Genomic DNA, 57,671 nt, shown 5'->3' with positions numbered 1-57,671 from the left:
GCTCCTGCCCGCGCTCGCGCGCCTTTGCGAGGAGATCGACGCCCCGCGCCCCCCGGGGTTTTCCCGGCTCGCCCCCCTGCTCGAAGGTTTTTCCGGGATCCCCGAGGCGCCCTTGCCCGGGGGCCTCTCCGCCACGCTCCGCTCCTACCAGCGCCGCGGTATCGATTGGCTCTCGTTCTTGCGGGACACGGGGCTCGGCGGGATCCTCGCGGACGACATGGGCCTCGGAAAGACCTTGCAGGCGCTTGCGTCCACACGTGGCCGCGCGCTCGTGGTTTGTCCGAAGAGCGTGCTCTTCAACTGGGAGGCCGAGATCCGGAAGTTCCGGCCAAACCTTTCGGTGGCCCTCTACCACGGCCCGAAGCGCGCGCTCGATCCGAAGGCCGACGTCACGCTCACCACGTATTCGATGTTGCGCATCGACATCGAGGCGCTCTCGGCCGTGGAATGGGACACCATCGTGCTCGACGAGGCGCAGGCGATCAAGAATCCCGACAGCCAGGTCGCGCGGGCCGCGTATGCGCTGCGCGGGAAATTCAAGGTGGCGCTCAGCGGCACGCCCGTGGAGAACAGGCTGGAGGAGCTCTGGAGCCAGATGCATTTCGCGAACCGCGGCTTGCTCGGCGGGCGTGGCGATTTCAAGGAGCGTTATGCCGGGCCGATCGAGGCGGGCCACGCCGGCGCGGCCGAGCGGCTGCGCGAGCGCATTCGGCCCTTCGTCCTGCGCCGCCTGAAGCGCGAGGTCGCGCCCGAATTGCCCCCGCGCACCGACCGCGTGCTCAGCGTGGAGCTCGATGACAAAGAGCGCGCCGTGTACGACGCCGTGCGCGCGGCGACGCTCAATGACGTCGTCAAGCGCCTCGCCGAGGGCGGCAGCGTGCTCGCCGCGCTCGAAGCGTTGCTCCGGCTGCGTCAGGCTGCCTGTCATGCGGCGCTCGTGCCCGGGCAGGTCGCGAATGCCTCGTCGAAGGTCGAGGCGCTCGTCGAGGCGCTCGCCGATGCGGCGGCGGATGGCCACAAGGCGCTCGTCTTCTCGCAATGGACGTCGCTGCTCGACCTCGTGGAGCCGCACCTCGCCGAGGTGGGGATTTCCTTCAATCGGCTCGACGGCTCGACCGTGGATCGCGCGGGCGTGGTGAACGAGTTCCAGGCCGAAGGGGGCCCGCCGGTGATGCTCCTCTCCCTCAAGGCGGGCGGCACGGGCCTCAATTTGACGGCGGCCGATCACGTGTTCTTGCTGGATCCGTGGTGGAACCCCGCCGTCGAGGACCAGGCCGCGGACCGCGCGCATCGCATCGGCCAGGACAAACCCGTCTTCGTGTACCGGCTGGTCGCGAAGGACACGGTGGAGGAGCGTATCCTCGCGCTCCAGGAGAAAAAGCGGCTCGTGGCGGATGCGGCGCTCGGGGAGGCGGCGCAGGCGGCGGCGATCACGCGCGACGATTTGTTGGCGCTCCTCAGTTGAGTTGATTCGACTGCCAACGAGGTAGGCATTCCGCGCCGTGGGGTTGCCGTCGTGTGCACGGGCGACCCACGCGCTAGGCCGGAAACCATAAGCTTTTCGGCGTGGGCACACAAATTGCCGGTCGAGCCCGCCATGAAGTGGGGATCGAGATTCTTTCTTATGCTCTCGATGGGGCTCGTGGCGGCGGCGTGTGAGGGAACGGACGCGGTCCCGCTCGTGCCCGGCACGACGTCGCAACTCACGTCGGAGGGGTATTACGGGAAGGGGGAGCCGATCGTGCACGTGCTCGTCGTTGACGACGCGGATACGCCCGAAGCGGCCATGCTCCGGTCGCGCGCCGCGCAGGCGTTACGCGCGGGCCTTATGGGCGCCGTGCAGAACCGGGCGGAGTTTTGCAGGGGGACCGAGGATCCCGCCGAATGGCGTCCGGGCGACGATCGTGTGCTGATCGTGCATCCGAGCGCGCCGACCTCGCTTTCGCTGGTCACCCCCATCGACCGGCCGGCGCTCGCGTGGACGACGATGACCTCCCGAGCGGAAGAGGTCGACGCCGTCGTCGCGGCTGCGCTCGAGGCCATGGAGGAGCGGCTCGCCATGCCGGGAGAGGCGTACCGGCCGCTCCGTGCGGCGAGCCGCGCGCTCGATCTCATGAAGGGATTGCAGGCGCCCGAGACCGAAGCGGAATCGGCGTTCGTCGCGTCGCTCGCCAAAGGCACGCACTACCAGATCATCGTCGCGAGCACGAGAGACGACGAGGACGTGAAGTCCCCCGCGGAACTCGTGCCGAACGAGGTCTCGTTATCGTCGACGTATCGTACGGTCGTGGTGGTCCCGTCGAAGGCGGAGGAATTCGGCTGTCAGAAACGGGAGAGGGGCGATACACGCCTTGAAACGTGGGGCGAGCTCGTCGGCTCGTACGACTATACGTGGCCGTGTGACGACGACATGGAGTGGGATTTCATGCTTCATCCCGGGTGGATCGATTGTGGCGCTCCCTGCATGGAACGACCGATCAAGGTGGACTCGAATGGGAGCGCCGCGTGCAAGATTCTCGTCGACCAGCCGGAGCTCGAACGATGTGATCCGGAAAAGGGATGGCGGGATCCGGACGGGAAAGAGACGCTCGTCGAGCGTTACGGGGAGACGCTCCGTCGTTGCGAGGTCATGCAGCACGAGGGCGCGGCGCTGGAGAGCTGTCGGACCTCGTTCGATTGTCCTGGCTGTTCGAGTGGTTTTTGCGTGACGGAGGTGTCCTTCAGCGACTTGAGCTGTGATGTGGGGGAACACCTCTGGTCCTTGCGATTCACCGGCGGAGCGAGGGCCCTGCCGTATGGGTACATGGATATCACGTGCGTGACGGGCGATTGAAGGCCTTGACCCCGAGTTCGCCGGGCTCTTCACCGCGTGACAAGCGGCGCCGCCCTTGGGTAGGATGACGCGTGTGAGCATCACGGAGACGAATCTGCGCGTTCGTTTGGCCGGCGAGGGACCCACGGTGTCGCGGCTCGTCTACGGCGTCTGGCGGCTGCTCGACGATCCCGAGGGGGCGTCGGTCCGGCGCGTCCTCGACAAGATCCACGCCTGCCTCGATTGTGGGATCACCACGTTCGATCACGCGGACATCTATGGCGGATACCGCTGCGAGGAGACGTTCGGCGAAGCCCTCCGCGCGTCGCCGGGCCTGCGCGAGAAGATCGAGATCGTGACGAAATGCGGGATCATGCTGGTCGACCCTGCCCGGCCGGAGAACCGCATCAAGCATTACGACTACTCACGTCGCCACATCGTTTCGTCCGTCGAGCGATCACTGAGAAACCTGGCGACCGATCATCTCGACGTCCTGCTCTTGCACCGGCCGAGCCCGCTGCTCGATCCGGACGAGGTGGCAGGGACGTTCGAACGGCTCCGCCGGGAGGGCAAGGTCCTGCACCTCGGCGTCTCGAACTTCGCGCCCTCGCAGCTCGAAATGCTCCAGAGCCGGCTCGCGTCGCGCATCGTGACGAACCAGGTCGAGGTGAACCCGCTGCGGCACGACGCGTTCGTCGACGGGACGCTCGATCAATGCCAACGCCTCGGGATCTCGCCAATGGCCTGGTCGCCGACGGCCGGCGGGCGGATCTTCCATGGCGGCGGTGACGTCGAGCGGCGCGTGCGCGGCGCGCTCGGCGAGCTCGCCCGAAAATACGCAGCCACGCCCGACGCGATTCTCTTCGCGTGGCTCCTCAAGCACCCGTCGAAGATGGTCCCGGTGCTCGGGACGAACCGGATCGACCGGATCCGCACCGCGGCGAGCGCGCTCGCGATCGAGCTCGACCTGCAGGATTGGTTTTTCCTGTGGACCGCGTCGACGGGCTGGGAAGTGCCTTAATCGCGAAACCCGGCGAGCGTCGCCGTGCCCGCCATCCAGGCGACGAGCGCGAGCGCGGCGAGCTTTTGTAGCGCCGGGAGCAGCGCCGAGGTGATCTCCACGCCCGACGCGACGTGCGCCGCATAAAGCGCGCCGTCGAGCGCCGCGAGGCCCGCCGTGAGCCCCGCGAGGCGCGCGGGTGTGCGCGACCCGTGGTTTGTCGTGACGAGCCCGAACGTGGCGAGCCCGCCCGCGAAGAGCCCCGGCACCCCCGCGACGAAGATGAGCCCCGCGTGGAGCAAGCCATACCGCTGTGACGGCGCGAGCGGCACCGCAATCGCCGCGAGCGCCGAGGCGAGCCCGAGCCCACGCACGGCGAGCCCGAGCCGCGCGCGCTCCGAAAACAGCCGCGTGACGAGGAACCAGAACGGCAGCGTGCCCGCGGACAGGAGGACCATCCCGGCCTTGGCGAACGATGCGCCCGGGTTCGTTTGCCCATTGAGCGCGCGATCGGCCGTCAGATCGCAGAAAAAATTACGGAGAAAATCGTGCCCGGGGGACGCGCGATCGAGCCACGTGCCGCCGGGATAGAGGGCCATCGCGGCGGCCATCAGCAAAAGGGAGAGGACGAGCGCGCCGAGCACGAAGAGCGCGGCGGCGCGCACGGCGGGCGGCGGAGCGGGGCTTCTGTCGGCGACGGGACGCGCCATTGCCGTCCGAGTTTACTTCGATCCCTCCGACTTGGGGCGACGCACGAGCACGAGGTGGAACGTCGCGCCGAGGTGGCGAATCTCGGAGGCGGTGACGGTCGCGGCATCGGCGCGCTCGTGCGGCTCGAAGCGGCTGAGCACGAGGAGACCCGCCTGGTGCGCCATGAGCAGCCGGTTCTTGAATTCGGCGAGCCCGAGCCCGGACGTCTCCCCGCGCTCCTCGAGCGAACGGAAAAGCGAGGCGATGAACATCCTGCCGTCGTCCCGCGCCACGATCAGGTCGCTCGCCGCTTGCACCACGCGGGCCGCGAAATCACGCGGGGAGAGCACGATGAGGGGAGGTGACGCGCCGCGGCGCCGCTCATCGTCGCGCAGCTTGCGCGCGTGGGCGAGGAGCGCGGCCACGCCGTGCGGCGAGAGCTCGGCGAGGACGGCCGAAAGCTCGCTCGCGGGATCGAGCAACGGCGGCGGGACGCTCGCGCGCGGCGGCGCGATCGATCCGGGTCTCTGGGCACGGAGCTTCGTGCTGCTTTTGCGCTTGGGAAATGGGCTGAGTCGACCCGGCGACATGACCGGTCAACCTACCAGCGACCCGCCGCCCGACGCAACAGGCCTCTTCCTGCCTTGTACGTATCGAAACGTGGGAGCGTCAACGAATCAGCGCTCTTGTTGTTTCGCGCGCAGAGGCGCCGTGCTTCATCCACACATGGGGATCGTCGTGCAGATGGAGACGTCCATCTGGCCGGCATAACTCGTGTCGTTTGGCGTGACGAACGTGTACTTCACCTGGGCCTCGTCGGCGCCGACCGAGACCACCTCGACGGAGGCGGTCTTTGGTGCTTCGGAGTTGCCTCCGATGCCATTCGCATACCACCACGCCTGCACCTCGTTCGTCGGCATGGCGGCGTTGAACGTCCACGATTGTCCGGCCGCGAGCATGGACGTGTTGCCGGGGTAGATCGCGAAAAGGAGCTGGGGCTCGGAGCCCCCCGCCTGGCCACACGTCGACGCGGTTCCGAGGGTGAACACGAGCCAGGGGCCGTCGTTCGGCGCGCAATCGTTGCTCACGATGCCCTGGGCGAGCAGGCTCATGCTCGGCCCGCCGCCGCCCTGGCCCCCGCTGCCGCCATTTCCGCCGCCGCCCTGCTGCACGTCGGGGCCCGAACATGCCGCGGCCAGGACAAACGTGCCCAGCGCCGCGGCGAGGAAAAGACCTTGTCGCATGAAAGAGGCTCCTCGGCGCGTGATCACCGCGTGATGCGCGGCGCGCCTTCCTCGTCGACGGCGTCCTTCACGTCGGCCGCGTCGGAGGCGGCCTCGTCACGCCCGTCGTCCGTCTTTGCCGCCTCGGCGCGCGCCGCATCGCCGCGGCCGATCGAGGCGCCCGCGAGCGCCCACAAGGAGACCGGGACGTCCGGGCCCGTCGTCGCTTTCGTGGCGCGGGAGAGGTAAATGCCACCCGAGCGCTCGCCATTCTCGATCCGGGCCTCGGCCGTGCGGCGCGGGGGCGGAGCCGGGGGGGCCGCGCGGCGCTCCGGGGTCTTCACGCCGCGCTTGCCCTTCTTCGCGATCTTGAGCCGCGCCTTGCTCGGCGCGTTTTTCGCGATCTCGACGCAGCTCTTCGTCATCGAGGGCGGGCATGAAATGCGCACGTGGAAATGGTCGTCGTGGGGCAAACCCCCCGTCGGCTGCATCATGACCTGCGCGGCCCGCACATAGAGAGCGCGCGAGACGCCGCGCGCGCGGGCATGGGTGAGCAGGGCGTGCTTGAGCGGCTCGGACACGAAGATATGGCTCACACGCGCGTCGCGATCGAGCAGGAGGTTCTGCAAAAAGAGCCAGTTCCGCGCGACGTCGAAGCGCGCGCCCGGCACGCTCGGCGCCGCGAGCTTCTCGTCGACCTTCACGAACGAGGGGCGCAGCACGGGTTGTCCCTTTTCATTCACCAGGTAAAACCCGAGATCCGCGTCGCGCCCACTCTCGTGGGAGTGGTGGTGCGCGAGCTCGCCGCCGTTCTTGCGCGAGATGTCCCCGACGCCGAGGACGGCGCCCGGAAACTTCTTGTTCACGGCTTTGGCCGCGCGATCGATCGCGCGGACGAGCGCAGGCAGGCCCCAGCGGGTGTCCGCGTCCTTGTAGTTGTAGGCCGGGACGACGCGCAGGTAAGGTTTGTCCGTCGTATCGAGACGAATGCCACCTTCGAGGCGGCCGTCGTTCGGCGGGCCGACGGAATCGGCGCGCGGCGGGGGCGCGGGTTTCTTCTCCGGCGTCGCGACCTCGGTCTTTTTTCCCGCCGCTCCGCTTGGGGCTTCGCCCGGACGAGCCGGGCTACGCCCCAAACCCCGTCCGGGGCGTCCCGTGGCCGCGGGCTCGGTCTTGGCGCGGCGCGAAGGCCCCTGGGCTTTGTTCGCCCCCGCGCGTGCTCCTTGCGGGGCGGCGGACGCGGGCGGCGCGGCTTCGGCGGGGGTCGTGGGCGTGCCGCAGAGCGCAATCGCGAGCGCTGCGGCGAGGGAGCGGAAGGGGCTACGCACGGCCCCGGGAATACGCCTACGCGGAGGGCGTGGCCAAGTTCGAGGGATCCCCCTGGCCACCTGGGCGCGGCTCTGGTAGCACTCCCGGCCGTATGAACAAGGTCTACCAGAGCGCCCTCGACGCGTGCCGGGACATCCCCGACGGCGCGACGATCCTCGCGGGCGGCTTCGGCCTCTGCGGGATCCCCGAGAACTGCATCGCCGCGCTGCGCGAGCTCGGCACGAAGGACCTCGTCGTCGTCTCGAACAACTGCGGCGTCGACGATTTTGGTCTCGGCGTGCTCCTCCGGAACAAGCAAATCCGGAAGATGATTTCGTCCTACGTCGGCGAAAACAAGGAGTTCGAGCGCCAGTACCTCTCGGGCGAGCTCGAGGTCGAGCTCACGCCGCAAGGCACGCTCGCCGAGCGCATCCGGGCCGGCGGCGCGGGCATTCCAGCGTTCTACACCCCGACCGGCGCGCACACCGCCATCAGCGAGGGCGGGCTGCCGGTCCTCTACAACGCCGACGGCTCGGTGAAGAAGTTCTCCGAGAAGAAGGAGATCCGTTCCTTCAATGGTCGGGATTACGTGCTCGAGCCCGCGATCCGCGGCGACGTCGCGATCGTGAAGGCCTGGAAGGCCGATCGGTACGGAAACCTGGTCTACCGTCGCACGGCGATGAACTTCAACCCGATGATGGCCACGGCCGCGAAGGTGACGATCGCCGAGGTCGAGGAGCTCGTGGAGGTCGGCGCCCTGGATCCGGACACGGTCCACACGCCTGGCCTCTACGTGCACCGCGTCGTCGTGGGCGCGAAGTACGAAAAGCGCATCGAGCGCAGGACCGTCCAGAAGTCCGAGGGAGCGAAGTAGGAAGATGAGCCTTTCGCGAGAGCAGATCGCACGCCGCGCGGCCGGAGAGCTCCGTGACGGCTTCTACGTGAACCTCGGCATCGGCATGCCGACCCTGGTCGCGAACTTCATCCCGAAAGGGATGGATGTCGTGCTCCAGAGCGAAAATGGCCTGCTCGGCATCGGACCCTATCCGGAGGCCGGCAAAGAGGACGCGGACCTCATCAACGCGGGCAAGGAGACGGTCACGATGATGCCCGGCTCCGCCACGTTCTCGAGCGCGGAGAGCTTCGCCATGATCCGCGGCGGCCACATCGACCTCGCCATCCTCGGCGCGATGGAGGTCTCCGAGAAAGGCGACCTCGCGAACTGGATGATCCCGGGCAAGATGGTGAAGGGCATGGGCGGCGCGATGGACCTCGTGGTCTCGGCCAAGCGCGTCGTCGTGATCATGGACCACGCCGCGAAGAACGGGTCGCCCAAGATCCTGCGCGAGTGCAGCCTCCCGCTCACCGGGCGAGGCGTGGTGCACCGGATCATCACGGATCTCGCGGTGATCGACGTGACGCCCGAGGGGCTCGTCCTGCGCGAGCTCGCGCCGGGTGTCTCGGCGCGCGAGGTGCAGGCGAAGACGGAGCCTGCCTTGAAGGTCCCGCACGACGTGGTGGAAATCGACTTCGGCGAGGGAGGGTTGGGGGCGTAGCTCGGCTCGTCCGAGCCTACCTCCCAAGCGTCGACGTAGCATGAGCTGGCCCGACAAAACACCGCCCAGCGCCGGGGAAAAGCGCTCGATCGGCGCGGGCGTGTTCCGGCGCTGCGAGGGCTGCGGCGAGACCGTCACGGCCGACGATCTCGCCGCGAGCTTCGAGGTTTGCCCGCGCTGCGGACACCACCACAAGCTCTCCGCGTCCGGATGGCGCGCGCTGCTCTGCGACGAGGGCGCCCTCGAAGCGTGGGACGAGCACCTCGTGCCCGACGATCCGCTCCGCTTCAGCGACGGCCGGAGCTACAAGGATCGCGTCGCCGCCGCGCAAAAGAAGACCGGCGCGCGCGAGGGCATCGAGATCGGCAAGGCGTGCCTCGGCGGCCGGCCGATCGGGTATGGCGCGTTCGTCTTCGCGTTCATGGGCGGCAGCATGGGCTCGGTCGTGGGCGAGAAGATCACGCGCCTCTTCGAGCGCGCGGCCGAGGAGGAGCTGCCCGTGCTCCTGCTCTCGGCCTCGGGCGGCGCGCGTATGCAGGAGGGCATCCTCTCGCTCATGCAGATGGCGAAGAGCGTGGCGGCGCTGGAGCGCTTCCGGCAGCGCCGCCTGCCCTTTCTCTCGGTGCTCCTGCACCCGACGACGGGCGGCGTGGCCGCGAGTTTTGCCTTCCTCGGTGACGTCAACATCGCCGAGCCGAAGGCCCTCATCGGCTTCGCGGGCCCGCGGGTCATCGAAACCACGATCCGGCAGACCTTGCCGCCCGGCTTCCAGCGGGCGGAGTTCTTGCTGGAGCACGGGATGATCGACGCGATCGTCCCGCGCCTGGAGATGAAGCAGACGATCGGCCTTTTGCTCGATCACCTGCAGGACGGCCGCGCCGCGCGGACCCCACGCTGAACGGATGCCCTCTCCACGTCTCGCTCCCCTCGTCGACGAGCTCCTGCGGCGCGCGAGCCGCCGGGGCATGGCACTCGGCCTCGAGCGCATGAACGCGGCCCTCGCGGTGCTGGGAAATCCTGAGAAAAAGCGGCCGTTTTTCCACGTCACCGGGACGAACGGGAAGGGCTCGACGAGCGCGATGCTGGAGTCCATCGCGCGGGAAGCGGGCTTTCGGACCGGGCTCTACACCTCGCCGCAGCTCTGCCGGATCGCCGAGCGCATCCGGCTGAACGGCGAGCCTATGGCCGACGACGGCCTCGCGGACGCGCTCGAACGCGTGCTCGTGGCCGCGCCCGATGCCACGTTTTTCGAGGCGATGACGCTCGCGGCGTTCGTCGCGTTCGACGCGGCGGACGTCGAGGTCGGCGTGATCGAGGTGGGCATCGGGGGCCGGCTCGACGCGACGAATGTGCTCGAACGGCCGCTCGGGACGGCGATCACGTCGGTCGCGCTCGACCACACGGCGCTGCTCGGCGACACACACGCGGCGATCGCGCGGGACAAAGCGGGCTTGTTCCGGCGGGACGTGCCGGTCGTGCTGGGGCCGCTCGACGACGAGGCGCTCGCGGCGGCGCTCGACGTGGCGAGGGACGTCGGCGCGCGGCCGATCCTGCGGGTGGCGCGGCCGGGCGAGGCGGCGTCGGACGCGGACGGGGTGTTCGTCGTCGAGGCGCGCGCGCTCCCGGACGGACGCGCGCGGATCGAGCTGCCGGACATGGTCGTCGAGACGCGCCTCGGCCTCGCTGGTTCGCATCAAATCGCCAATGCCGCGGTGGCCGCGGCGCTCACGGCCGTGAGTTCGGGACCAACATTCAAAGCGCTGCCGGGGCTGCTTTCGCGTGGCCTCGCGGCGGCGCGATGGCCGGGGCGGCTCGAACGGATCGACAAGGACGGCAAGGCTGTCCTCCTCGATTGCGCGCACAATCCGCACGGCGCGGCGGCGCTCGCCGAGCACGTGCGTTCCCTCGGTGTATCGCCCGATCGGGTCGTGCTCGTCTTCGGGGCGCTGGCGGACAAGGCGTGGACGGGCATGCTCGACATGCTCGGCCCGCTCGCCGATCGGCGCGTGTATGCCGAGCCGAAGGGCCGAGCGCCGGTGCAGGCGAGCGAGCTTTCGGCGCGTTTTGCTGGCCTGCTCGTGCCCGAGGGGCGGGAGGCGATCACGCGGGCGCTTGCAATGGCAGGACCGTCCGATCTGATCGTCGTGGCGGGGTCGATTTATCTCGTGGGTGAGGTGCGGGGCGAGCTCCTCGGCGTGGCTTGTGATCCCGTCGTCGCCCTCTGACGGCGCGCGCGGACGGCGCGTGGGCGTGTGACCGCCGCTTCGTTGCGAGTTTTGCCGGCCCGACGTAGAGTGCGCGCCGATGAGCTCGCGATCGTTTGACGTCATCGTGATCGGCAGCGGCCCCGGCGGGGAAGGGGCGGCCATGAAGTGCGCCAAGGAGGGCCGGAGCGTCTGCGTCGTCGACCAGCGCCACCTGGTCGGGGGCGCCTGCACGCACACGGCCACGATCCCCTCGAAGGCCCTTCGCCACGCGATCCAGCGCTTCGTGGAGATGCGCCATGTCCCGGGGTTCCGGGCGAGCCCGGATGCGCAGCCCTCCTTCGGCGACCTCACCCGCACGGCGAGCAGCGTCATCGCCAAGCAGACCGACATGCGGCAGACGTTCTACGAGCGAAACAAGGTCGAGGTCGTCGAAGGCCACGCCCGTTTCCTCGACGCGAACACGCTGGAGGTCGGGCAGCCGAAGGGTGCGATCGACGTCCTCACGGCGAAAGCGTTCATCATCGCGAGCGGCTCGCGGCCGTATCACCCGCCGGACGTCGATTTCACCCATCCGTGCATTTACGACTCCGACACGATCCTCCGGATGGAGGAGATGCCGCAGTCGATGATCGTGTATGGCGCGGGCGTCATCGGCTGCGAGTGGGGCAGCATGTTCCGCATGCTCGGCGTCAAGCTCAACCTCATCAATACCCGCGACAAGCTGCTCTCGTTCCTCGACGACGAGATCGTCGACGCCCTCGCGTATCACCTGCGCGACATGGGCTGCTTGATCCGGCACAACGAGGAGTACGAGCGGGTCGAGGGCCAGGACGACGGCGTGGTCCTGCACCTGAAGAGCGGCAAGAAGATCAAGTCCGACGTCTTGTTATGGGCGAACGGGCGCACGGGCAATACGAATGACCTGGGGCTCGAACAGCTCGGGATCCCCGTCGATTCGCGCGGAAACATCAAGGTGAACGAGGCCTACCAGACGACCGTGCCGCACATCTACGCGGTGGGCGACGTGGTGGGTTTCCCCGCGCTCGCGAGCGCGGCGTACGATCAGGGCCGTTTCGCCGCGACGCACCTCGTCGAAGGGCGCCTCGAAACGAAGCTCGTGGAGGACATTCCGACGGGCATTTATACCTCGCCCGAAATCTCCTCCGTGGGCCGGACCGAGCGCGAATTGACGAAGGCGGAGATCCCTTACGAGGTGGGCCACGCGCAGTTCAAGTCGCTCGCGCGCGCGCAGATCACCGGACGCACCGTGGGGATGCTCAAGATCCTGTTCCACCGCGAGACCTTGGAGCTGCTCGGCGTGCATTGCTTCGGGGACAACGCGAGCGAGATCATCCACATCGGCCAGGCGATCATGTCGCAGGAGGGCAAGGCCAACACCCTCCTGTATTTCGTGAACACGACGTTCAACTACCCGACGATGGCCGAGGCGTACCGCGTCGCGGCGCTGAACGGTTTGAACCGGGTGTTTTGACGCGAGATTGCGAAGCGAGCTCGCCCCGGAGGAGAGGGAGGCGTCCCCCTCGGGATGAACGTGGGGCTCTTCGCCAAGGTACGCGCGTTCGCTCTTGAGTCGCGGGGGAGGGGTGCATAAGGTGTCTCTCGACCAGAGGAGGGCATCCATGCACGTCACGCAGGCGAACGACGGAATCAAGATTGCTTACCGCAGCTTCGGGGACGGCCCCGAGGCGGTGTTCCTCGTCCACGGGTGGACGGTCTCGGGCGCCGTCCACGACGACCTGCTCGAGCACCTCGATCGCGACGGCCTGCGCGTGATCGTGCCGGACCTGCGCGGCGCGGGGCAATCTGACAAACCCGAGGCGGGCTACTCGATCCAGCGTTATGCGGACGATATCCTCGCCATCGCCGACGCCGAGGGGATCAAGTCGTTCACCGTCGTCGGGCACAGCATGGGGGGGCAGATCGCCCAGTGGCTCGCGGCCTACCATCCGGACCGCGTGAACGGCGCGGTGCTGCTTTGCCCGGTGCCCGCGAGCGGCGCGCCCTTGCCCGAGGAGGCGATCGGCCTCTTCTCGAGCGCCGGCGGCAACCGCGACGTGCAGCGGACGATCCTCGGCATGGCCTGCAAGGAGCTCTCGCCAGCCTCGCTGGAGCGGCTGCTCGACGACGGCGCCCGCACCTTGCCCGAGGCCGTGCGGCTCTCGTTCGACGTCTGGCGCAAGGGCGGGTTCGCCGAGGCGCTCGGCTCGATCAAGGCCCCGCTCCTCGTCGTCGGCACCGACGATCCCTTCCTCCCGGTGGCGGCGCTCCGCGGCGAGATCGTCGCGAAGGTGCGGGGCGCGCGCTTCGCGTACCTGCCGGGGCCGGGGCACTACGTGCAGGTCGAGCGTCCGCGGGAGACGGCTGCCTTGTTGCAAGCCTTCCTCGCCGCGCGCCGGCCGTGAGCCGCGCGCGTCGTGCCCGGACGCGGCTGCTCGCCGCGGTGCAGAGGCGCCGCGCGGGGCCGGTCCGGGCGCGCATGGGGGCGCAGACGCCGGGGCTCGCCGCGCTGCTCGGTTTGCTCGCGCGACGAAGGGAGGACGTGCTGGAGCGCGGCACGGACTGGGTCTTCGCGCTCGCGCCGGACCTCCAGGGCAAGCGGCCGCGCGACGAGACGCGCGACCTCGTCGACCGGGTGATCACGACGAACGTCGCCGTCCTCGCGTCGGGCGATCGGGCGCCGCTCGGCGCGTTCATCGCGTACGTGACGAGCCTGCGCGCGGCGAGCGAGTTCCGCGTCTCCACGCTGCTCCGGGGGTTTCTCTCGTTCAAGCGGGGCGTCGCCGTCGTGATCGCGGAGGAGCGCTGGCCCGCGCGCGAGGCGCTCGCGGCGCTCGGGCTCGTCGAGGAGGTCTATTACGAGGCCATCTTCGAGCTCTCGGACGTGTACGGCGAGAAGCTCGTGGGCTCGGTGGTGGCGCGCAAGCGTGAGCTCGAGGTCGAGCTCGGGGAGAAGCGCGCCGAGCTCGAAGACAAGATCACCACGATCGACGCCCAGCGCGCCGAGCTGCGCGCGCTCTCCTCGCCGGTCCTCCGCGTGTGGGAGGGGGTCCTGCTCCTGCCGCTCGTCGGGGAGATCTCGCCCGAGCGGGCCGAGCACGCGAAGGGCGTGTTGCTCCACGCGATCGGGCGGTATCGGGCGCGGGTCGTGCTCATCGACGTGACGGGGCTCAGCGTGGTGGACGCGCACGCGGCGGGGGTGCTCGGCGCGATGATGCGGGCCACGGGGCTCGTGGGGGCCGAGGGCATGCTGGTCGGTGTGCGCGGCGACGCGGCGCGCATGTTCGTGGAGATCGGCGAGCTTTTTCTGGGCGCGCGCACCTTTGCGACGCTGGGCGACGGCCTCCGGCATGCGATCCGGCGCGTGCTTCACCTTTCGAAGGCGCGGTCCTTCTGATAAAACCCCGGCCGTGGCCCTCCCGCCGAACATCTGCCTGGTGAACGCCGCGCGCAGCCTTTGCGACGACGTGTTTTTTGCGATTGCCTCGACCGCCCGCCTCGACGACGGCACCCTGCGTGCCCTCGCGAAGCGCCGCGCGCCTGTGCTCCAGGCGGCCGCGCGTGGGGCGCCCGGCGAGCACCTCGGCGCGTGGGACACGTGGCTCGTGCGGATGACCGTGGCGATGGCCCCGATCCAGCCGCTGCGCTGGCTCGCGATGGCGGACGTGATCGACGAGGGGATCTCGCTCGAAGGCGGCGCGCGTGGCGTGCGGTCGCTCTTCACGTCGAAGCCGAGCGAGAAGGACGTGGCGCGGGTGAAGGCGTTCGGCGGGTTCGCGGCGCGCGCGCTCGCGGCGGTGCTCGGGGCGACGGGCACGTTCCAGATGGAGGCGAAGTCGCAACGCGGCTGCTTCATCGCGTCGCTCGGGTTGCCCGAGGAGGACGAGCGCGCGCTCGTGAAGGAGGAGCCGGTGCGGGCCGAGGCGCTCGACGTGCCCGAGGGCTTGCCCCCGAAGGTCGCGCGGGCCGTGCTGCGGGGCGCGTTTTACGCGGCGATGCTGGAGGGCGTCGACCCGCGTGAGGAGCAGGCGGTGCTGGTGATCGGCAAAAAGACCGCGCTCCCGGCCGAGGAGATCACGGCGGCGCACGGGGAGGCGCGGCAGCGCATCGAGGCGGCGCGGGCGTTCGGCGCGCCGTGCGTGGATGCGATTCGATACGTGCTGGATGGCGAAGAGGCGAGCGACGAGCTCGCGGTCGCGGCGGCGAAGCTGACGTTGCCCATGAACCACCGCACGGAGGCGATTACGGCGGTGAACGTGGGCGGCAAGGTGGTGCTGGCGAAGAAGCATTCGCTCGACAAGAAGCAACGCGAGGCGGCGCTCGCTCTTTCGTGGGCCGCGGCGTTGCGCTCGGATCCTTCGTACGTGCGGCGGAGCGAGCTTGCGTTCCGGCACGACGCGGTGGCCGCGGACCTCGGGGACGAGGGGGCGGGGAAGGATGCGCGGCGGGGGGTCGAAACGTTCCTTGAAGACGAACTGCGGGCGCTCGTGCCGCTGGTGCCGCCGCCCTTGCCCTGAGGATCGAGGTGCAATGATGGGAATTCCGCTCTCCGTTCTCGACCTGGCGCCTGTTCGGCGGGGATCCAACGCGAGCGAGGCTTTTGCCGAGAGCATCGATCTTTCGCGCCACGTCGAGGCGCTCGGATACCGGCGGCATTGGTTCGCCGAGCATCACGCCATGCCGGGCATCGCGTCCGCGGCGCCTGCGGTGCTGATTGCGCGCATCGCGGCTGCGACGTCGACGATTCGTGTCGGCTCCGGCGGCGTGATGCTGCCGAACCACGCGCCGCTCGTGATCGCGGAGCAATTCGGCACGCTGGAGGCGCTCTTCCCGGGCCGTATCGACCTCGGGATCGGCCGCGCCCCGGGGACGGACCCGCTCACGGCGTCGGCGCTGAGCCGCGAGGATCCGACGACGGGCGACGGCCTGCCCGTGATGCTCGACGAGCTTTATGGGTTTTTCCGTGGCCAATTCAGCGACGATCACGCCTACCATGGCATTCGCGCCGTCCCGGCGCTCGGCAACGAGCCGCCGATCTGGCTGCTCGGGTCGAGCGGCTACAGCGCGCGTCTGGCGGGCCGGCGCGGCTTGCCGTTCGCGTTCGCCCACCATTTCAGCCAGGCGAATACGTTGCCTGCCCTCGACCTCTACCGAAAGTCGTTCACCCCTTCGGCGGTGCTGGCCCAGCCCGAAGCGATGATCGGCGCCATCGTGATCGTCGCCGATACGGACGCCGAGGCGCGGCGCATCGCGCTCCCGGGCGCGCTCGCGTTCCTGCGCGTGCGCCAGGGCAAGCGCGAGCCTTATCCGACGATCGAGGAGGCCGAGGCGTATCCGTGGGCGCCGGAGGAGCGAGCCTTCGTCGAACACTGGTTCGCGCAGAACATCGTCGGCGGCCCGGCGTCCGTGCGCGAGCAGCTCGACAAGCTCCTCGAAGCCACCCGCGCCGACGAGCTGATGGTGCTCTGCGCGGTGCCGGACGCGGCGGCGCGCAACCGCTCGTATACGCTGCTCCGGGAGCTTCACGGCTGATTTTCCGTCTCGCCGTTCGCGGGTGACGTCCCGCCGTTCGTGGAAGCCATGCCGCCGTTCGCGGAAGCCATGCCGCCGTTCGCGGACGTCATGCCGCCGTTCGCGGACGTCATGCCGCCGTTCGCGGACGTCATGCCGCCGTTCGCGGAAGCCATGCCGCCGTTCGCGGAAGCCATGCCGCCGTTCGCGGAAGCCATGCCGCCGTTCGCGGAAGCCATGCCGCCGTTCGCGGAAGCCATGCCGCCGTTCGCGGAAGCCGACCCGCCGTTAGCGGGTGCCGTGCAACGAACAGAGTATCCTGTACGAACAACGAAGCTAACTGTTGATCCGGTCCCTGTGGGTATGGTAACCGTGTGCAGGGGCGAGGGTGGTGGTATGCGCTTGCTGTTGCTGCTGTTTGGGGGCGCGGTGGTGGGGACGGGGTGTGGGTCGTCGGTGACGGCGACGCAGTGCATGCCTCCGAACTGGTGCGCAGAGCAAACGCCCCTCTGTTACAACAGTTGTAGCGGTACGAGCGGGTCCAGTTGCGCCGATTGCTGCGCAGAGCAGCGTAGGACATGCGACAACTGTAGCGGTAAAGTATCCTTCAATACGTGTCGTTGATGTCGAGCACAAGAATCATGCGAACTGCCTTCCTTCTGATCACCGCTGTCGTCCTCGGGGCCTGCGCACGGACGGAGTCTCCTGTCGTTACTGTGGAAAAGGGCAAGGTCGCGCGCATCAACGGTTGTCACGTCCTCCTTGACGAGGCGTACGAGGCGTATGGCGCCAGTCGAGCGCCTCGTGCACTCATGCACTTTGCTTGCGGCGTGCCCGAGTCAGCGCTCGGCGAAAAAGAGTGGTGGGGCCAAAGCCACCAGCCGCCAGGGTTCACGATCGATGTGGGCGACTGCATGCCCCTCGATAACACCTACTATTGCCTGGAAAGTGTCGTCGACGCGGCGTCGGCGACATTCAGGGCCACGTACAAAAAGCCAACGCACCCGTTGGGCAACCTCGAGCGAATTCCGTAGCCCTACGCCTGCCCTTTTCTCACCGGTCGCGTGATCTGAACGAGGCCCTCCACCGGGCCCAGCGGCGGCTCGGGGGCATCCAACGCCTCGACGACGAGCTCGAAGAGACCATGATCGAACGGCTTCCCCTCGGCCGCCGCGGCGGGGACGAGCCGTTCGCGTTTGCCTTCGGCGGCGAGCGTGCGCGCGCGGAAATGGCAATACGGGTTGTTCCCGGGCCGCCCGAAGAGCGCGTGCGCGGTGAACGTGCATCCGCCCATGCAGACCTCGGCGAACGGGCAGGCGCGGCAGAATCCCCATAGATCGTCGGGGGTGCGGTTTCGCGCGAACGCGAGGGCCGGGGCCTCGTCCCAGATCGCGCCGAGGCTCTGCTCGCGCAACGTGCCGCCGACGTAGGGATGGCTTTGAAGCGAGGGACAACCCTTCACCGCGCCGTCGGATTCGATGCCGAGGACACGTCTTCCCGCCTGGCAGCCCATGAAATGGTCGCGACCGCCCTCTTTCACGGATCGCAGGAGCGCCTCCTCGGGGCCGAAGTAGCCGAGGTTGTTGCCGGGCATCAGCGTGATGCCGTCGCGGAAGGCGCGGCGCTTCAGCGCGGCCACGCGCGGCACGACGTCGAGCAAGTCGTAGGGCTGGAGCAGCATGTCCGGGCGATCGGCGGCGCGCCCGAGGGCGGCCGTGATCTGCACCTGCCAGGCGACGATGCCGAGCGCGCGCAGGTGCTCGTAGAGCGCTTCGAGGTCGCCCCGATTGACGCGGTTCACGTTCGTGTTCGCCGCGACGAAGAGGCCCGCCGCGCGCAGGTGGCCGATCGCGCGCGTGGCGCTCTCGAAGCTCGATTTCGCGCGGCGAATGAGGTCGTGCGCGCGCGCGAGCCCGTCGACGCTCACCGAGACGCTGTGCAGCCCCGCTTCTTTCATGGCCCGCGCGAGCGCCGCGTCGATCCCGCGGCCGCCCGTGGTCATCGTCGGCCGGATCCCGGCGGTTTTGAGGGCCCGGACGATGTCGAGAAACCCCTCGTGCAGGTACGCCTCGCCGCCGATGAGCACGACCTCACGCGCGCGGCGCTCCTTCAATTGTTGCACGACGCCGAGCGCCTCTTCGGTCCCGAGCTCGGTCGTCCGCGGCCCTCCGGCGCGAGATCCGCAATGGGCGCAGGGCTGGTCGCAGCGGAGCGTGAGTTCCCAGACGACGTACGCGGGATGGTCGTCGTCGGGGAGCACGGGGACGCGGCGAAGGGGCATGGCGGCGCTCAGAGTACCACCGATCTCGCTTCAGGCGCCGGTGGACGCTGCCTCCCGGGCCCACTCGACCTCGACCGCGGAAGCGAACCCTTCGAACTCGCGCTCCAGGCGATCGAGCAGCTCCTCCGCGCCGTCGAGCTTGCCGGAACGCGCCATGCGTTCGAGCCGCGCGCTCGTCTCCGCCACGCGCTTCGCGCCGATCGCGCCGCTCGAACCCTTGAGCGCGTGCGCTCGCCGTTCGAGGTCCACGGCGTCGCGTTTCTTCAGCGCGCCGCGCAGCCCGACCATTCGCTCCGGGACCTCCGCGAGGAAGGCGCGGCCAATCTCTTCGAGGGCCCCGAGCTCGCGGAGCCCGTCGACCATTCGCATGTCGAGGACCGGCCCTGCGTCGTCCGACACGACCGCGGGCCGCGCCGCCTCCGCGGCGGGCTGCGCGAGCGCCGCGTGACGCACGAGCACGCGCTGCAGATCCACGCGCTCGATGGGCTTCGCCACGTGGTCGTCCATTCCGGCCGCGAGCGCGCGCTCCCGGTCCTGCGGCATTGCGTTCGCCGTCAGCGCCACGATGGGCGTGCGTGGCCGTCCGCCCTCCCGCTCCCGCCTCCGGATCTCCTCGGTGGCGCGGTATCCATCCATCTCCGGCATCTGGCAATCCATCAGCACGAGCCGATACGATCCGCGCTCGAATGCCTCCACCGCGGCGCGCCCGTTGTCCACCGTGGTCACGACGCAGCCGAGCGTCGCGAGCATCTTCTCCGCGACCTTCTGGTTGACCACGTTGTCCTCGGCGAGCAGGACCCGAAGGCCCGCGGTCGCCCCCGAATCGACGAGCGCCTCGCTGCGAGGCGCCTCGTCCCTCGCCGCCGCGTGGGGCCCCGCGACCGCCGCGAGCGCTGCCAGGAGCGCCGACCTGCGCACTGGCTTGTGGATCCGCGCGGCGCGCGCGCCCGGCGGGAGCGAGGGCAGGTCACGCCCCACCGGCGAGAGCAGGACGAAGGAAAGGGACGCGAGCTTCGGGCTCGCGAGGACCGCCTGCACGACGTCGGCGCCGTTCATCCCCGGCATGTCGCGGTCGAGCAAGAGCATGTCGTAGGGCCGCCCCGCGGACGCCGCCTGATGAAGCGAGGTCATCGCCGCGCCGCCGCCGTCCGCCTCGTCCGCCTTCATTCCGAGGCTCGTGAGCGAGGCGCAGAGGGCCGCGCGCGCGGCGGGGCTGTCGTCGACGACGAGCGCGCGGAGGCCCGCGAGGTTCGGGGGGGCGGCCGCGCGCGACGTGTTTCGCGTGGCCTTGTCGAGCCTCGCCGTGAACCAGAACGTCGATCCTCGACCGGGCTCGCTCGTGAGGCCGAGCTCGCCGCCGAAGAGGCGCACGAGTTGCCGCGAAATGGCGAGCCCGAGCCCGGTCCCGCCGTGCCGCCGCGTGCTCGATCCGTCGGCCTGCGCGAAGGCGTCGAAGATACGATCCTGGTCGCCCGGCGCGATCCCCACGCCGGAATCCTTTACCTCGAAGCGCAGGAGCACCGAGCGCCCGTCGTCCTCGACGACCGACACGCTCGTGACGGCCTCGCCCGCGTCGGTGAATTTCACGGCGTTGCCGAGCAGGTTTACGAGCACCTGGCGCAGCCGGCCTGGATCTCCCGTGAGGTCCTTGGGCACCTCGTCGGGCAAACGCAGCACGAGCTCGACGTGTTTGTCGTGGGCGCGCTGGGCGAGCATGTCGAGCGTGCCTTCGAGGAGCGTGTCGAGCTCGAACGGCTCGCGGGCAAGCTCCATCTTCCCCGCCTCCATCTTCGAAAAATCGAGGATGTCGTTGATGATGGAGAGGAGGCCCTTGGCCGAGCCCTGGACGATCTCGGCATACTCCTTTTGCACGGGGGCGAGCGGGGTTTCGAGGAGCAGCTCGGTCATGCCGAGCACGCCGTTCATGGGCGTGCGGATCTCGTGGCTCATGCGCGCCAGAAATTCGCTCTTGGCGCGCGCCGCGGATTCGGCAAGCTCCTTCGCGGCGCGGAGATCGTCCTGCGTGCGCAAGAGGGCCGCGTTGTCCTCGCCGAGCCTGCGCCCCATCCCCACGACGCCGCGCGCCGTCTCGTCGAGCTCGACGACGGCGACAGGGACCGCCTCCTGTTCATACCGGCCCTCGCCGATGTCGCGCACGATGTCATTGATGCGCGTGAGCGGGTCCGCGATGCTGCGGCTCATGGTCCGCGCCTTGCGATAGAGGTAGACGAAGAAGCAGGCGTAAAAGACGACGAGGCCGGCCACCATGTATACGGCGATGCGCCCGATCCGCTTGCCGAGCGTCACGGCTTGCCCGTCGATCCGGGCCTCGGGCACGATGATGACGAGCTTCCAGCCGGTCGCGCCCACCGTGCTCCACGCGACGCGTTTTGCCTCCCCCGCGAGCATCGTTTCGAGGCTCCCCTCCCGCTGCCGCTCCAAGGAGCCCGGAAGCTCGCCAAGGTCCTTGCGTTTGTAGAGGTTGAACGCGTCGGGCTTGAAGGTGTCCTTCAGGATGGCGGCCTGATAATCGTGATTCGTCAGCTCGGTGAGCGCGAAATCACGCTCCCCGCCCGAGGGCAGGGCCAGGATCGTCCCCGCGCGTCCGATCAGAACGCCATACCCTTCCCAGGGGATTTGCAGCCTGAGCACCTGCTCGACGAGCGTGGCCACCGTGACGTCCGCCCCCACGACGCCTTCGAGCACGTCGCCGCGATAGACGGGCGCGATGCACGACGCCATCCAGCCCTGTCCGGCCGGATCGACGTAAACGTCTGTCCAGACGACCTTGCGCTCCGGGTTGTGCTTCGCGTCGGCCTCGTAATAAAAATTATACGAGGGAATGTCCATGTCGGGCGGGTATTGTTTGCGCACGTCCATGAACGGATAGATGCGGTTCATGGAGTCCGACGTGTTCAGGTACGCCTGGACCCACAAGCGGTTGTTTCGGACGATCGAGCGGAGCAGCGGGTCGAGGCGCTCGGTCTTTAATACCTTGTCGCGCTCGGCGTCGCCGATCTGCGCGCGGCTGCTGTAAAAGAGCGCGCTCCCTCCCTCGTCGTTCGTCTTGTAATACAACCCCTCGGGCGCACGTGTGTACCGCTCGATCGCTGCCTTGCGCTCCGCTTCCGAGAGGCGGAGGGGTTCGGAGAGGGAGCGGCGGACCTCGTCCGTGAGCACCCTTGCGCCCGTCATGACGGCCGAGAGCTCCTGGTCGATCAAGACCGCCTCTCGCGACGCGATGCGCGAGAGCTCGCCCGTGGCCACCGTGCGTACGGCGGTCGTATTCTCGCGTTGCACGAACCGGTTTGCGCCGAGGTACGCGAGGATGAGGACGACCTCGACGAGGAGCAGCGGAATCAACGCCGTGCGAAAGAACGCATGCCAGATCCAACGAAAGAGAGGCTGGCTTTGCAGGGTGGTTCGAGGAGGCATGGGTGCGGCCCCTTCGGATCGTGGAGGATCGGCGCGAGGGGGAAGTCTCCAATAGAGAAGAACCTCGTCGGGCCGTCAAGCGTGAGCGACGCTCGGGCTACGCCGCAGAGGCCGCGTTTCGCTTGCGCCCGCCCCCGTGTGCATGACAGCCTTCCCTGCATGTTGAAGACTTGTGTATCTTGTGAAGGTTTCGTCCCCGGGTCGGCTTCGCGCTGTCCTCACTGCGGCGCGGCGGCGCCCACGGAAGAGAAGGCTCCTTCGGCGCTCGCGGGCTTTGGAAAGAGCCTCGCGGCTTTGGCGACGGGCGGGGCCATGGCCGTCACGCTCATGGCTTGTTATGGGCTTCCTCCGTGTGATGCGGTCGATGACAAGGACGGCGACGGGTTTTGCCCCGGCTACGATTGCAACAACGACAACAAGGACATCCACCCCGAGCAGGACGATCCCAAGGGCGACGGGATCGATCAGAACTGCGACGGCGTCGACGGCAACGCCTGGGAGGAGACGCCGGACGCGGGCGACGGCGGGGCGTGCCTCTCGTGCGCGCAAGGCATGTCCACGCTCGGCGCCACGGAGGCCGACGTTTGCCAGGGCGCAGCCCTCGTGGCCTTCCAGACGCTGAAGCAATGCGCCTGCGTGGATGCCTGCGCGGCCGTTTGCCAGGATAACTCCCACTGCACCGGCACCACGACGACGCCCGATTGCCAGGCGTGCATCGACACGCAGTGCAGCACGCAAAAGCTCGATTGTCAGGAAAACTAGGCGCCGCGGAGCGTGGCGACCAGGATTCCGAGCGTCGCCACGCTCGCCCCGATGAGCCCCCACCCGATGCGGCGCAAATGCCGCGTGTGGACCGGGAACACGAGCACCCCGAGCGAGAGCACCACGAAAGGCGCGAGCGCGATCGGCACGGCGCGCGGGAGCATGTCCCGGAGCGCGAGGAGTACGGCCGCCGCGCCGAGCCCGATCGTCGTGACATACGCGGCAACGAGCGTCGCCCGCCCCTCGTGTTTTGCTCGTGCGATCACGGCGCGCACCGCGAACGTCGACATGAGGAACGCCGTCGTCCAGACGGCCCAGGCCACGGCCGCGGGAACCAGCGCGACCCCGCCCGCGAGCGCCACCGGAAAACCCGCCCCCGAGAGCGCCGCCGCCGCGATGATCTCGCCCGCCGCCGTCTTCTCTTCCTTGCGCCAGACGAACGCCATCACGACGAGCCCGAGCACGACCGGCGGGATGAGCCCGAGCCTCGCTTCGGCGGGCGCGAGGACCAGAAACACGCCGCCAAACAGGGCCATCGCCGCGCCGAGCCACGCGAGCCTTCGCGCCGCGCGCGGGCCGTCCTGCGCGCGGGCCTTCTTGCCCCGCTGGCCGAGCAGGACGAGCACCGGCTCGTGCGCGAGGAACGCCGCGACCCACGCGATCGTCAGGCCAAACGCCGCGACCCCCGGCCGGCCGATGGCGAGCGCCGCGACGAGCGGCAAACCGAGCTGCCCGTAGGCGCCGTGCTCGCGCGGCGCGAGCGAACGCACGGGCGCCGGGGAAGCGAGCGGGGCGGACGTCATGCCTTCCCCCATCGCATTCCGCGCGCCCGCTGGCAACGGTCTCCCGGCGCTAGAGCTCCTCGGACTCCTCGGCGCTCGAACGAGGATCGTTCTCCTCGACGAGCTCGTCGATCGTGGGCTCGGCGCGCTGACGTTCCCGCTCGCGCTCGACCTCTCCGTGCTGCATCTCTCGCTGGCGCACGCCCACCGCTCGTTTGGGGTCGTGGTCGGACTCGGCTGTGTGGCGATCCTCGGTCGGCATGGGTGAAGCCTCCTCCCCGCCTGCTTCTTGGGGCGTTTCCTTCGCATCGGAAGGGGCCGCGAGCAGGAGCATCGCGATCACGCCGAGCGCGACGCCGAGCGCACGCCGAACCGTAAAACCCTCGCCGAAGATGAGCGGGGCGAGGGCGGCCGAGAGGACCACGCCGCCGCCGAGCGCGAGCGTGCCCGTCGCGGCGACCGGACCGCCGAGGCGCAGGGCCGTGAAGAGAAGCGTCGTCGCGACGCTGATGCAGAGGCCCGCGAGGCATGCCCACACGACGCCGGGCGTGCTCGTGGGTGTGCTCTCTGCCTCGCGGCGCAGGGCGATCCACGCGACGATCCCGAGGGCCGCGGTCCCTTCGAGGCAGAGCGCGCCGAGGGCGTCGCCGATGCGCCCGCTCGACGCGCGCAGGGCGAGGTAGTGCAGGCCGAAGAAGCAAGCCGCGACGAGGGCAGGCAGGGTCCAGGCGGGCATCCGGCGACCCTAATGTCCCGCGCGGTCCGGTGGAAGAGCTGGCGGGATCTTGCCACCGGCGCGTGTTCGTGAGACACACGTGGACCTGAACTGTCCGCCGAGGTGCCCGTCCCTCGGCGATGCAAGGGGATCGTGAAGCCGCTCCGCCATCTCGTCGCCCTCTGCGTGCCCTTCGTCATGGTCGCCCTCGCGGGAGGCCCCTTGGGTTGCCAGCTCATCGGCCTGCCGGACGCGCCCCAGCCGCCGAAGGTCGAGCTGCCGCAATTGCCCCAGGTGCCCGAGGTGCCGACCGTCGACATGCCTCAGACGCCCTCGGTCTCGCTGCCCTCGGCGCCCGAGAAGCCCAAGATGGACGTGCCTCTCGACGAGGACACCGAGGTTTGTTGCCTGCGGAGCGGCCCCGTCGAGCAGGTCTGCGGCGGCGGGGCGAAGCGCTGCTGTACGATCAAGCTCGAGCGCGACGCCTGCGAAAACCAGGGCGGCCTCTGGTTCCACAGCGTCCGCGGTTGCGCCGGCGCCTGCTGACGACGCACGGACGAGGCGAGGGCTGGTAGACTGGCCCGCATGCCTCTCCGGACGGCGCGGTGTTTCCTTTTCCTCCTCGCTCCTGCATTCGCGGCAGGGTGCTTCCTCGGCAAGGACCTGAAGGACGTCCTCGCCGAGCATCGCGCCCCGGTCGAGGCGAAGCTCGCCAACGTCAAGGCCCTGCGGGAGCAAGCACGCGCCTTGCCCGTGGTGTCGAGCGACGCCGTCCACATCGCGGGGGGCCCTGCGCCGGTGGTGGCGTGGGGCAGCGGCATCGCCGGGGTCAATGCCTCGATCGCATACCTGGAGGACCTCGACAATCTCGCCGAGCTCGGGAACGTGCCGCATCGGATTGCCGCGACGGGGACGATCAATCGATGCGCGTCGGTGCTCACGACGCACCGGGAGCCGTACGACGCGGCGTACCCGCAATCGGCGCCGCCGACGATCAGCAGTTATCGCGCGGACGAGGTGCTCGACCTTTGCGAGGCGCTCCGGTATCTGCTCGTCATCCGCTCGATTGCGTTCGTCGAGCCCTCGGCGCCGACGACGTCCACGGCCTGTAGCCTGTTCGACGCAGGCACGGACGACGGAGGCGCGGCCGACGCCGGGACGTGCCATCGGTTCGACGGCGGGTATCTGAAGGCCGAGGTGCTCGTGTTCGACGTGGAAACGAGCAGCCACCTCGGCGGATTCGGGTTCGTCGCGGAGAACAGCGCCGCGATCGACGTCACCGACGACGGGGCGAACGTCAAGGCGGCCATTGCCGGGAATTTTCGTCGCAACATCGAGGAGGCCCTGAAGGCCGCGGCGCGGAAGGCTCTCCCCGGTCTGCCCACCGAGGATTGATCATGGCGTCGATATCATGGCGAAAGGACGGTGCGGCGCGGGCGCAGATCGAGGGCCTCATCAAGGAGGTCGAGGCGACGTGCTCCGCCGAGATCGTGATCACGGTGCGGCCCCGATCGGGGGCCTACCGCCAGGCCGATTATCTGTTCGGCGTGCTCTGCGCGTTCGTCGGCCTCTGCGTGTACATCTATGCGCCGACCGAGTTCACGGATGACCTCGTGCCGCCGGCGCTGCTCCTCCTGTTCCTCGCGGGCGCCGTCTTGTGCGCCAACCTCGCGCCCTTGCGGCGGCTCCTCTTGCCGAAAGCATTGCTGGCGCGCCAGGTGCGCGCGGCTGCGCGGGAGGCGTTTCTGGACCAGGGGATCGCGGGGACCCGGGACCGCACGGGCATTCTCATTTACATTTCCGTCTTCGAGCGCCGGGCCGAGGTCGTCACGGATATCGGCATCCTGCGCCGCGAGAGCGACGGACAGCCGGGCGAGGCGATCCGCGGGATCGAGCGCGCCGTGGCCGCGGGGTTGCCCATGGAGGGGTTTGCCTCCGCGGTCCGAGGCCTCGGCGCCTGGCTGAAGGAAGCACTTCCGCCGCGCGCGGACGACATCAACGAGCTCAGCGACGAGGTGACGTGACCATGAAACGGCGCAAGCGGCTCCTCGGATCGGTGCTCCTCTCGCTCCTCCTTTTGGGATCCAACGATACGGCCTACGCGCGTCCCGGCGGCGGCAGCTCCTTCAAGGGAGGAGGCTCACGCTCGTCCGGCAGCAGCAGCAGCCCGAGCCGATCGTCGAGCAGCAGCAGCGGGAGCCGTTCGTCGAGCAGCAGCAGCGGGAGCCGGTCCTCCGGTTCGAGCTGGGGAAGCCGGCCGGTCTCGATCGGCGGCACCACCGGGAGTGGATCGAGGAGCTCCGGCGGCGGCACGCCGCGCAAGACAGTCTGGGCTTTTCGAGATCAGAGTGGGGCTCTTCGCGCCCGCGAAGCCCCCTCGCCCGGCGCCTCGATTTATGCGGCGCCTGCGCCGCACGCGCCCATTCCGATCGGGCCCGACACCACGTCGACGGCCGAGCGTGTCGCCGGGTTCGTCTTCGGCGCCGGCTTCTTCGCCGTGGGCGCGGGCGTGCTCGCGGCGCCCATGTTCCTCCTCGGGCTCTTGCTCCGGAGGCAACGAAAGCGCAATCAGCTCGACGTGGGCTGGTCCTCCGCGGGCCATCTCTCCGCGCCCATGTACGCGCCGTCCGAGCCCGAGGAGAGCCCGGCCGAGGTCCGCCGCAAGATGGAACGGCTGCGCGGCCAGGACCCGGATTTCTCGGTCATCCTGCTCGAAGACTTCATCACCGCGCTCTACGCCGAGGCGCACACGGCCCGCGGCTCGAATGCGCTCGAAAAGTATTCGCCTTATCTTCGCCCGACCGCGCGGACGACCCTCGGCAGCTTGCCGCGCGTCCCGGTCACGACCGTCATCGTCGGCTCGCTCCGGCTCGTGTCGTTCGTGATCGATACGCGGACCCAGCAGAGCCGGCTCGTCGTGGAGCTCGAGTCGAATTACACCGAGGATCCGCAGGGCGCGCCCCCGACGTCCTTGTACGCGCTGGAGCGCTGGACCTTCGTGCGCGCCTTGGGCGCGCGCTCGCGCTCGCCCGATCGGGTCCGCTCGTTCGTCTGCCCGAACTGCGGCGCGCCGCTCGAACGCACGACGCACGGGCGCTGCACGTATTGCAGCCAGGCCGTGGACTCGGGGCAATTCGACTGGGTCGTCGAGCGGATCGACCTCCTCGCCCGCGAGGCACGCGGCCCCATGCTCACGGGCACGACGGAGGAGGAGGGCACGGAGCTGCCCACGGTCTTCGATCCCGGGCTCTCGGCGCAACGTATGGAGATGGCGCGGCGCGACGCGTCCTTCACGGAATCGACGTTCTTCGGGCGCGTGCAATGGATCTTCACCGCCATGCAGCACGCGTGGACGTCGCTCGAATGGAACCGCGCCCGGCCTTGCCTGACGGACCGGCTGTGGAGGGCGCAGAGTTACTGGATCGACGCTTATCGGCAGCAGGGGCTCCGGAACGTGACCGAGAATGCGCGCATCCTGCGGATCGAGCTCGTGCGGATCGCCTCGGATCGGTGGTACGAGGCCGCGACCGTGCGGGTGCATGCGACCGGGCTCGATTATACGATCCGCGTGGGAGATAACGCCGTCGTCGGCGGCCGGCGCAACAAGGAGCGCGCGTACACCGAATACTGGACCCTCGTGCGGAGCGCGACGCAACACGGCCCCACGCGTGCCGCGCCGGCCTGCCCGCAATGCGGCGCGACGCTCACCATGGAGATGGCCGAGCGCTGCGGCTATTGCGGGACGCTCGTCGAGGCAAGCACGTTCGACTGGGTGCTGAGCCGGATCGAGCAAGACGAGGCCTACGCCGGTTGAGCGGACGCGCTCAGCCTTGGTTGCCCACCATGGGCCGGGGCAGCGACCGATCCCATAGTTCCTCGCGATATGAAAGGTCGCCGAGGAGCCGCTCGAAATCGGCGATCGGCATGCTGCACCGGCCGTATTCGTCCTCGATCCGCACGTTCGCGCCTTCGAACCAGCGTTCGTGTGGATCGATGGGATCGTCGTAATGCACGACTCCTTCCGCCCCGTCGACCGAGAGCACCAGGATCTTGTGCTCCGCGTGCCGGATGGGCTCGCCCCCTGTGTTGCCCTGGAAGCTCGTCACGGCGGGGAGCACGATCGTCGCGAAGACCGGCTCCCCTTTGCGCGTCGATTGCTCGACGATCGAGAGCCCGTCGCGCGCGAGGTCGGCGACGCCCTCCGTCGAGATGCCGAGCTTCGCGAGCGCCTTCGCCATCATCGCGTGCTGCGTCGAGAGCGTCTTCCAAGGTTTGCCCGTGACCGCGACGAGGAGACGCTCGAACGCGCCCATTTCGAGCCCGCCCCCGATGCACTCCTCGCCCTTGAAGTGGCAGTCCATGATGTTGTCGTAATCGAGATCGGGATACGCGAACTCCATGCACGCGGCCTGGAAGATCCGGCTGATGGGATTGCGGCCGCGCTCGCCGGCGCTCGGCAAAAGGATGTCCTCGTCGCAGACGAGCTCCCCGCCCGACCGCAGCGTGACCCGTCCGGACGCGGAAATGAGGCCGGCCACGAGGCGCGCGTATTCGGCCGGATCCTTCATGGCGAGATAAATCTCGACGCACGTCGCGGCGCACGTGCCCTTGAGCCCTTGGTTGATGCGCCCCGGATTCGCGAGGTTCTGGACGAGCTCGCCGAGCGCCCGATTTCGGCCTTCCTCTGCCGCGAAGAAGCTCCAGAGCGGGCGCGTCGCGATGGCCACGAGTGATTCCACGAGGGGATGCCCGAGCGCGTCGACCCGCGCGAGCCGCCCGTCCCCCGAAAGCACACGCAGCGCGTCATCGATCGTCGCGCGCCAGGGCCGCGGAGGCTCCGTCCATCCAGGAATGCGGCTCGGCGGTACCGTCCACTGTTCGATGGTGCCGGCGAGCTCTTCGAAGAGGCTTTCGACCGTGACCGCGCTCATTCGATCCTCCCCCCGGAATCATGCCCTCGAAGCCTTGCCATTTCTAGACACGAGCAGGCTTTTTGCCATTCTTTGCATGACGCTCTGCGTGGGAAATGGTGGTAGCATCGAACGATGGTGCCTCGCATGCGCGCGCCGTCCCGGTCGGGCCCACCCCGCGGCGTGGTTTCCACACGTCGCGGCACGCCGGACACACATCGGAGTTCGTAACCATGCGTTTTCATTCACCTCTCCGAGCGGCGCAGGGCGTGGAAGGTGCACGGACCATGTCCTCCGCCCGCACCCGTCCCCTCTGGCTCGTCCCGGCCGTCCTGTTTGCCTCCTCGTTTGGCCTCGTTTGCAGCACGCCCTCCGTTCCCACGACCCTGCCCGGACAACCTCCGCCGCCCGTCGTCATCGAGCGGGCCGTGCACAAGGGGGACGAGCCGCTGGTCTTCCCCCCGGCCGTGTCGCGGAAGGATCGCTTGCCGGTGTACGGCGACGAGGTCGACCGCACCTCCACCGACCTCAGCGTCCAGAGCCCGAGCCTCGACGACGACCGAAAATTCTCCTTTCGCGGCACCTCGTTCCGCATCGTCTTCAATCAGCGGGTCGCGCGCCCCGCGCCCGACCCCGCCGCAAAAGGGCCCACGAAGGCCGCAGAGGGCACGATTCGCTTGACGCCGAGCGTGGAGGGCGAGGCGTATTGGCTGAGTGAGACCACGCTCGAATTCGTGGCGAAGCGTCCGTTCGACGCGGAGACCACGTACGGCGTGGAGCTCGGCGAAGTGAAGACGCCCGCGGGCGCCGGCCTGAAGGAGGCCTGGAAAGCGCAATTCAAGGCGACCCCGGGCGTCACGATTGCCGGCAAGGATCTCGGCTACATCCCTGTCGCCGGCCGCCACCGCGTGATTGCGATGCACCCGAATGACGGCCGGGATGTCGGTGCCCGCGAGACGTTCGCGGTTCTTTATGATCAGCCCATCGATCTCGGCCTTGCGCGGAGCCTCGTCACGTTGACCGACGCGGCGACCGAGAGGCCCATCTCCGTCGTGTTCGATCACCCGAAGACGCCGACGTTCCAGGGGATCAAGGTCGATCCGAAGTTCGTCGTGCTCGTCCGCCCCGTCACGCCCGTCGCGGCCGGCACGAAGCTGGCCCTTCACGCGAAGCCGCGGTTCCTGGAAAAATTACACCAGGCGCAGGAGATCGACGTGACCGTCGCCGAGGCGCTCGCCTTTCTGGAGGTGACGTGTGAATGGTACTGGGACGACGACGGGCGGCAGCGGTCGTGCACGTTCCAGGACGGGAAGCTCTACACCGCGGGGCGCGAGATTCGCGTGTCGTTCAATCAGGCGATCGCGACCCCGGACGAGAAACTCGCGGCCCGCGTGCGCGTGAGCCCGGCCGTGCGGAACATGACCGTGCGGAACGAGCGCTGGGACAATGAAATCGTGATCCGCGGCGAGTTCGAACCTTCGAAGTCGTACGAGGTCTCGATCGACGGCCTCGTCGACGATCACGGCAGCCGCCTCGGAAAACCCGTCTCCTTCCGCACGGAGATGGCCCCGATGCCCGCGAGCGTGACGATGGCGGACGGTATGTTGTGGCTCGATCCCGAGACGACGCGCCATTTCGCCGTGACCTCGCGCAACGTCGCCAAAGCCTCGCTCCTCGCCTGGCCCGTCGCGTCCACGGATCGCGCCGCGCAGGAGGCCGCGCTCCGGCGCGTGCGCACGCGGGAGCTGCCCCCCGAGGCGGCGCCCGTGCGGATTTCGATCCCCATCAAGGCTGAACGAAACAAGCTTGTCACGACGCAGCTCGACCTGTCGAAGCACCTCTCGGCGGGGCAAAGTTACGTCACGTCGATCGCGGCCGATGAGATTGCCTTCAACGCGAAGCTCGCGAAGTTTCCGCGGGGGAGCGAGGCGGGCAAGCCCCTCGTCGCGCTGATTCGGCCCGGCGACGAGCGCTCGCTCGCCGTGCATACCCGCGCGACGCCGAATGCGACGATCGTGCAGGTCTCGCGGCTCGCGGGCGGCGCGCCGGTGCAGGGCGCGCTCGTGCGCCTCTCGGGCGACGAGAATTCGGCCGGCGTGACCACGGATGCCTCGGGCATCGCGCTTCTGCCTTTCGACCTGCGCGCGACGGAGCGGCCGTTCCTCGACGTGCGCGCGCAGGACGCGGATTTCATCCTGCCGCTCGACGGCGATGGCATCACGGAGCGGCAAATCTTTCCCGACCTCGCCTCGGGCGAGGGCGCGCCCTCGTCGTTCGGCCGGGCGTTCGTCCTGACGGACCGCGGCATTTATCGGCCCGGATCGAGCGTGTTCGTCAAGGCAACCGTCCGGAAGCCCGACGGGGCCGCGCTCGCGCCCATCGCAGGCGCATCCCTGCGATTGCACGTCGTGGGCCCGACGGGCGACGACGTCTTCCAGCAGACGCTCACGACGAACGACATGGGCAGCCTCTCCACGACGATCACGATTCCGGCCGACGCCAAGATCGGCCGTCACCAGATCCTCCTGGAGCAGCCGGAAAAGGAGGGTGAGCCGCTCGCGCAGACGATCGTGCAGGTCGCTGAATTCGAGCCACCTCGGTTCGTGGTCGACGTCGATGCCGCCGCGGACGCCAAGAATACGATGCGGGCCGAGGTGCGGGCGCGGTATTTGTTTGGCGCGCCGATGGACGGCGCGATCGCCTCGTGGACGGTGCGGCGCGAGGGCGCGCCTTTCCCGGAGGGGCCTTTGACCTCGGCGGGGCTCTCGTTCCGGCGTGCGCCTCGCTGGTACGACGACGAGGAGCAGCCGTGGTCGCGCGCGGGCGAGGGGTCGCTCTCGGCCGATGGAAAGCTCGCGGTCGTGCAGGCGCTCGAAATTGCGTCCGCGCTCGGGCCGCAGAAATTCGTGATCGAGGCGGACGTGACCGACGCCTCGCACCGCCACGTCGCAGGCAGGGGGAGCGTTGTGGTTCATCCGGCCAAACGATATGCCGGGATGAAGCTCCCGCAGACGTGGTATGGGGTGGGCGACGACGTGCCCGTCGAGCTCGGCGTGATCGACCCTGAGGGGCGGCCCGTCGAGGGCGCGACCGTGACGGCGAAGCTCGAGCGGGTCGAGTGGCAATACGCGAGGCGGCGCGGCGCGGGCGGGTCGCTCGAATGGGACTGGACGTCGAAGAAGATCGAGGCCGGTCGCTGCACGGTGACGAGCGGAAAGCAGCCGGTGACGTGCAAGGTGAACATCGGCCGCTCGGGCAGCTACGAGATCACGGCCGAAGTGGACGGCCGGACCGGCGGCGCCATGGGGCTGTGGGCTTATGGAAGCGAGGGCGAGGCGCTGCCGGCGGCCCCGGAGCGGCCCCACGCGCTGGATCTATCGGCCGACAAATCGAAATATGCGCCGGGCGAGACGGCGAAGATCCTCGTGCGCAATCCGTTCCCCGAGGCGACACTCGTGACGACGATCGAGCAGGGCGACCTGCTCGAAAAACGCGCGATGCGGGTCAAGGCGGGCGCGACGGTGATCGACGTGCCGCTCCGGGCCGAGCACGCGCCGTACGTGCACGCGACGGCGACGCTCCTGCCGATCGGCGCGAAGGGCCGCGCGGCCACCGATTACAAGATCGGCGCGGTGCGGCTGCCCGTGTCGATGGCGGGCGCGCGGCTCGAGGTCGCGGCGCGGAGCGACAAACCTTTTTATCGGCCCGGGGACGAGGCCGAGATCGACATCGAGGTCACGGACGGCGGCAAACCCGAGGGCGACGCGGAGGTCGCGCTCGCGGTCGTCGACGAGGGTGTCCTTCGATTGACGGATTTTCACCCGATCGATCCCGCCGCAGCGCTGCGGCCGGGCCGGGGCCTCTCGTTCCGCGTGCGTGATTCGCGCAGCGACCTCGGCGAGCTCTTCGAGCGCAGCCACGTGCCCGGCGACGGCGGCGGCGCGGCGCTCTCGACGATCACCGAGGCGCGGAAGAAATTCGTGGAGACCGCGCTCTTCAAGCCCGACGTGCGCCCGGACGCGCAGGGCAAAGCAAAGGTGCGGTTCAAGCTCCCGGATAACCTCACGGAGTTCCGGATCATGGCGGTCGCGCTCGATCGCGAGGGCAAAGGGGCGAAGTCGGAGGCGAGCTTCCTCGTGAAGAAGCCGGTGATGCTCGTGCCCGTCGTGCCGCGGTTCGCGCGGGTGGGGGATCGATTCGAGGCGGCGACGATGCTGCACAACGAGACGGCGGCCGCGCTCGGCGCGACGGTGCGGCTCGGGGCGCGCTCGCAGACGGTGAACGTGCCGGCGGGCAGCAAGGTGCGCGTGGGATTCTCGCTCGAACCGGCGGCCGCGGGCGCGCTCCCGCTCCTGTTTTCGGCCGAGGACGAGGCGGGCAAGAAGCTCGACGAGGTGGAGGCGAAGCTCGTCGTGGACGAGCCCGGCATCGACGAGCGCCCGCGGCTCGGCGGAGCGTTTGTCCGAAAGGAAGAGGTGCTCCTCGATGTCCCGGCCGGCGTGATCGAGCGGGGCGGGTTTCTCACGGTGAAGGTGGGGGAGCATCTCTGGCCCGAGCTCGGCGCGCGGCTCGAATGGCTGCTCGGGTATCCGCACGGGTGCGTGGAGCAGACGACGTCGAGCACGCTGCCGCTGATCGCGGCGCGCACGATCCTGCCGCGCATCGGCGTCACGCGGCTCTCGGAGGGCGAGCTGCAAAAGCGGATCGCCGCGGGCATGCAGCGGCTCGCGACCATGCGCACGGATTCGGGCGGCCTCGCCTACTGGCCGGGCGGCGACGAGCCGAACGTGTATGGCACGGCCTATGCGATCCGGGCCGTCATCCTGGCGAAGAAGGCCGGAATCAATCCGCCCGCGGGGCTCTTCGAAGGCATGCAGCGGTTCCTCGCGGATCGAATGCTCGACGAGGACACGGCGCCCGAGGTCTCGGCCGCGATTGCGGAGAGCCTCGCCGATGCGGGGGCGCTCGAGCGAAGCGCGGCGGACGCGCTCTTCGATCGGAAGAACGATCAGAGCGTGTTCGGGCTCGGCAGCCTCGCGCTCGCGCTCGCCTCGCTCCCGGAGCAAGAGGATCGCGTGAAGACGCTGCTCGACATGATCGAGGCGAGCTTCGACGAGCGGGGCGCGCTCTCCAACACGAAGCGGATGAACGATTTTTACTATTATGGGTCGCCCGCGCGCTCGCGGGCGCAGGCGGCCATCGCGCTCGCGCGGCTGCGTCGCTCGTCGACGATCTTGCCGCTGCTCCTGCGTGAGATCGCGGCCGACATGGATGACTACACGACGCAGGCGACGGCGTATTCGTTGCTTGCGTTGGGCCAGCACCTCGAAGTGAGCACGGACGACGGCGCGACCGTCCGCGTGAAGCTCGACGGCGAGAGCCTCGCGCCCACGGCGGACCTCGGGTTCGGTAGCAAGGAGTTCGCCATTCCGCTGAGCCGCGTGCGGGGCAAGAAGATGAAGCTCGTGCTGGAGGCCGAGGGGGATCGTTCGGTCGGGTATGCGATGACGTCGGCCTGGCAGCGGGCCATCGCGGCCGCGGATTCGCCGGCCGGGACGCGCGGGGAGAATGGGCCGTCGATCTATCGCGTGATCAGCGATCCGCGCGGCGGGGCCGTGGATCTCTCGAAGGTCAAGGCAGGGGATCTCCTGCGTGTCGCGCTGTATGCGCGTCTGCCGGAGGTGGGCGACGAGCGGCGCGGATATGTCGCGCTCACCGATCGCCTGCCGGCGGGCTTCGAGCCGGTGCAGCCGGATCTCGCCACGGTGGCGAGCGCGCCGGGGATCGACGCGCATCATCCGTTTTATTCCGCGCTCCGCTGGAGCTCGTCCGAGGCGAGCCACATCGAGATGCGCGACGATCGGGTGAACGTGTACTTCGACAAGGTGTGGGGCGATTCGGTTGCCGCGACGTACCTGGTGCGGGCGACGACGCCGGGCGTGTTCGCATTGCCCGCCGCGGCCGGCGAGCTCATGTACGAGCCGGACAGCGTGGGGTACAGCGACGCGGGGCAGGTGACGATCCAATGAAACGTCTTCCCTCGAAGAAGGCCCTGCGGCGGATGGGCATTGCGGCAGGCGTGGTCGCCAGCATCGTGCTCGCGGTGGTGGCGGTCTCGCAGCACGTGCGCGCTGCGGCGGGGGAGCCGTCGGCGCGCCTCGCGGACCACTGGCACGAGGGGCATCGTATCGTCGATCGCGAGGGGCGCTTGCTCCGCGAGATCGGCTCCGAGGCCGAGCAGCGCGGCCGGCCCGTCGCGCTCGATCAAATGGGGGATCGGATCGTGCTCGCGACGCTCGTCAGCGAGGACAAACGGTTCTTCGAGCACGACGGCGTCGACGGTCGGGCGATCGCGAGGGCGATCGGGCAGAATCTGAAGGGGCGGCGTATCGTGTCCGGGGCGAGCACGATCACGCAGCAGCTCGTGAAATTGCTCGACGCCGAGGGAAAACCGGCGCCGCGGACGGTCGAACGCAAGGTCACGGAGGCCGCGCGGGCGCAGAACCTCGAAGAGGCCGTGGACAAACGGACGATCCTCGAAGCGTACATGAATCGCCTCGGGTATGGTCATGGGCTCACGGGGCCGGAGGCGGCGGCGCTTGGATATTTCGGGGTTTCGGCGAAGGATTTGAGCTGGGCGCAGGCCGCGTGGCTCGCGGTCTTGCCGCGCGCGCCGTCGTTCCTCGATTCGTATGATCACCCGGAGCGGGTGCGCCTGCGGCAGCGGGCCTTGCTCGACGATCTGCGCGAGGAGGGCGTGATGACCGAGGCCGATCACGCGCGCGCTGTGGACGAGCCCATGCATGTGCGAAGGAGCCAGCGGCCGTTTTACGCGCCACACTTCGTGGACGCGGTCGTGCGTGAGGTGTCGCGGCCCGGCGAGCGGGGGCATGGGGTCACGAGGACGACGCTCGACCTCGTTTTGCAGGAGGATGCCGAGGGGCTCGTGCGCACACACCTTGCGGCGCTCGCGTCGCTCGGGGCGAAAAATGCGGCGGTGATCGTGGTCGATAACGAGCACGGGGAGGTGCTCGCCTGGGTCGGGAGTGGTTCGTACTGGGACGCTTCGATCGCGGGGCAGGTGGATATGGTGCGGGCCCGTCGGCAGCCGGGGTCGACGCTGAAGCCGTTCGTGTATGCGCTCGCGTTCGCGGACGGGCATTCGGCGGCCGAGCCGCTGGCGGACGTGCCGACGCGATTCTCGGAGCAGGGCGGCACGTACGCGCCGGGCAATTTCGACGGGACGTTCGAGGGGCCCATCAGCGCGCGCGAGGCGCTCGCGGGGAGCTTGAACGTGCCCGCGGTGCGGCTCGCAGCCGAGGTGGGCGAAGGGCGGCTGCTCGAATCGCTGAAGAGCCTCGGGTTCGTGAGCCTCGATCGGGAGGCGCGGCATTATGGTTTGTCGCTCGCGCTCGGGACGGGCGAGGTGACGTTGCGCGAGCTCGCCGGCGCGTACGTGGCGCTCGCGCGCGGTGGAGAGCGGACGCCCCTTCGTATCGTGGCGGGCGAGGAGGCGGCGGGGGAGCCTTCGCGCGTGATGGATGCGGCGGTGGCATCGCTCGTGACGGAGTCGCTCTCGGATCCGCTGGCGCGCGTGCGGGGCTTGCACGGGCGCGAGCCGTTTGATCTCGGGTTTCCGGTGGCCGTGAAGACGGGGACGAGCTCGGGGCACCGCGATACGTGGTGTGTCGGGTATACCCACGAGCGGACGGTCGCGGTGTGGATCGGCAATGCCGACGGGGCGCCGACGCAAAAGCTCACCGGCGCGAGCGGCGCGGGGCCGCTCTTCGCGGACGTAATGCGGCGGGCCATGGAGAACGTGCCTTCCCGCGCGCCGTTATGGGACGAGGCGCACCTCGAATCCGTCGAGGTTTGTCCCCTTACGGGCAAGCTCGCCGGGCCGGCCTGCGTGGATCATGCGTCGCGGCATTTCATTCGCGGAAAGACGCCGAAGGAGCCGTGTGATTGGCACGTGCGCGCGAGCGCGCGGGAGGGCGCACGGGGAGGCGAGGCGCCGTTTGCCTGCGATTCGCAGGGGAGCCGGTCGATCGTGGTGTTGCCGGAGGCGTACGAAGGGTTTCTCGCGGCGCTGCCGCTCGGCGCGCCGGGGCGTGATCCTTTGGGTTTGCCCTGGCTCGTGCGATCGAGCGTGCCCGGCTGTGGCGACGTGACGCACGTGGAGCAGGCGCTGCGAATCGACGGGCCCGCGGCGGGCAGCGTGTTCGTGTACGGGGAGGAGGGCGATGCGCAGGTAATCGTGCTCTCAGCGTCGGCGGTGGGCGGTCCCGTGGAGCGGCGCGTCAGCGAGGTCGAGTTCGTGGTGGATGGAGAGGTCGTGGGGCGATCGCGCTGGCCGTTCCGGACGCGGTATCACGCGGCGCGGGGGGATCACGAGCTCGTGGTGCGGCCCGCCGATCCGCGCCTCGCCGTGCGTACGGCGAAAACGAGCTTCAGCGTGCGTTAGGCCAATACGACGTTTGACAGGTCGGGGGAAGCGGCCCTAGCATGCGTGGCGGAGGGGGGCCGGTCGCCGGCTCTCGCGGACCTCGGGATGATCACACGCATCGAGATCGACGGATTCAAGTCGCTGCGCGCGTTCTCGCTCGATCTCGAGCCGCTCACCGCGATCGTCGGGCCGAACGGGGCAGGGAAGTCGAATCTGTTCGACGCGCTCGCGTTGCTCGCGAAGGTGGCGGAGACGAACCTCGTCACCGCGTTCAAGGGTGGACGCGGACGTATTCGGGATCAGTTTGCGCGCACGCCCGAAGGCGTGGAGCGCTCGATGCGTTTTGCCGCGGAGCTGCTGCTCTTGCCCGGGTCGTCGCGTCACGACCTCGTGCAGTCGCGCGTGCGGTACGAGGTGGAGATCGAGCGGACGCTGGAGCGCGGCGGGCTCGACGGCCTCGTGATCACGCGCGAGCGGCTCCTGCCGCTCAAGCGCGGCGCGGACACGTGGATCGATCATCACCCGCATTGGGGACCGCTCGCGCGATACGGGACGCCGGAGCTCGGCGTCGAGCTCGAAGGCGCCCCGGGGCCGGAGCGGATCGTGCGGATCGCGCCGGGCGACGGCGGGCCGTCGTTATCGGTGGATATCGGGCGGGATCGCAGCTTGCTTTCGCTTCCCTATGCGCTCGTGACGCCGCTCGTCGAGGCGACGAGCCGCGAGCTCCGGGCCTTTCGGCTGCTGCACATCGAGCCGCACCGGCTCACGCAGCCGAGCGATCGAGCGGCCGGGACGTTGCTGGCGGAGGATGGATCGAACCTGCCGACCGTGCTCGCCGCGCTCGGTCCCGAGACACGCGCGCTGATTCGAAAGGACATGGAGACGCTGCTGCCCGGGTTTCGTGGCTTCGAGGTGACGCCCTTCGAGGACGAGCTCCGGCTGGAGGCCGATTTCATGGATACGAAGCGGCTGCCGGCGCGGCTGCTCTCGGACGGGATGCTCCGGCTGCTCGCGCTCTTCACGTTGCTCCGATCGGCGCGGCGAGGCGCGATCGCCGCGATCGAGGAGCCCGAGAACGGCGTGTATCCCGGGAGGCTGCGGGCGCTCGTGGATTCGCTGCTTTCGGCGACGTCGCCGACGCTCGGGGAAGCGACGGCCGTGCCGCAGGTGCTCTTGTCGACGCATTCGACGGCGATCATCGCGGCGCTGCGCGGGCTGCCCAGGGCGATCGTGTTCGCGGATCTCGTGCGCGGGCGTGACGGGCTGCGCTCGACGCGGATGCGGCACGTGGTATCGGAGGGCGAGAACGAGAGCGGCGCGGTCCCGAGCGTCTCCTCGGGAGAGATGATGCGGTTGCTCGAATCCTCCCGGCCCTGGGACGACTGAGGTATCCTGCGGACCACGCCGAGCTCGATCGAGGTCGAGGGTGTGCGCACGAAAGGGACCAGGATGGGCGAAGCAGCGTGTTTCAGGTCGGGTTCGGTGGAGGATCGGATTCCGACCGAGTTCCGCTACTGGGACAACATGAAGGACGCTCGCATGCAGAAGCGTCGGAAGCAGCTCCGGAGGCTGGTCGGCTTCGATCCGGTGCTGCCCGACGAGCTCGTGCGGACGTTCGCGCATTGCTATTACGACGCGGATCCCGTGGCCGAGGCGTTCGTCGAGGACGTCTACCTCGCGCGGGGGCAAGGGGCCGGGCGCGCGCTCGTGGATCGAGCCCTCGAATCGGGCGTGGCGTCGATCGAGGATGCGCCGGCGTCGCTGCGGGCGCTTTTCGCGGAGGTGGAGACGCCGCCGCAATGGCTCGATTGGGACAAGGTCGAGCTCGGCGCGCGGGTTTGGCGGCGGCACGGGACGCACATGTTCAGCTTCGCGGGCGCGGTGACGCTCGACGCGTACCAGGAGTGCTCGGTCGTGAAGCCGCTCGCGTTCACCGGCGCTTATACGGGGGAATCGGCGCAACGGCGATTTCTGGAGACGGCCGCGTTCTGGATCGACGTGTCGGAACCGGGGGCCCTCCGGCCGGGCGGGCAGGGGAGAAAGACGGCGCTGCGCGTCCGGTTGATGCACGTGTTCGTGCGAAAGCGGCTCCTTCGTCATCCGGCGTGGGACCTCGACGCCTGGGGCGTGCCGATCAGCCAGGGGGACGCGTTGATCACGCTCATGGCCGGCAGCGTGGGCGCGCTCGCGCTGAAGAAGCTCGGGTATCGCACGAGCCGCGAGGAGATCGAGGCGCTGATGCATTTCTGGCGGTACGTGGGCCATTTGATGGGCGTGCAGCCCCGATGGTATCCGCCGACGTACGAGGACGGCGTGCGCCTCATGTTCACCGCGCTCTCGAAGGGAGCGAAGAAGGCGGGGGAGGACGGCGTGGATCTGGCGCGCTCGTACGTGCAATCGTACGCGCCGCGCGAGGGGGATTCGCCGCTCGTGGCCTTGCGCAAGCGGCTCGAATACCACCTCGAGCTCGGGTATACGAAGTTTTTCTTGTCCCCGCATTCGTTCCGCGCGTTTGGATTGCCGGATCCAGGGATCTGGAAGCTTCACCCGTTCGCGCAGTTCCCGGTCGTCTTCGCGCTGGAGACCGTGCGGAGGCACGTGGACGTGGTCGACGAATGGGCGGATGTGCTCGCGCGGTGGCGCGCACGGCAATGGCTCGACACGCACCTCGGGCCGCGGCGCGCGGAGTACAAGGCGGTCGAGTCGTTCACGCGTTGAGGCGGCTGGGGCGGCGACGCCCCGCCTGTCCGAAAGCGTGGCCGAGCGCGGCGCTCAGCGTGGCGAACGTGGAGAGGTTCGCCACGTCGATCCCGAGCGAGACGATGATCGAGGCCACCCGGGGCGAGATGCCGGAGACGAGGCAATGGCTGCCGAGCATCGTGGCGGCTCGGACCATGCGCATGAGGTGTTCCAGCGTGGCCGCGTCGACGTCTTCGAGGCCCGTCAAATCGAGGACGGTGACGCGGACGGCCACGTTCGGAGAGACGTACTCGACGGGCCAGCCCTCCGTGGCGCGCCAGCGGAAGACGACGACCGGGCCTATGGAGAAGAGGAGGCGCTCCTCCAGGCGTGTGCTCAGGCTGCCGATGGCGTGATTGAGGTTCCGTTCGATGTCGCCGAGCGGACCATCGTCGATATCTTCAAGGAAGTCGGGCAACTCCTCGTTCGCGAGGCGTGCCAGGGACGTGGAGATTCGACGCAGTCTCTCGGCTTGATCCATGGGGGGTCCTTCGGCTTCGAGCACCCCCCGAGGCTTCTCCCCCTGAATGAAAACAACTTCAGTTTACCCAGGCGTGCTTCCGTCGACAAGGGTTTACGTGCGTCGCGCACGCACGCGAATTCGGATGATGATGGAATTCGCACGCGACGGTGAGACGCTATGCGGATTTTGCGCTGTGCGCTCTTCTACGGGCCGGCGCGGCGGAGATTTCTGTGCCGGAGGGCGTGGCCGAGCGCGGCGCTCAGCGTGGCAAACGTTTGTAATTTCGTGACGTCCACGCCGAGCGACACGATGGCCGCTGCGACCCGGGACGAAATGCCCGAGATGAGGCACCGGCTCCCGAGGAGCTCGGCGGCGCGGACCATTTGAACGATGTGCTCGAGCGTGGCCGCGTCGACGTCGTCGAGGCCCGTCAAGTCGATGACGCTGACCTTGATTGCGCCGTGCGTGATCGACTGGAGCAAGGTCTCGGTCATGTGCGCGGCGCGGGCCTCGTCGAGGGCGCCGATCACGGGCATCGCCAGGACGCCGTCCCATACCTGCAGGACGGGGCTTGCGAGCCTGCGGAGGGCCGATTCGTTCTGCTGGAGGCGGATGGATTGCTCGATGTGATCGGTGCTGTCGAAGATGTAGCCGAAATAATGGGTGACCTCCCGCGTCCAGGGGTCGCGCTGGATGACTGCGGTATCGGAGACCCAGATCGTCCGGCCGTCGCGCTTGCGGATGCGATAAGGCGATTGGGTGAACCATTCGACGCGGCTCGCCTCGAAGGACCGGAGCTCTTCGGTGATGCGCTGGACGTCCTCGGGGACGATGAGGTCGGACAGGGTGCGCGAAAAGGAGAGGAATTCCTCGGCGGGATATCCAGTCAGATCGAGGACGTTTGGCGAGACGTACTCGACCGGCCAGCCGGGCTCGGCGCGCCAGCGAAAGACGACGACAGGGCCGACGCGGAAGATCAGGCGCTCTTCGAGGCGCGCAGAGAGGCTCGTGACGGCGCGATTGACCTCACGTTCGATGTCGCCGAGCGGTCCGTCTTCGATGACCTCGATGAGCGGGGGGACCTCTTCGTCCACGAGGCGCGCCAGCGTGTCGGTGATGCGGCGCATGCGTGCGGCGTGATCCATCGCGACGCACCTCAGGCGAGCTTCGATTCGAGCATGCCCACGAGCATCGACGCGTGGTTCGGGAGCGGATCCGGCAAGGCGCCGCTCGTATCGCACTCGGCGAGCAGCGCCTCGGCGGTATCGCGGCCGGTCCGCGCCTCCACGGAGACGGGCTCGAGCGCGCGCGTGATCGCGACGAGGGAGCGGAGCGTGGCGGCGTCGTCGCGTCCGCTCCGCAGGAATGGAAGGGGCTTCGCGGGCCGCGCGCAGGTCTCGCGGACGAATCGTTCGAGCCAGCGGGCCGTCGCGAGCATCTTGGGCCAGTCGAGCTTTTCGGGGGTGTCGGTCGGCATGTGGTAATGGCGCGACCGGCCAGCGGTGAGGAACAAGAAGGGGACGCTGCGCTGCCAAAAGGCGAGGTAATCGGAGAGGGGCGGGATGATCTCGGCGTCGGCGCGGCGGATGCGGACGCCGGGCTCGATCGACGCGATGGCGTCGACGTGCGCCGCGGTGCCCTCGCTGCGCTCGGTGCCGAGGGCGAAGAGGGATTGGCCGACCTCGTCGGGGACGCCCGCGGGGCCGAAGGTGTGGCCGACGAGGTCCATGGCGATCATCATGTCGATGCGGTCGAGCGGGACGGTGGGGTGTTTCGCGAAAAACATCGAGCCCATCGTATTCTGCGTGAAATGCGGGGCCTCTTCGCCGTCGAACGCGGCGAGGAGGACGCCGCGGCCGGCGGGGCGTTTCGCGGCGAGGGCGCGGCCGACTTCGAGGAGGATGCCGACGGCCGCGGCGTTGTCGTCGGCGCCCCAGTAGACCTGCCCCGCGAGTTCGCCGAGGTGGTCGAAATGGGCGCCGACGAGCACGTATCGCTCGACGTCGCCGGGGAGGACCGCGATGACGTTTGCGTCGCGCAAGCCCGGGACGGGCGGCTCGTACGGGTCGAGGCCGGCCGTTCGCATCGCGGATACGACGGCCGCGCGCGCGGCGTCTCCGCCTTTCGTGCCTGGTTTGCGGCCGGCGCATGCCGGAGAACAGAGCTCTGCGACGAGCTTTCGCATCTCCGTCGTCATGGAGGAACCTTATCATGATCATGGCGCGTGAACCGGGTAAGATGCGTGCTCTCGCGGGACCCTGGACGAGGGGCCGCGGCCCGAGCGTTCCTCGGCGCCGCGGGGAAGGCAGGGGCCACGCGGTCCGGGAGAGACGAGGACGATGCGTTTTTCATGGGGCTATCCGATCGCAGTCGCAGCGGCATTCGTTGCATGCAAGGGGGGCGGCGAGAAGCCCGGGGGGCCCACGCCGGGCCCGGCGGAGACGACGAGCGCGGCGGCCCCGAGCGCGGCCGCGGCGGCGGCGCCAAAAGAAAAGCCGAAGGCCGTGGCGCCGGAGGGCAGCACGATCGCGCGTTCGCCCTCGGAGGACGCGTTGTACGTGGCCGACGAGGATCGGGGCGTGGTGCACGTGATCACGATGCCGGTGGACGTGGAGAAGCCGGCGCGGACCGTGAAGGTGCCCGGGCAGCCGGCCCAGGTGCTCGCGCTCGCGGATCGGGTGCTCGTGACGATTCGGAGCGAAGGGGCGATTGCGCCGGGCACCGATAGGAAGCCGGAGGAGCGTGAGGCGAGCGCGGCGCCTGCGCCCACGGCCTCGGCGAGCGCGGCGCCGGCGGTGACGAAAGCAAAGGGGCCCGAGAAATACGAGAAGCCGAAGACGGTGCCGTCGGCGACGGGGCCGGGGCTTTTGCTCGTGATGCGGCCGGACGCCGAAAAGGGGCTCGTGGTCGAGTCGCGGGTCGAATTGCCCGAGGACGCGTGGGGCGTGGCCGTGACGCCCGATGAATCGACGGCGCTCGTGACGAGCGCATGGACGCACAAGGTGTCGGGCGTGGAGATCGCAACGGGGAAGGTGCGGTTTTCCGTGGACGTGGGGCGCGAGCCACGCGCGGTGGTGGTGCATCCGAGCGGGAAAGCAGCGTACGTGACGCACCTCGTGGGCACGGATCTCACGCGGATCGACGGGATCGACGGGGAGGCGGCGTCGGCGCGGCGGATCAAGCTGCCGGCGTCGCCCTTGCGAACGGAGGTGGGGGCGAAATCGAATGCGTCGCTCGCGTATTCGGCGGTGCTGTCGCCGGAGGGGAAGAAGCTTTACGTGCCGCGGCACGCGCTCGGCGGATTGGGGCCGCAGGTCTGGATGGGGGTGTCGGCGGTCGACGTGCTTCTGACGAAGGACGACACGCCGCTCGCGCCGACGCGCCTCGCCGGGCCGAAGATGACGACGCCGCAAGCGACGGGGTTGGCCACGGATCCGGAGACGGGCGGCGCGGGGCCACGTTCCACGCCAAACCCGTTCGTGCAGCCGCGCGCCGTGGTGTACCGGAAGAGCACGGATACGCTGCTCGTGGCCTCGGAGGGGACGGACGATCTCCTGGAGTTTTACGCGGGGCCGATCGATCCGGCGCTGTTCGTGGCGGCGAGGCACGAGCTGCGGAAGGATCCGGATCCGAAATACAAGGTGGCGACCGGGTGCGGCGCGCCGAGCGGGATCGCGCTCGCCGCGAACGAGCGATCGGCGTACGTGTTTTGCCGGGCGACGCATTCGATGGAGGTCGTGTTCTTCGACGCGAGGAGGAATCAGTTGATGCGGCTCGGCGAGGAGCCGCTGCCCGCGGAGGCGGCGCTCGGCCGGCAGCTCTATTACAATGGATCGGACGAGGTGATGAGCGGCGGAATGGGCTGTGCGGGCTGCCATCCGGAGGGGCGCGACGATGGGCACGTCTGGCACGAGGCCGCGGCCGTCGGGCAACATCCGAACTTCTTTGCGGGCGCGGCGAACATCCCCGGCTGGGGGGCGGAGAAGGGGACGAACGGGGGTTTTGCGCGCCAAACACCGATGCTCGCGGGGCGGGTGGTGTACGAGGGGCCGTATGGCTGGCACGCGGAGAGCCCGCACCTCACGCACCGGTTGACGAATGGGTTTTTGCTGCACCGGTGGGGCGATCTGCCGTACGGGCACGATCGAAAGGAGCTGACCGAGCGGGCGATGGCGCTGCGGGCGTTCTTGCGGCTCGGGCTCGTGCCGCCGCCGCGCAAGGCGCGGGAGCTCTCGGAGGAGGAGAAGAAGGGGCAGGAGGTGTTCCTGCGCGTCGAGACGAAATGCGCGGGCTGCCACGTGCCTGAGATGGATTATAGTGATCGCGCGCCGTACCCCATCTATTCGATGCTGCCGCCGCCGGTGGGCTTTGATCCGGATACGGAGCTCGGGTTCAAGACGCCGTCGCTGCGGTTCGTCGGGGGGACGGCGCCTTATGCACACGACGGGCGTTTCTCGACGCTGGAAGAGCTGATCGAGCAGAACGACGATCGCATGGGGAACACGAACCAGCTCACCAAGCCGGAGCGCGCGTCGCTCGTGGCGTTCCTGAGGACGTTATGAAGACGAAGAAGGGCACGACCGGGTTCGTGGCGCTCGCATTCGCAGGAGGCGCGCTCTTCGCGGGCTGGGCGAGCGCAGAGGATGCGCCCGTGGCGCAAGAAGCGCCGTTCGGGAGCGTCGCGGCCCTGGAGGACGCGGGCGCAGACGACGCGGACGACGGCGGGGACGCGGAGGTAGGGCCGGCCGCGCCGCCGAAGCAGACGCTCGCGATTTCAGCGGATAAGTCGCCGCGGCCGAAGGACAGCGACTGGGACGTGCTGGGCGTGGAGAGGTCCTTTTCGCCGGGGTCGTCGGCGAATGGCTGCCGGCTCCAGAATATCCGGGAATGGGTGCGGATCCGGTGCGGCGGGTCGACGGCGCAGATCGCGATGCTGGGCGGTCATCACGAGGAGGTGTCGATCAAGCTCGATCCCGTGGGATCGGACGAGTTCGTCCCTTTCCCCGAGGGCGGCGAGATCGTGTTTCCGGTGCGGACCGGCGATCGTCGGGTGTTCGAATGGCTCGGCGTGGAGTTCGGCTACAAGGGGATGACGTCGGCGTCGACGTTTCTCATCATCTCGGAGTCGTGGATGCCCTGGGACGAGGGGCCGACGATTTACGCGCGCTGAATCAGCCCGCCGGCGCGGGATCCCCGGTCGGCGGTGACTCGCCTTTCTTGTCGTCCTTCTTTTGCTCTTCCTCGCTCTTGCCCTTGAGCCAGGGGAATCGCTCTTCCTGCTTGGCCCACCATTTCTTGAGGTCCTTGTAGAGCCAGCCGCCCTTCGAGCGGCCCGTGACGTCGCGGAGCAGAATGGCGGCCTGGCCGTGGCCGACGCGCGCGGCGAAGAGGTCGTTCATGACCGTCTGCGCGGTGTTCGTGCGGCGGACCGAGTCGAGGTGGTCGAAGAGCTGCTCGACCTTGTTGAGGACACGTTGGCCGAGGCCCGCCTTGCCCGTCGCCTGGAGCTTCGTGACCTTGTCCCGTTCGAGGTTGCTCAGGCGTTCGAGGGCGGCGTTGATCAGATTGGCGTGCTGTTGCCAGTCGGGGTCGTCGGAGGTCTTCGCGCGTCGGGTCGCGTCGAGGGCCTCGCGGCAATCGATCAGGCTGAAGTCGTTGTACGACATGAAGAACGTGAGGACCTCGGCGCGCGCGCTCGGCGTGGTCTCCATTTTTTCGATGTTCAGGCGCACGCGGTCCATCGAGAGCCATCGATACACGAAGTCGAGGCCCGTGCCCTTGATGTTTTGCGTGCCCATGATGCGCACGTCCATCCCGGGCGGGATCTGCTTGACCATGAAATCGATGACCTGGTCGCCCGTGGATCCGGAGTTCCAGAGGACATAGACGCGTTCGAGGAAGAGCTCGCGGTAGGCGGCGCGGAAGATCCCGTCGGCCTCGGCCCACGCTTTCTGGTCGAGCGCGCCCGAGACACGTTTCTTCGCGTCGTCGCGAATCTTCGTGCGTTTGGCGTAGCGAATCGTGTGGGCGACGATGTCGGGGCGGATGTCGTCCTTGCCCTCGGCAGGGGTTTTCCCGGACAAGGCTTTTTCGATCGCGGCGCCGAGCTCCTCGGGGGTCGCGGAGAAGAGCGGGCGGGCGTCCTCGACGATCTTGCGCGCGTCCTCGTCCTCCATCGGCAAGGCCTTGAGCATGATGAGGAGCGTCTCTTCGAGGGCTTCGAGGCTCGACCGGGTGCCCGTGCGGCGGAGGTATTCGTCGAATTTGACGAGCGCCTTTTCCTTGTCGGCGTCGGCGGTGATGCGGGTGCCGCCGAGCCAACTGTCGAGGGCCTCGGTGATGAACTGCATCATGCCGCCGAGGTTCGTGTTGATGAGGACGATGTGGTCGCAGCCGGCGTCGTCGACGAAGATCTGCGCGAAGACGCGGGAACGGGCGACGCGGTCGGCGCGGTTGTTGACGACGGCGCAGGTGGCCCGGTCGGGTGTCTCGTCGGGGTTGTGTTTGTCGTAGGCGAGTCGCGTCCAGTTCGAGAGGAAGCCGGCGCGCTCGTTCGCGCTCATTCCATTGGAGAACGTGAGCTTGCGGCCACGGTATTCGACCGTGGGATAGGTCTTCAAGACGCCGAGGTCGAGGATGACGTGGTCGGCGATCTCGACGAGCGCTTTTTCACGGTCGATCTGGAAGTAATCAGCGAGTTCGAGGACGAGGGCGACGTTGCGCGGGTGCTCCTGGTAAGGGAGGCGCTGGAGGAGGTCGACGGGAATGAGGTCGGCCTCGATGGGCTGGACGTGGACGAGGTTCGTCCGTTTGCGGCGCGCATTGTCGAGGAAGAGCGGGAACATCTGCTCTTCCGAGGTGAAGGTGACGCCGTCCTGGGGCATGAAGCAGGAGATGACGCGCGCGACGTCTTCGCCGCCGGGGCCCTGGATGTCCTCGTGGTCGGGGTAGGCGTTCGTCAGCGTCGTGATCGGGTCCTGCATCCATTCGTTGCAGAGGGTCTCGACGAAGCGCGGCTGGAGCGCCATGCACTCCCACAGAAAGACCTGGCAATGAAGGTTTTTTCCGGTGAAGAGGACGTTGCGCTGCTCCCAGATCGTGGCCTTGTCGTAGGGGCGATAGATGAAGATCTCGCCGGCCGGGAGGTCCCGCATCGCGTGAATGAACATGGCCTCGCAGCCGGTGGTCTTCACGACGACGTCGTACCGCATGGCGTGGAAGAGCGCGGCCTTCAATCGCTCGGAGCCGGATTTGCCGCGCGTGCCCCAGCCGCCGATCGAGAGCGGAATCGCGGCGCGCGCCTTCTCGATGCCGCGCATGATGACCGCCGTACGAAGCATGAGATACGAGAAGAGGCCCCACACGACGACCGCGAGGTGCGCCGGGGTGTTGCCCGAGGGCGATAACAAGAACGAGAGGACGTGCTCGGCGATCGGCGGGAGCGCGAAGGGGAGCGGGGAGTAAAAATTGCGCGGGAGGTGCGGGACGAGGTTGAAGCGGGCGTTTTCGATCTCGCCCTCGGTGTCGATGACGTCGAGGGAAAACCCGAGCTCCTGGGCCTGCTGCCAGAAGAGCTTTTTCTCGCGCGGCTCGCTGGCGCCGAGCGAGCGCTGGCGGACGAGCGCGAGCTGGGGGTATTCGAGCGAGAGCTTCCACCGCGCTCGCATGCGCTCCTTCAGCGTGTTCGGGCCGCGGAGGAGGACGGTGCCGACGGGCGTGATCATGCGGAGGGGTTTGCCCGAGATGGAGCAGACCGAGAGCAATTCGTCGACGCGCGGCAAAAACGGGCCCCAGCCGGCGACGGGCGGGCAGAGCTGGCGCTCGCCGGGGACGCGGGTGGGCGTGACCTCGGCCATGCCGTACGGGGGGACGACGATTTCACCCTGCCAGACGCGGCCCTGGGTATGGGCGTAGCCTTTGCGTTTGTCCGGCATGGGCGTTTTGAGCTCGTTCCAAAAACGCCAGAATCGCCAGTGTCGGGGCTCGCCGCGCCAGAGGATGTATTTGCCGGGGCCGAGTTTTTGGAGGGAGACGGTCATGTCGCCGCGCGCGGCGACGGCGAGGGCTCGTTCGAGGTCACGCGTGGGCGTGTTCGGCGGGACGACGAAGCGCGAGGAGCGGCCTTCTTTGATCTTTTCGAGTTTTTCCTTGAAGCGCTTCGTCAGGGCCACGAGCTCGGGCTCGGCCGCGACTTCGAGCCAGCGGAGCGTGGCCGCGGCGCCCTCCGTGAGCTCGGCGCCGCCCTTTTCGTTGTTGGCGAGCGTGGCGAGGGACTCGACGAAATGCCCCGGGCGGAGGATGGGCGTGGTGCCGGCCGCGACGAGCTTGACGGATTCGAGCGCGACGCGCACCGGGAGCGAATCTTCGGGTTTCGTGAAGGCCCGCTGGATGACGCCGAGGAGCGCCTCGGCCGCGGCTGGGTCGCCATCCTCGATCGGGGGCTCGTTGCCGGCGCGAGGGCCTTCGCAGGCGAAGCCGCCGGCGCGCTTCGTGAGGACACGAATGCCGAGGCCGCGGACGCGGGGCGATTTGTCCTCGGTGATGATCTTGACGAGCTGTTCGAGGCCGCCTTCGTGGCGGGTCTGTCCGAGGAAGCGCGCGAGCTCCTGGCGGACGTGCTCGCTCGGGTCGTCCTTGGCGATGAGGCCGGTTTCGAGGCGGGAGCGGTCGTCGGCGAGGGTGCCGAGGATGCGCAAGGAGTTGCGGCGAATGATGGTGCCGTCCTTGCCGGAGCGAATGCGGAGGCGCTCGGAGATGACGCCACGAATGCCGTCGGGGAAAACGAGGGAGGCGATTTCGAGGGCCGCGACCTGCGCCCAGCGCATGGCGTCGACGCCGCGGGCCCACGCGAGGACCTGGCGGGCCCGCTCGACGCCGAAGCGGCCAAGGCGCTGCGAGGGGCTGACGCGCGCGAGGAGGGCGGCGAGGACACGCAAGGCCGCGACACGGACGGGCTGCGGGCGTCCGGTCGAGGCGTGGGACATGGCGAATTCGAGGACGCCGCCGCCGGAGAGGAGGCGGAAGGCATCCCCGTCGGTGAGGGATTTGGCCTTCGTGATCGTCGCTTCGTAGGCGACCTCGACGGTGTCGACCTGGTCGGCGATGCGGGCGGCGAAGCGCTCCTGGACGGCCTCCATGTCGAGCCAGCGCTTGGTGGCCTGGACGTCGCGGCGAGCGTCGAGGCGGGTCTTGGCCGAGCCACGGAGGTGGTCGATGAGGATTTTGCGTTTGTCCTCGTCCGTGGCGGCGCCCTGGTAGGCGACCATGAGCGAGGCGCCCTCGCCGTTGAGGCGGTCGAGCTCGCCGACGGCGACGTCGGCCGCGCGGACGAGGGAGGCGATGAGGATGCCCGGGGGGTGCGGGCCGGGGCCGAGTTCGGCGGCGATGTTCTCGGCGATGCGCTCGACGATCGGCGCACGGAGCTTCGCCATGAGGGGCGAGATGCTCTCGAAGAGGTCGACCGCGATGCCGGCCCGCCCGTCGGCATGGCGGGATTTATGTTTCTTGAGCGCGGGAGCGAGAGGGTATCTCAAGGCGGCGTACCCCAGGTCGGGTCGGAGGCGGTGCGGCGTCTGTCGATACGGCCGCTGCCCTCTTCGAGCCGAGCGCGGAACGGTGCCTCCCGCGGCGGCAAGTCACGAAGGCCCCTGCCGCCCGCGAGGTCGTAAGCGACGAAGATACCGCCGGAGAGTCGGAAGGGCGAGGTTTCGCGGGGGACGTCGAGCAAGACGCGGCCTTCGGCCCCGGCGCTGAGGCGATGGCCGCGCATGAGCCACGCCCAGAACGTGAGCTGAGCGTTGACGCCGCTGCGGAGGAAGGACTCGGGGCGGTCGTAGCCGGCCGGCCGGTAACTCGTGAAGGCGCCGAGGGTGAGCCAGGGCGTGAAGCCGCGGCCCGGGAGGAGGTGGAGCTGGGCTTCGAGGTCGGCGCGATCGATGCCGGCGAAGTCCGGGGTGGTGCGGGTGGAGAGGCCGACGCTCGCAAGGGCGTCGATGGCCGGGCGGAAGAGGGCGCGGAGGCCGACGACGCCGTACGCAGGGTGGGTGCTGGAGTAGCGGGTCCAGACTTCGCGGTCGGCGTCTTCCTGGCCGGCGAGGTTGGGGTCGGTGAGGACGAGGGCGGCGCCGCCCCAAGGGACGAGGGAGACGGAGTCGGCGAGGGGGATCGACCAGAGGACGCCGGCAAGGGCGCGGGCGCCGAGGCCGAAGGTGGCCGTGGGCTGAGCGACGACGCGGCCGCGGACGAAGAGGCCAGGGATGAAGCCGTTCGGGGCGAGGTCGAAGGAGCCAGCGACGCCGAAGCTCGGGGCGCCGAAGCGGGCGCGGGCGAAGACGGAGCCTTGGGTCCAGGCGTGGATGGTTTCGATCTCGCGGCGAAGGGCGACGCCGACTTCGAGGAGGCGCGCGCCGGTGAGGTTGTCCTCGTCGCCGACGTCGAGGTCGACGAGGCGGGCGTAGACAGAGGTGAGGAGGCTGCCGGGATCGGCGTCGGAGACGATGTCGGGCGCGACGCGGAGGGGCGGCTCAGGGGCGCCGGTGGGCGGGGGGCGGAGGCCAGCGACGGGCGGGGCGCGGCGGGGCTTGGGCAAGCCGATGGGGACGGCGAGCTGGACGCGGACGAGGGCGCGGCCGCCGGGCGAGGTGACGTGGAGGGTGTGGGGGCCGTCGGGGAGGACGGGGATCCGCTTTTCGAGCTGCTGGCCGAGGGGGACGAGGGTGTTCCGATCGCCGCCGACGAGGTGCGCGGCCGGATCGGCGGTGGGATCGAGGAGGAGCTCGCCGCGGGAGGTGGTGCCAGGGAGGGGGATCTGCGGGTCGAGGGACCAGTGGAGGGTGCGAGGTTCGCCGGCAGGGCCGCGGGCTTCGAGGCGGACGACGGTGGGCGCGGCGAAGGCGAGCTCGAGCGGGCGCTCGGGGTCGATCTCGAACCACTCGGAGACGACGCGGGCCTGGAAGGAGAAGCCACCGGCGCCGGAGAGGCGGGCCGAGCCGACAGTGGTGCGGCCACGCGGGGCGCGGATCTCGACGCGGTGCGGGCCGCGCGGGATCGAGAGGGTGCAGGCGGTGCGGGGAGACGTCGGGGCATCCCCGCAGGGCGTGGGTTTGCCGTCGATCTCGACGCTGAGCTGGCAGAGCGGGTCGTCTTCGAGGGCGAGGCACTGGGTCTCGACGCCGAGGGTGGTGGGCTTGCTCTGGCGGACGCGGAGCTCGACGTGCTGGCCTTCGGCGAGGAGGAGGGCGTCGTCGGGGACGTCGAGCAGGGCGCGGCGGACCTGGACGCCGAGGGACGGGGTGCGGCCTCCACGGACGTCGACGAGGCCGGTGCCGGCGGCGTTGTCGGCGCGGGCGACGGCGAGCCAACCGACGGCGGGCACGAGCCGCGCGAAGGCGTGCGAGGCAGGGTCGCCGTTCTCGACGGCGTGCTGGGCGAGGATGAAGCTGCGCAGGGCGCGGGCGCGGTCCTGCTCGTCGGCGGCGCGGTCGGTGGAGAGGGCAGCGGCGCGGGCGAGGGCCGGTCCGGAGCGGTGTACGAGGCCGATGCGCTCGAAGACCTCGCTGGCGATCCAGCCGGCGCCGGTGCGCTCGGTGAGGACGGCGTACATGAGGCCGTCGGCGTCGGTGGAGGCGCGGGCGTTGCCGTCGGTGAGGGCGGTGAGGGCGGCGGCGGTGTCGTCGGCGGCCTGGGCGCGGCGGGCGCGGGTGAGCGGATCGAGGTCCTTCGGCAGGGGAAGGGGCGGGATGCGCGGGAGGAAGCCGAGGGGGACGACGGCCGGGCTGCCGGCGGGGAGCTGGAGCGCCTGGGGCGGGGCCTGGGTGTCGGGCTCCTCGGCGGTTTCGAGGGGGATGTCGTCCTTGCGATCGAGGGCGGCGAGGGTGCCGTAGCCGAGGGACTCGAGGGCCTCGGCGCGTCGCTTCCGGAGCGCGTCCTGCGCGGCCGGCGGAGCTTTTTCGAGCTCGCGGGAGGCGTCGCGGACGCGGGCGAGGAGGAGGGCGATGGCCTCGGGGGCGGTCTCGCGACCAGCGGCGGGGATACGCGGCTCGGGGGCGCGCTGCCGGTGGAGGCGCGCGGAGACACGGAGGAGGGTCTCTTCCTGGGTCTCGACCCGGATGTCGCTGACGTCGGCCGGGACGGGGACCTCGATCGCGCCGGTCGCGCCGTGGTCGATCCAGGCCTCGTACACGCGGTCGCCGACGCGGACGTGGAGGCGGCGCGGCTTGCGGGTGCCGCTCTCGGCGACATGCGCGACGACACGCGCGACGGTGGCGCGGCCCGGGTCGGGGACACGGAACGTGGCGTCGCCGTTCAGCCGGATCCAGCGGGTGAGCTCGCGGAGGGTGTCGCAGGGGGCGACGCCGTCGCGCGGGATGCGGGCGAAGACGGGGACGGCGCCAGCGGGGCGCTCGAAGGCGTGGCGGCCGGGCGTGACGGCGATGCCGGTGCCGAGGCCAGCGCCGGTGTGCACGGCGGCGGCGATGTTGTCGATGAGGAGCGAGGTCTCCGGGGCCGGGTCGGTTTGTCCGGAAATGACGAGGAGGCGGGTGTGGGTCGCGGCCGCGGGCGGCGCGAGGACGTCGATTTCGGCGCGGCCTTCGCGGAGGACGGTCCAGCGCAGGCCGCGCGGGCCGACGAGGGCGCAGCGGGTGCTGCCGACGTTGTCGAAGGGGACGGAGATGTCGTTCCAGACGACGGCGCCGGAGGGCGGATCGAGGGTGTCCCAAGGCGCCTCGCGGACCCAGGTCTGGCGCGCGCGGTTGGCGGCGCCGGGCAGGTCGCCGTGGAGCCAGGCGTACCGCTCGGCGAGGGGCGCAGCGGCGGGGCGGCGGCCGTCCTCGGGCGGCGAGAGGATGGCGCGGAGGGCGTCGAGGGCGGCGCGATCGTCCTCGTGGGGGGCCTCGGGCAGAGGGCGCTCCCAGGGGCGCGGCGGGGGGAGCGTGTGTGCGTGGGCCGCGGCGAGCCGTTCGAGGACGGCACGCAGGGCAGGGCCGGCGGCGCCCGCGGGGAGGGCGCGGGCGAGGTCGAAGGCGCGCTCGGCGGCCTCGCGGGCTTGCTCGGGGCTCGTGGCCCAGCGGACGGCTTCGGCGAGGAGGAAGGCGCGGAGGGCCGGAGGGACGTCACTCGCCTGGACGCGCTTCAGGACCGCGTCGACGTCATGCGCGGCGCCCGTGCGTTCGGCGGCGGCGGCGAGGCGGAGGACGGCCGCGGCCGCGGGCTCCTTCGCGCCTTCGCCGAGGGCGTCGAGGCGGGCTTCGCGATCGCGGGCGCGCGGGGCGATGTCGAGGACGTCGGTGCGCTTGCGGAACGCGGTGGCGGCGACGGCGATCTCGCCTTCGAGGGCCTCGATCGAGACGCGACGTGTATCGACGGGCAAGGGGATGCGGATGCTCTGCGTCGCGGTCCATCGCTGGGCGTCGGCGGTGCGGGTCGCGACGTCCCACACGAGCTCGCGCACGACGAGGTCGCCGGCGCGGACGAGGGCGCGCGCCGCGCCGATGCCGCGGGCCTGGATGGAGAGGCGCACGACGTCGGAGGCGGGCGCGTCGACGACGATGCTGTTCGCCTTGGCGGCGAGCGCGCCGCGGGAGGCGAGGACGAGGCGCCACGGGGAGGCGTCGGGCTCGGCGGTGAGGTGATCGGCGGCCTCGCGGGCATCCCGGCCGCCTTCGAGGACGACGGGGCGGCGGACGAAATACGGCTCGACGAGGGGGCGAACGAGGAGGGAGCTTTCGAGCCAGCGGACGGTGAGCCAGTTGCGGGTGGCGTCGGGCGGCGCGGCGTCGAGCGCGCTCTTCGCGGCGAAGATCCAGCGGAGGATCGAGGCGGCCTCGGGGATGGTGGTTTCGGGCCGGGGAGCCGCCGGATCACGCAGCCAGCGCGTGACGTCCTCGTCGAGCCTGTGCCAGGCGAGCGAGGAGCGGAGGAGGCTGCCCATCGAGGCGGTGATCGTGGCGGGTTTGTCGGACCGAACCACGAGGAAACGAGCGCCGGTCCACATGGGGACGTCGACGACGCGGGATTCGCTGGGTTTGGCGGATGTCGGGGCGGTGGTCGGTGGGGGGTTCGGGGGCGCAGCTCCGCTTGTCGGAACGGAGCCCCCGAGCGTGGACAGCGGGAGCCACGTGACCGCGTCGGGCACGTCGCGCACGCCTGTGCCGAGGCCAACGGCGGTGACGGGTCCGTCGAGGCGGACGCGATCCCCGGGCTCGATGGGCAGGAGCAGGACCAAGCCCTTCGCGAGGGAGATCGGCACGCTCGGATCGACCTCGACGGCGCTGCCCTGCGTGGGGGTGTCGAGCGAGAAGGGCGCGACACGGGCGCGGGTCGGCGCGACCCAGCCGGGCGGATCGAGGCTCGCATCGGCGCGCGCTCCCGCGGGAGCGAGGCCGAGGACGAGCCCGAGGGCCGCGGCGAGGGCAGACCGAACGTTCATGGGCTCGGGGGCTTCGGGGGAGCGAAGATCGGATCGAGCGCGGCGGCGAAGCGCGCGCGCTTCTGCTTGTCGGAGCCGAGCGCGTCGCGAACGGTGCGCGCGATCTCGACGTGAAAGAACGGCGCGCCGAGCTCGCGGCAGGTGCGCGCCTGCTGGTTGATGGTGCCGCCGAGGATCGAGACGTCGGTCGGGTAGACTTTGACGCGGGTGTCGGCGACGGCGGGCCCGAGGCGCGCGGCGAGGGCCGCGGCGTCGGCGTTGGATTTCGCGGCGCTCACGATGATGCCCGTGCCTTCGGACTTGTCGTCGCGGAAGCCGTGGATCTGGACGGTGACCGCGCCGTGCATGAGCGCGACGAGCTCGCGATGGGCCGCATGAAAGAACGAGTGCTCCGTGTGGGCGACGTCCGAAGCGACGACCGGCGCCGCCGCGTTCGGATCATCCGCCTCGTCGCGATCGACCCCGGCCGGCTCCTCCACGGCTGCGCCCTTGTCATCGTCCTTGTCGTCGTCCTTCTCGTCGACCTCGTCCGCGTCGGTGTCCTTGTCCTTGGTTGCGGCCTTCTCGTCCTTCGTCCCGCCGTCCTTCGTGGCGTCCGCGGGTTTGTCGATGTAGCGGTGCACCGTGTTGATCAGGAGCACCCGCGCCGCCTGCGCCTCGAACACGGAGAGCGCGATCGGCAGCGTGCCTGCGTCGTAGAACGAGTGCGGCGCTTCCACGAGGATCGGCCTCGCGCGCCCGGTGCGCATCACGACCACGCCCGCGCCGCGCTTCTTTTTTCGCGCCTCTTCGAGCAGCCACACATCGCCGAGCACCCGCAACGAGAACCCCTCGGGCGCCTTCTTCGGCGGCTCTTTGCGTTCGGTCGCGGCGACGAGCGCGTCGCGCACCCAGGCGGCGTACGCGCGCTCCTCCTCGTTTGTCGGCGCCTTGTACGTCACGGTGCGGCGACCGCCCTTCCGCAGCTTGGCGATCCGCTCTTCGAGCGCCTTCGTCGCTCCTTCGTCCACCTCGGGCATCATGGCGCCGGCCTCCGAGGGGGGACAAGCGGCCGGCGCGGGGGCTGGACTCTTCGGGCAGGACGGCGCCCCGCAGCCGAAGAGCAACGTCGTCGCGAAAAGCCCTGCCCATCGCGCTTTTTTCACAGATCGTCCTCCGACCAAAGCCTCGGCTCGAGGTCTCCCGGCAGCGGCGCCTGGCCGACGAGCACCGCACCTATCCACACGCGATCGACGCTCTCGATCTTGATCGTCCGGAGGCCGGGCTCGAGGTCGTCGCCGATCGGGATCTTCACCTTGGCGAGCCCATCCAGGTTCTTGCGCGCATCCTTCGCCGTGCGCCGCGCCTCCCAGAGCAAGCCCATCCCCGCGTCGCCCGTGCGCCCCGAGAGCTCGCCGCTGCCCGTCGTGATCGACCGGAAAAACGCGCCCTTCTGCCGCACGGGTTTGCCCCCGTCGATGCTGTAGCGGATCTTGAACGGACGCGTCGACGCCTCGCTGATCACGAAGAGCACGAGCGTGAGCGACTCGCCCGCTCGTTGCCGGAACGTGAACGAGAGCGGCTCGCGCGCGGGCAACTCGAAGACGTCGCGCCGGCGCATGATCGCCCCGCCCTCCCACGGCGCCGCGTCCGCGTACGCGAGCCCGTCGCCGAGCCCCTTCACCTGGATGTCGTGGATGCCGGCCTTGAGGCTCGCCCGGAGCACGCCCGAGAGCGACGCGATCGGCTGCTCGACCATGTTTTGTCCGTCGATCCAGAGCTCGGCCATCTTCCCGAGCCGTGACGGGTGCGCCCGGTAGAGCACCTTCAGCCGCCCGCCGCGCTCGCCCGCGTAGCCGATCCCGAGCTTGAGCGGGTTGTCCAGATCGAGCGGCGTCCAGCCATCGTTTGGCAAGAGCTCCTTCGCGGCGATCTCGTACGGCGCGAGGAAGCGGCGTCGGACGGGCGCTTGATCCGGGACGAGCGTGCGCTCGGGCTTCTGGCCGGCCTCGCTCGGCGAAGGCTTTCCCCGGAGCTCGATGCGCACCTGCTCGTAGAGGTCGGCAATGCGGCCCTGGCGCTCGAGCTCGTTCTGGTTTTCGGCGCGGATGGGCGTCCAGGTGCGCACGTCGAACGGCGCGTAGCGCCAGATCTCGTCCTCCGCGAGCTGGACGCGGTACGGCACGCGCAGGATGTCCTCGGGCACGCCGGGATCGAGCACGCGCAGGTGCACGCGCATGTGCGCGTCGCCGAGGATCTCGATCTTCGTGGCGCCCTTCGGGATGCGCAGGATCGCGCGGCGCGGATCGGTCGCGTCGGCCTCGGTCTTGTCGTTCCCTGCGGCGATCGCGCCCTCCGCGGCTTGATCCCGCGGCCGGCCCCAGCGCTCGAACCGCGAGCGCGGCA

Annotated in this window: 41 protein-coding genes (2 of these 41 cut by a window edge); 24 read left to right on the top strand and 17 right to left on the bottom strand. The window is 69.4% G+C overall.

Annotation, left to right across the window (positions count from 1 at the left end; genetic code table 11):
* The 3 genes from E8A74_RS09310 to E8A74_RS09300 all read left to right on the top strand — a co-directional run.
* A protein-coding gene (locus E8A74_RS09310) for a DEAD/DEAH box helicase (protein WP_136928598.1) crosses the window boundary here: on the top strand, window positions 1-1,465 show its 3' portion. It extends 1,493 nt beyond the left edge of the window; 1,465 of the gene's 2,958 nt are visible here — the last part of the coding sequence; the start codon falls outside the window, past its left edge; the stop codon is at window positions 1,463-1,465.
* A 159-nt stretch (window positions 1,466-1,624) separates the two neighbouring features.
* A complete protein-coding gene (locus E8A74_RS09305; protein WP_136928597.1) occupies window positions 1,625-2,833 on the top strand; it encodes a hypothetical protein in 1,209 nt (402 codons plus the stop codon).
* 73 nt (window positions 2,834-2,906) lie between these two features.
* Window positions 2,907-3,833 (top strand): aldo/keto reductase, encoded by a 927-nt coding sequence (locus E8A74_RS09300; protein ID WP_232379455.1) that lies wholly within the window; start codon window positions 2,907-2,909, stop codon window positions 3,831-3,833.
* Here the strand turns inward: E8A74_RS09300 and E8A74_RS09295 are convergent.
* From E8A74_RS09295 to E8A74_RS09280, 4 genes are all read right to left on the bottom strand, one after another.
* A complete protein-coding gene (locus E8A74_RS09295; RefSeq protein ID WP_136928595.1) occupies window positions 3,830-4,522 on the bottom strand; it encodes a hypothetical protein in 693 nt (230 codons plus the stop codon). The two genes, E8A74_RS09300 and E8A74_RS09295, sit on opposite strands and share 4 nt — an antisense overlap.
* A gap of 12 nt (window positions 4,523-4,534) precedes the next feature.
* Entirely contained in the window at window positions 4,535-5,092 is a 558-nt protein-coding gene (locus tag E8A74_RS09290) for a hypothetical protein (RefSeq protein ID WP_136928594.1), read from the bottom strand.
* A 126-nt stretch (window positions 5,093-5,218) separates the two neighbouring features.
* Window positions 5,219-5,746: a hypothetical protein gene (locus tag E8A74_RS09285; RefSeq protein WP_136928593.1), complete on the bottom strand. Its 528-nt coding sequence runs from the start codon at window positions 5,744-5,746 to the stop codon at window positions 5,219-5,221.
* Window positions 5,747-5,769: 23 nt separating this feature from the next.
* On the bottom strand, window positions 5,770-7,053 hold the full coding sequence (locus E8A74_RS09280; RefSeq protein WP_170228990.1) for a penicillin-insensitive murein endopeptidase: 1,284 nt from the start codon (window positions 7,051-7,053) through the stop codon (window positions 5,770-5,772).
* 92 nt (window positions 7,054-7,145) lie between these two features.
* On the opposite strand from E8A74_RS09280, the gene E8A74_RS09275 reads away from it, so the two are divergent.
* The 9 genes from E8A74_RS09275 (at window position 7,146) to E8A74_RS09235 (ending at window position 16,346) form a co-directional block, all read left to right on the top strand.
* The gene (locus tag E8A74_RS09275) at window positions 7,146-7,907 is read left to right on the top strand and encodes a CoA transferase subunit A (RefSeq protein ID WP_136928591.1); all 762 of its coding nucleotides are present in this window, start codon (window positions 7,146-7,148) and stop codon (window positions 7,905-7,907) included.
* A gap of 4 nt (window positions 7,908-7,911) precedes the next feature.
* Window positions 7,912-8,589, top strand: a complete 678-nt coding sequence (locus E8A74_RS09270) for a CoA transferase subunit B (protein WP_136928590.1) — start codon at window positions 7,912-7,914, stop codon at window positions 8,587-8,589.
* 40 nt (window positions 8,590-8,629) lie between these two features.
* On the top strand, window positions 8,630-9,487 hold the full coding sequence (gene accD, locus E8A74_RS09265; protein ID WP_136928589.1) for an acetyl-CoA carboxylase, carboxyltransferase subunit beta: 858 nt from the start codon (window positions 8,630-8,632) through the stop codon (window positions 9,485-9,487).
* Window positions 9,488-9,491: 4 nt separating this feature from the next.
* Window positions 9,492-10,814, top strand: a complete 1,323-nt coding sequence (locus E8A74_RS09260) for a bifunctional folylpolyglutamate synthase/dihydrofolate synthase (protein ID WP_211365319.1) — start codon at window positions 9,492-9,494, stop codon at window positions 10,812-10,814.
* Between the two features lie 79 nt (window positions 10,815-10,893).
* Window positions 10,894-12,288 (top strand): Si-specific NAD(P)(+) transhydrogenase, encoded by a 1,395-nt coding sequence (gene sthA / locus E8A74_RS09255; RefSeq protein WP_136928588.1) that lies wholly within the window; start codon window positions 10,894-10,896, stop codon window positions 12,286-12,288.
* Window positions 12,289-12,436: 148 nt separating this feature from the next.
* Entirely contained in the window at window positions 12,437-13,219 is a 783-nt protein-coding gene (locus tag E8A74_RS09250) for an alpha/beta fold hydrolase (RefSeq protein WP_136928587.1), read from the top strand.
* Window positions 13,216-14,211, top strand: coding sequence for an STAS domain-containing protein (locus E8A74_RS09245; RefSeq protein WP_136928586.1), 996 nt, complete (start codon window positions 13,216-13,218; stop codon window positions 14,209-14,211). The genes E8A74_RS09250 and E8A74_RS09245 overlap by 4 nt, the downstream gene beginning before the upstream one ends.
* Before the next feature lie 13 nt (window positions 14,212-14,224).
* Window positions 14,225-15,331, top strand: coding sequence for a hypothetical protein (locus tag E8A74_RS09240; protein ID WP_136928585.1), 1,107 nt, complete (start codon window positions 14,225-14,227; stop codon window positions 15,329-15,331).
* Window positions 15,332-15,344: 13 nt separating this feature from the next.
* Complete coding sequence (locus tag E8A74_RS09235) at window positions 15,345-16,346, top strand: LLM class flavin-dependent oxidoreductase (protein ID WP_232379454.1); 1,002 nt, start codon at window positions 15,345-15,347, stop codon at window positions 16,344-16,346.
* Here E8A74_RS09235 and E8A74_RS09230 read toward each other — a convergent pair.
* Complete coding sequence (locus tag E8A74_RS09230) at window positions 16,337-16,585, bottom strand: hypothetical protein (protein WP_136928584.1); 249 nt, start codon at window positions 16,583-16,585, stop codon at window positions 16,337-16,339. The two genes, E8A74_RS09235 and E8A74_RS09230, sit on opposite strands and share 10 nt — an antisense overlap.
* A 381-nt stretch (window positions 16,586-16,966) precedes the next feature.
* Here E8A74_RS09230 and E8A74_RS09225 point away from each other — a divergent pair, with 381 nt between their 5' ends.
* Window positions 16,967-17,359 carry a hypothetical protein gene (locus E8A74_RS09225; RefSeq protein ID WP_136928583.1) on the top strand — a complete coding sequence of 131 codons (393 nt, stop codon included), beginning with the start codon at window positions 16,967-16,969 and terminating at the stop codon, window positions 17,357-17,359.
* A 2-nt stretch (window positions 17,360-17,361) separates the two neighbouring features.
* On the opposite strand, the gene E8A74_RS09220 is transcribed toward E8A74_RS09225, so the two are convergent.
* Both E8A74_RS09220 and E8A74_RS09215 read right to left on the bottom strand, forming a co-directional pair.
* Window positions 17,362-18,606, bottom strand: a complete 1,245-nt coding sequence (locus tag E8A74_RS09220; RefSeq protein WP_136928582.1) for a radical SAM/SPASM domain-containing protein — start codon at window positions 18,604-18,606, stop codon at window positions 17,362-17,364.
* A 30-nt stretch (window positions 18,607-18,636) separates the two neighbouring features.
* Complete coding sequence (locus E8A74_RS09215) at window positions 18,637-22,041, bottom strand: response regulator (protein WP_136928581.1); 3,405 nt, start codon at window positions 22,039-22,041, stop codon at window positions 18,637-18,639.
* Window positions 22,042-22,353: 312 nt separating this feature from the next.
* Between E8A74_RS09215 and E8A74_RS09210 the strand changes: the two genes are divergently transcribed.
* Window positions 22,354-22,803: a hypothetical protein gene (locus tag E8A74_RS09210; protein WP_136928580.1), complete on the top strand. Its 450-nt coding sequence runs from the start codon at window positions 22,354-22,356 to the stop codon at window positions 22,801-22,803.
* Here the strand turns inward: E8A74_RS09210 and E8A74_RS09205 are convergent.
* Together E8A74_RS09205 and E8A74_RS53820 are read right to left on the bottom strand one after the other, a co-directional pair.
* Window positions 22,800-23,606 carry a YwiC-like family protein gene (locus E8A74_RS09205; protein ID WP_170228989.1) on the bottom strand — a complete coding sequence of 269 codons (807 nt, stop codon included), beginning with the start codon at window positions 23,604-23,606 and terminating at the stop codon, window positions 22,800-22,802. The genes E8A74_RS09210 and E8A74_RS09205 overlap by 4 nt on opposite strands.
* A 49-nt stretch (window positions 23,607-23,655) precedes the next feature.
* Entirely contained in the window at window positions 23,656-24,321 is a 666-nt protein-coding gene (locus tag E8A74_RS53820) for an EamA family transporter (protein ID WP_211365318.1), read from the bottom strand.
* Between the two features lie 132 nt (window positions 24,322-24,453).
* Here E8A74_RS53820 and E8A74_RS09195 point away from each other — a divergent pair, with 132 nt between their 5' ends.
* Genes E8A74_RS09195 through E8A74_RS09180 form a run of 4 tightly spaced genes read left to right on the top strand, consistent with a single transcriptional unit; the run spans window position 24,454 to window position 28,114 of the window.
* The gene (locus tag E8A74_RS09195) at window positions 24,454-24,846 is read left to right on the top strand and encodes a hypothetical protein (RefSeq protein WP_136928578.1); all 393 of its coding nucleotides are present in this window, start codon (window positions 24,454-24,456) and stop codon (window positions 24,844-24,846) included.
* 39 nt (window positions 24,847-24,885) lie between these two features.
* Entirely contained in the window at window positions 24,886-25,695 is an 810-nt protein-coding gene (locus E8A74_RS09190) for a hypothetical protein (protein WP_136928577.1), read from the top strand.
* 2 nt (window positions 25,696-25,697) lie between these two features.
* Window positions 25,698-26,324: a TPM domain-containing protein gene (locus E8A74_RS09185; protein WP_136928576.1), complete on the top strand. Its 627-nt coding sequence runs from the start codon at window positions 25,698-25,700 to the stop codon at window positions 26,322-26,324.
* A gap of 2 nt (window positions 26,325-26,326) precedes the next feature.
* The gene (locus E8A74_RS09180) at window positions 26,327-28,114 is read left to right on the top strand and encodes a TIM44-like domain-containing protein (RefSeq protein WP_136928575.1); all 1,788 of its coding nucleotides are present in this window, start codon (window positions 26,327-26,329) and stop codon (window positions 28,112-28,114) included.
* A 10-nt stretch (window positions 28,115-28,124) separates the two neighbouring features.
* Here the strand turns inward: E8A74_RS09180 and E8A74_RS09175 are convergent, their stop codons facing one another.
* Window positions 28,125-29,231, bottom strand: coding sequence for a hypothetical protein (locus E8A74_RS09175; RefSeq protein WP_136928574.1), 1,107 nt, complete (start codon window positions 29,229-29,231; stop codon window positions 28,125-28,127).
* A 266-nt stretch (window positions 29,232-29,497) separates the two neighbouring features.
* Here E8A74_RS09175 and E8A74_RS09170 point away from each other — a divergent pair, with 266 nt between their 5' ends.
* The 4 genes from E8A74_RS09170 (at window position 29,498) to E8A74_RS09155 (ending at window position 40,374) form a co-directional block, all read left to right on the top strand.
* Window positions 29,498-35,239, top strand: coding sequence for an alpha-2-macroglobulin family protein (locus E8A74_RS09170; RefSeq protein WP_170228988.1), 5,742 nt, complete (start codon window positions 29,498-29,500; stop codon window positions 35,237-35,239).
* Window positions 35,236-37,674, top strand: a complete 2,439-nt coding sequence (pbpC, locus tag E8A74_RS09165) for a penicillin-binding protein 1C (protein ID WP_136928572.1) — start codon at window positions 35,236-35,238, stop codon at window positions 37,672-37,674. The genes E8A74_RS09170 and pbpC overlap by 4 nt, the downstream gene beginning before the upstream one ends.
* Window positions 37,675-37,761: 87 nt before the next feature.
* Window positions 37,762-39,042: an AAA family ATPase gene (locus E8A74_RS09160; protein ID WP_136928571.1), complete on the top strand. Its 1,281-nt coding sequence runs from the start codon at window positions 37,762-37,764 to the stop codon at window positions 39,040-39,042.
* A gap of 153 nt (window positions 39,043-39,195) precedes the next feature.
* Entirely contained in the window at window positions 39,196-40,374 is a 1,179-nt protein-coding gene (locus tag E8A74_RS09155; protein WP_211365317.1) for an oxygenase MpaB family protein, read from the top strand.
* Here E8A74_RS09155 and E8A74_RS09150 read toward each other — a convergent pair.
* The 3 genes from E8A74_RS09150 to E8A74_RS09140 all read right to left on the bottom strand — a co-directional run bounded on the left by E8A74_RS09150 (window position 40,364) and on the right by E8A74_RS09140 (window position 43,055).
* Window positions 40,364-40,876, bottom strand: a complete 513-nt coding sequence (locus tag E8A74_RS09150) for an STAS domain-containing protein (protein WP_136928569.1) — start codon at window positions 40,874-40,876, stop codon at window positions 40,364-40,366. The two genes, E8A74_RS09155 and E8A74_RS09150, sit on opposite strands and share 11 nt — an antisense overlap.
* A gap of 185 nt (window positions 40,877-41,061) precedes the next feature.
* Window positions 41,062-42,003, bottom strand: coding sequence for an STAS domain-containing protein (locus E8A74_RS09145; protein ID WP_136928568.1), 942 nt, complete (start codon window positions 42,001-42,003; stop codon window positions 41,062-41,064).
* An 11-nt stretch (window positions 42,004-42,014) separates the two neighbouring features.
* Window positions 42,015-43,055, bottom strand: coding sequence for a M28 family metallopeptidase (locus E8A74_RS09140; protein ID WP_136928567.1), 1,041 nt, complete (start codon window positions 43,053-43,055; stop codon window positions 42,015-42,017).
* Window positions 43,056-43,197: 142 nt separating this feature from the next.
* On the opposite strand from E8A74_RS09140, the gene E8A74_RS09135 reads away from it, so the two are divergent.
* On the top strand, window positions 43,198-45,420 hold the full coding sequence (locus E8A74_RS09135; protein WP_136928566.1) for a hypothetical protein: 2,223 nt from the start codon (window positions 43,198-43,200) through the stop codon (window positions 45,418-45,420).
* On the top strand, window positions 45,417-46,028 hold the full coding sequence (locus E8A74_RS09130; protein WP_136928565.1) for a hypothetical protein: 612 nt from the start codon (window positions 45,417-45,419) through the stop codon (window positions 46,026-46,028). Before E8A74_RS09135 ends, E8A74_RS09130 begins: the two co-directional genes overlap by 4 nt.
* A 1-nt stretch (window position 46,029) precedes the next feature.
* On the opposite strand, the gene E8A74_RS09125 is transcribed toward E8A74_RS09130, so the two are convergent.
* The 4 genes in view from E8A74_RS09125 to E8A74_RS09110 are tightly spaced (each overlapping or abutting the next) and all read right to left on the bottom strand, a layout consistent with a single transcriptional unit that may run on beyond the window.
* A complete protein-coding gene (locus E8A74_RS09125; protein WP_136928564.1) occupies window positions 46,030-50,391 on the bottom strand; it encodes a capsule biosynthesis protein CapB in 4,362 nt (1,453 codons plus the stop codon).
* Window positions 50,388-55,286, bottom strand: coding sequence for a hypothetical protein (locus tag E8A74_RS09120; protein WP_136928563.1), 4,899 nt, complete (start codon window positions 55,284-55,286; stop codon window positions 50,388-50,390). Before E8A74_RS09120 ends, E8A74_RS09125 begins: the two co-directional genes overlap by 4 nt.
* Window positions 55,283-56,431 carry a hypothetical protein gene (locus tag E8A74_RS09115; protein ID WP_136928562.1) on the bottom strand — a complete coding sequence of 383 codons (1,149 nt, stop codon included), beginning with the start codon at window positions 56,429-56,431 and terminating at the stop codon, window positions 55,283-55,285. Before E8A74_RS09115 ends, E8A74_RS09120 begins: the two co-directional genes overlap by 4 nt.
* Window positions 56,428-57,671, bottom strand: the 3' end of a protein-coding gene (locus tag E8A74_RS09110) for a hypothetical protein (RefSeq protein WP_136928561.1). It continues 1,270 nt past the right edge of the window; 1,244 of the gene's 2,514 nt are visible here — the last part of the coding sequence; its start codon lies beyond the right edge, outside the window; it ends in the stop codon at window positions 56,428-56,430. Before E8A74_RS09110 ends, E8A74_RS09115 begins: the two co-directional genes overlap by 4 nt.

This window comes from Polyangium fumosum (assembly GCF_005144585.1).
GTDB lineage: Bacteria > Myxococcota_A > Polyangia > Polyangiales > Polyangiaceae > Polyangium > Polyangium fumosum.
The sequence above is the reverse complement of the archived record's forward strand: the minus strand, read 5'-3'. Positions and strand labels throughout refer to the sequence as shown.

Excerpts from the sequence above, each read along its gene's own strand:
- E8A74_RS09305 (WP_136928597.1), top strand. The coding sequence starts at position 1,625 with ATGCTCTCGATGGGGCTCGTGGCGGCGGCGTGTGAGGGAACGGACGCG.
- E8A74_RS09295 (WP_136928595.1), bottom strand. The coding sequence starts at position 4,522 with ATGGCGCGTCCCGTCGCCGACAGAAGCCCCGCTCCGCCGCCCGCCGTG.
- E8A74_RS09290 (WP_136928594.1), bottom strand. The coding sequence starts at position 5,092 with ATGTCGCCGGGTCGACTCAGCCCATTTCCCAAGCGCAAAAGCAGCACG.
- E8A74_RS09285 (WP_136928593.1), bottom strand. The coding sequence starts at position 5,746 with ATGCGACAAGGTCTTTTCCTCGCCGCGGCGCTGGGCACGTTTGTCCTG.
- E8A74_RS09275 (WP_136928591.1), top strand. The coding sequence starts at position 7,146 with ATGAACAAGGTCTACCAGAGCGCCCTCGACGCGTGCCGGGACATCCCC.
- E8A74_RS09270 (WP_136928590.1), top strand. The coding sequence starts at position 7,912 with ATGAGCCTTTCGCGAGAGCAGATCGCACGCCGCGCGGCCGGAGAGCTC.
- accD (WP_136928589.1), top strand. The coding sequence starts at position 8,630 with ATGAGCTGGCCCGACAAAACACCGCCCAGCGCCGGGGAAAAGCGCTCG.
- E8A74_RS09260 (WP_211365319.1), top strand. The coding sequence starts at position 9,492 with ATGCCCTCTCCACGTCTCGCTCCCCTCGTCGACGAGCTCCTGCGGCGC.
- sthA (WP_136928588.1), top strand. The coding sequence starts at position 10,894 with ATGAGCTCGCGATCGTTTGACGTCATCGTGATCGGCAGCGGCCCCGGC.
- E8A74_RS09250 (WP_136928587.1), top strand. The coding sequence starts at position 12,437 with ATGCACGTCACGCAGGCGAACGACGGAATCAAGATTGCTTACCGCAGC.
- E8A74_RS09235 (WP_232379454.1), top strand. The coding sequence starts at position 15,345 with ATGATGGGAATTCCGCTCTCCGTTCTCGACCTGGCGCCTGTTCGGCGG.
- E8A74_RS09230 (WP_136928584.1), bottom strand. The coding sequence starts at position 16,585 with ATGGCTTCCGCGAACGGCGGCATGGCTTCCGCGAACGGCGGCATGGCT.
- E8A74_RS09225 (WP_136928583.1), top strand. The coding sequence starts at position 16,967 with ATGCGAACTGCCTTCCTTCTGATCACCGCTGTCGTCCTCGGGGCCTGC.
- E8A74_RS09220 (WP_136928582.1), bottom strand. The coding sequence starts at position 18,606 with ATGCCCCTTCGCCGCGTCCCCGTGCTCCCCGACGACGACCATCCCGCG.
- E8A74_RS09215 (WP_136928581.1), bottom strand. The coding sequence starts at position 22,041 with ATGCCTCCTCGAACCACCCTGCAAAGCCAGCCTCTCTTTCGTTGGATC.
- E8A74_RS09210 (WP_136928580.1), top strand. The coding sequence starts at position 22,354 with ATGGCCGTCACGCTCATGGCTTGTTATGGGCTTCCTCCGTGTGATGCG.
- E8A74_RS09205 (WP_170228989.1), bottom strand. The coding sequence starts at position 23,606 with ATGACGTCCGCCCCGCTCGCTTCCCCGGCGCCCGTGCGTTCGCTCGCG.
- E8A74_RS53820 (WP_211365318.1), bottom strand. The coding sequence starts at position 24,321 with ATGCCCGCCTGGACCCTGCCTGCCCTCGTCGCGGCTTGCTTCTTCGGC.
- E8A74_RS09190 (WP_136928577.1), top strand. The coding sequence starts at position 24,886 with ATGCCTCTCCGGACGGCGCGGTGTTTCCTTTTCCTCCTCGCTCCTGCA.
- E8A74_RS09185 (WP_136928576.1), top strand. The coding sequence starts at position 25,698 with ATGGCGTCGATATCATGGCGAAAGGACGGTGCGGCGCGGGCGCAGATC.
- E8A74_RS09180 (WP_136928575.1), top strand. The coding sequence starts at position 26,327 with ATGAAACGGCGCAAGCGGCTCCTCGGATCGGTGCTCCTCTCGCTCCTC.
- E8A74_RS09175 (WP_136928574.1), bottom strand. The coding sequence starts at position 29,231 with ATGAGCGCGGTCACGGTCGAAAGCCTCTTCGAAGAGCTCGCCGGCACC.
- E8A74_RS09170 (WP_170228988.1), top strand. The coding sequence starts at position 29,498 with ATGTCCTCCGCCCGCACCCGTCCCCTCTGGCTCGTCCCGGCCGTCCTG.
- pbpC (WP_136928572.1), top strand. The coding sequence starts at position 35,236 with ATGAAACGTCTTCCCTCGAAGAAGGCCCTGCGGCGGATGGGCATTGCG.
- E8A74_RS09160 (WP_136928571.1), top strand. The coding sequence starts at position 37,762 with ATGATCACACGCATCGAGATCGACGGATTCAAGTCGCTGCGCGCGTTC.
- E8A74_RS09155 (WP_211365317.1), top strand. The coding sequence starts at position 39,196 with ATGCAGAAGCGTCGGAAGCAGCTCCGGAGGCTGGTCGGCTTCGATCCG.
- E8A74_RS09150 (WP_136928569.1), bottom strand. The coding sequence starts at position 40,876 with ATGGATCAAGCCGAGAGACTGCGTCGAATCTCCACGTCCCTGGCACGC.
- E8A74_RS09145 (WP_136928568.1), bottom strand. The coding sequence starts at position 42,003 with ATGGATCACGCCGCACGCATGCGCCGCATCACCGACACGCTGGCGCGC.
- E8A74_RS09140 (WP_136928567.1), bottom strand. The coding sequence starts at position 43,055 with ATGACGACGGAGATGCGAAAGCTCGTCGCAGAGCTCTGTTCTCCGGCA.
- E8A74_RS09135 (WP_136928566.1), top strand. The coding sequence starts at position 43,198 with ATGCGTTTTTCATGGGGCTATCCGATCGCAGTCGCAGCGGCATTCGTT.
- E8A74_RS09130 (WP_136928565.1), top strand. The coding sequence starts at position 45,417 with ATGAAGACGAAGAAGGGCACGACCGGGTTCGTGGCGCTCGCATTCGCA.
- E8A74_RS09120 (WP_136928563.1), bottom strand. The coding sequence starts at position 55,286 with ATGAACGTTCGGTCTGCCCTCGCCGCGGCCCTCGGGCTCGTCCTCGGC.